A 57,357-nucleotide genomic window follows, 5' to 3' on the forward strand; every position below is an offset into this window, starting at 1 on the left:
GTACTGCTCGCCGAATGCCGACTGGGTATTGGTAAGGCGCGCCACGCGGCCATCCATGCCGTCGAACACCATGGCGGCGAAGATCGCGATGGCCGCGACTTCGTAGCGGCCGTTCATGGCCTGCACCACGGCATAAAAGCCGGCAAACAGATTGGCGGTGGTGAAGGCATTGGGCAGCAGGTAGATGCTGCGCCGCCGGGTGTGCTCGTCCAGATTGAAGTTAGGCATGTCAGGCCTCGTTCGCGGCAGGCAGCTCGGCCAGCACAGTACTGGTGGCCGATACCTTGTCGCCCAGGGACACCCTGGGGCGCGATTCCGGCGGCAGGTAGACGTCGACCCGCGAGCCAAAGCGTATGAAGCCATAGCGCTGGCCGCGATACAGATGGTCGCCGGTCTTGCTGTAGCACAGGATGCGCCGCGCCACCAGGCCGGCGATCTGCACCGAGGTCACCAGCCCGCCCTGGCGGGTGCGCAGCACGATGGCGTTGCGCTCGTTCTGCTGCGAGGCCTTTTCCAGGGAGGCATTGAAGAACTGGCCGGCGAAGTAATCGGTGGACACCACCTCGCCGTCGACCGGGGCGCGGTTCGAGTGCACATTGAAGACGTTCATGAAGACGCTGATCTTCAGGGCGTCGCGGTGCGCATAGGGGTCTTGAACCTGCTCGACGGCGACCACGCGGCCGTCGGCCGGCGACAGCACGTTCAGCTCGCCATCGGGCGCCGCGCGCGGCGGATCGCGGAAAAACTGCACAACGAACAGAGTAATCAGCCACAAGGGCAGCGCGGCCCAGAGCGACCAGAAGCTTACGGCCAGCGACACCACCACGGCGATCGCAATAAATGGCCAGCCCTCGCGGGCAATGACCGGATGCGGATAGGAAGGTTTATTCATCGTAAGGCGAAGAATAACCGAATTGGGGAGCCTCGGCCTCTACATGCAGCGCGGGGGGAAGCCCCGCACAGGCCAGCCTGCCGGCGGCGATTCCCCAGTTGCCGGGGTCGAATTGGCGGGTTCGACCCGCCGGTTCGCTATGCGAATACCACCAACGGGCGCTGCGGGCGCCGCGGGTGCGGCAGGATCTCGGCCTCGACACCGTACGCGCGCCGGATGTGTTCCGCCGTGAGAACCTCCGCCGGCGCACCGCAGGCCAGCACCGCGCCGCCGGCCAGCAACACGATACGGTCGGCCCAGGCAGCCGCCAGATTCAGGTCGTGCAGGATGACCAGGGCGCCGATGCGCTCGGCACGCGCCACGTCCCCGACCGCACGCAACAATTCCTGCTGGTGCAGGGGGTCGAGGCTGGAAGTGGGCTCGTCCAGCAGAATATAGCGGGCCTGCGGGTCGGCGTCGCGGGCCGCCAATGCCTGCAGCAGCACCCGCGCGAACTGCACGCGCTGCTGCTCGCCACCTGAAAGCTCGAGGTAGCGCCGCTGCGCGTAGCCGGCCATGCCGGCCAGCCCCAGCGCACGCCGCGCCAGCGCATCCACCTCCCGGGAAGCAAGCTCGGCAAACGGATAGGCGCCCATGCCCACCACCTCTTCCACCGTCAAGTCGAAGCCCAGCCCGGGGCGCTGCGGCAGCACCGCGCGGGCGCGCGCCTGGGCGGCGGCGTCCAGTTCGGCCAGGGCCCGCCCATTCAAGCGGATCGCCGCGCCGGCGCGCCTCGAAGGCTGGGGCGACAGTTCCCCCGCCAGTGCGGACAGGAAACTGGATTTGCCGGCGCCGTTGGCGCCCAGCAGGCACAGCACCTCGCCCTCGGCCAGTGCCAGGTTGATGTCGCGCAGCACGCTGCGCGCGCCGCGGCTCACGCCGAGGCCGCGAGCCTCGAAAGCCCCACCCATGCTCATTGCGCCCCCTCCCGCCGTCCCGCGCGAAACAGCAGCCAAAAGAAGAACGGGCCGCCCACCAGCCCCGTAACCAGGCCCACGGGCAGTTCGGCCGGCGCCACTACCAGGCGCGCCGCGCAGTCGGCCAGCGTCAGGGCCAATGCGCCGCCCAGGGCCGAGGCCGGCAGCAGGTAGCGGTGGTGGGCGCCCAGCAGCATGCGCGCCAGGTGCGGCACGACCAACCCGACGAATCCGATGCCGCCGGTAACAGCCACCATGGGCCCGACCGCCAGCGCCACGGCCAGGATCAGGCGACGCCGCAAGGGCGCCAGGGCGAAGCCCAGGTGCGTGGCCTCGCGCTCGCCCAGCAGCAAGGCGTTCAGCTCGCGCCAGCATCGGCAGAAATACCCCAGCAGCAGCAGTGTCCATGGGCCGAAGAAGGCCAGCAGATGCCAGTTGGCGCCGGCCAGGCTGCCCATGCTCCAGAAGGTCAGGTCGCGCAACTGGTCGTCGCTGGCAATATAAGTGCACAAGCCGATGGCACTGCCGGCCAGGGTGTTGATGGCGATGCCCGCCAGCAGCAGCCCTGCCATGCCGGAATAGCGGCGCCCCGCCACGTAGGCCAGGAAGGTGGCGCCCAGCCCTCCGGCGAACGCCGCGCCCGCCACTACAGGCAGGCCGGCCGCGCCGGCCACGATGGCGCATACCGCCCCGAGCGCCGAACCGGAAGAAATACCCACCAGCCCCGGCTCGGCCAGAGGATTGCGGAACAAAGCCTGCATCACCGCGCCGGCCACGGCCAGCGCGGCGCCAGCCGCCATGGACAGCAGCACGCGCGGCAAGCGAATGTCCAGCAGGACGCTGCGCAACAGCCGGTCGTCCGGCAGCGTCTCGCCCCACAGCAGCGCAGGCAGGCGCGACCACGGAATGGACATGGCGCCGCTGGCGCTGGCCGCCAAGGCGGCCAGCAGCAGACAGAGGGCCAGCCATGCCAGCACCGGACGTGGCGCCAGCCTGCCCGCAGGCAAGTGTCGCCTTTTGACGGCGGATGCTTTGGCGGCGGACGCGGTGTTCATTGCGCCGCCTGCTTCAGATCGCGTATGGCCAGCGCAAGCCGCGGCCCCAGGCCCAGGGCCAGCAGATCGTCCATGGCGACGATGCGGCCGGCGCGCGCCGCCGGCGTATCGGCCACGCCGGGCCGGGCGCGCAAGGCAGCCATGCCGCCCACGGCCCGCAGCGAAGCCGTGGTGATGACGATCATCTCGGGCGCCAGGGCCGCCAGGCCTTCGGCGGACACCGGCTTGTAGCCGCGCTGCTGCGCCAGGGCATTGTCCAGTCCAGCCAGTTGCAGCAGCGCATTGGCCGCCGTGTCGCGGCCAGCCGCCTGGAACTGGCCGCTGCGATTGACCAGCAGCAACGCACGGCGCCGCGGCGCCTGCAGCGCACGTGCCGCGTCGATCTGCGCACGCAGCCGCGCGACCAGCGTCTCGCCCGCCCGCGGCACGCCCAGCACCTCGGCGATCTGCGCCACGCGCCGGTACAGGGAATCTACCGAGGGGGCATCGGACACACGCCGCACCGCCAGGCCCAGGGACTCCAGCCGCGCCAGGGCCTGGGGCGGCCCGGCGTTTTCGGAAGCCAATACCAGGTCGGGACGCAGGGCCAGCACGCCTTCCACCGGCACCGCGCGGTAGTACCCGACACGCGGCAGGCGCGTGGCCGCCTCGGGGTAAAGGCTGGACAGATCGTCGGCCACCAGGCGGCCGCCCTGCCCCAGGTCGTAGACGATTTCCGTGACGCTGCCGCCCAGCGACACGACACGCCGCGGCGCCGCAGGCGCCGCCAGCGCCGCGACCGGCATGCCTGCGCACAGCAGCGCGGCCAGGAAGCTGCGGCGAGGCAAGCTGGCTCCCGCAGCCCGTGCCGCGCCTGGAGAATCCGAGCGGCATACAGGCCGCGAGGTGAACAGGAAGCGCCTCATCTCAAGCTGCCAGCGGCACCGGGCAGTAGCCCACCATCAGCTCGCGCCAGGCAGCCAGTTCCGGCACGCCCGGCTTGCGCGCGCCGAAGAACTGCACGATCAGTTCGCCGCCGGCGGTATAGCCCTCCAGCGACGTGATCCAGCCGTCGTCGCTCGGGCGATTGACGATCCAGGTGGAGTCGATGGCCGTGGTGTCCAGGTGCAGATTGAAGTGCGGTTCCAGCACGTTGAACCAGGGCCCGGTGCGCAGCAGGTGCTGGATGGGGCCGGAGTGGATCTGCACCATGCCGCGGTTGCCTACGAAACACATGATGGACGTGCCGCGCTCGACCACCGCATGCAGCATGCGCTCTATTGTGTCGTTGGGGATCGGCTGGGCCAGGTCGGTGCCGGCCTCGCACAAAGCCGCCAGGCGCGAAAGCTTGTGGCGCTTGAGCAGCCCCGCGAATTCGTGAGTGTCCTTCATGGCCAGCCACTCGCCGCGCAGGCTGGCGGCAGCTTCCGCGCCTTCCGCCGCGGCGGACATCGGCGCATCGTCCTTGGCGCCGGCATCGATACCCGCATCACCTTCGGCACCGGCGTCACGATCGGCAGCAGGCACTGCAACATCAACGGCCGCGCCCGCAGAACCTTCGGCGGGCCGCTCCGCGCCGGCAGCGTCCGGCGCCAGCTGCGGCCAGACCGGATCCGGATCCAGCAGCGAGGCCACCAGCGCCTCGTAGGCCTGCACATCGCTGGCATCGGTGCAATACACCTTGTGCATCGCCTCGCCCCGCGCATCGAAGAACTGCAGGCTGCGCCGCTGGCCGTCGTCGACGGCCACCGTATGCTTCCAGTGGCTGAAGAACATGCGCAGATCGATGTCCGGGCCCAGCACGATGCCCATGCTTTTGCCGGCGCGGATGTCTTCGTAGCGGCCATGGCGTTCGTGCACGCACCACTCGTTGCGCGTCAGCGCCATCACCCGCCCCAGTTCGCCCAGGCGGCGGAATACGTCCTGTGGCGGCTGGCGCAGCACGCGCGCACGGATGCCGCCGCAGCCGGCCAGCACCAATTCCAGTTCGCTGACTTTCATCTGCGCGGCCAGATTGCGGATGCGCGCCTTGGGCGCGGCGGCGGCCAGTTCGGCGTAGCGCTCGCGCAGGGCCCGGCCCTGCTGTTCGAATTGTTGCGTCGTCATTTCAAGCTCCTCGTGTTCATGACATGAAATAAGAAATGGGCGCCCCGGCCTGGGGCGCGCGTCCCGGCTCCAGGCCGGTATTCACTGTCCGATCGATACGGGATCGATACCCCTTCGATAACCCCCCAATGCCCGTTCCATACCCGTCAACACCAAGTCGACACAGGCTCGCTGCGGGGTCGATGCCCGCTCAATACCGGTACGTCACGGCCACCCGCAGCGAACGCCCCGGTTGCGTATAGGTGTCCACCGGCAGGGGAATCGCCGAGCCTCCCGCCGTGGGCACGTCCAGCGCATTCCAGTACTTCTTGTCGAAAACGTTGTAGACACCCGCCTGCACCCGCAGCCCCTTGACCGCCGTAGGCTTCCACCACGCGGTCAGATCCAGCAGCCCATAGCCGGGCGCCTGGAAGTCGGCATAAGGCGCGTCGGCCGTGGCCTGCGGGTACTCCACCTGATGGCGCGGCCGCGCCGCGGTGACAATACCCTCGGCGCCCCAATGCTCGGTGCCATAGCCCAAGGCTGCGACGATCTTGAGCGGCGCCACCGAATTCAGGTGCTGGCCGGTGTCCTGGTCGCGGCCGTCGGCCCATGCCAGCGCGCCGCGCACGTGCCAGCCGGGCTGGAACTGCCAGTGCCCGCTCAGTTCGGCGCCGTAGATGCGCACGTGGGCGCGGTTGACATAACCGGTGACACCCAGCGGATACAGACCGTTCCACGCCTGCTGCCACTCGGCGGATGATGCCGTCAGCGGCACGCCTTCGATGAAATTGCGATAGCGGTTGTCGTAGAAGCTCAGGCGCCCGCCCAGCTTGGCATCGCCCGCATCGACGCCCAATTCCCAGCCGTGGCTGGTCTCGGGCTTCAGGTCGGGATTGCCCACGCTCAGATAGGTGCCCGGGCCGCCGTAGTTCAGGTACAGCTGAGTGGCGGAAGGCGCCTTGAAGCCGTAGCCGTACTTGGCGTAAAGCGTGACGTCTTCACGTGGCCGGAAGCTTGCCAGCAGCGACGGAGACAGGCGCTGGCCGCTGCTGGACGACAGGCTTTGCACGCCCGAATTGGGGTTGCTGGAATACGAACCGCCGCTCTCGGGCTTCTGCCGGTAGGCGTCGAAGCGCAGCGCGGGGGTCAGGCCGTAGCGTCCGTCCGCCCAGGACAGTTCGTCCTGCGCCCACAGCGCCCATTGATTGCCGGTGACACGCGGCATGTCGGACTGGTTGCTGTGCAAAAAGCCGCAGGTGCGCGGGCCGAAGAGCGCGGGCAGGCCTGGCGGCACGGCGGGGCAGTTGTCGTAGCCGGCGGACAATTGCTCGGTGCGATTGCCGTACCATTGCGCGCCCACGCTCCAGTGCTGGGCCACGGCTCCGGCCAGATGCCCCGCCGCGCGCGCCTGCAGCCCAAAGCCGGATTCTTCTATGGAATTGTCGCGGCCGTAGGGGCCGCTGGGATATCCGTAGCGGAACGGATCGCCAGGAATGATGTAGGCGCGCGCATCCGTGTTGTGCAGGCCGTCGTTGGCGGTGTCCAGACGCATGCGCTGCCAGTACAGCTTGACTCCCGCTTCGTCCAGCGCAGCCTGCCCTTGCGGCGAACGGTAGCCGTAATCCAGCATCACGCGGTCGCGCGCCAGCTCTTCGTTCGTCGTATCGTGGCCGATCTGGAAATCTTCCGCCGCGCCTTGTTCCGTGCGCATGTCGATCGTCGACTGGCGCCGGAACGTGTCGCCGCTCAGGCTCAGCGTATGGCCGCTCGACCATTCGTGCTGCAGCACCAGGCGCGCGTTCTGCTGCTTGTAGGTTTCGGGGTTTGGCTGCTCGCGCTGCGCGCCGTAGCCGCCGCGGTCGGCCATGTTCTGCAGTTCATGGCCGCGGCGCTGGCCGGCCTGCAGCAGCCACGAGGTGCCCTCGCCCACCCTGCCCGCCAGAGCGGCGTCGGCACCGATGCTGTCGTCGGCGCTGTCGTGGCCCGACTTGAGCAAAGCGCCGAAATCCCTGCCCGGCTGCAGCACATCGGCAGGCATCAGGCTGCGCAGCGCCAGCGCTCCGGCCAGAGCACCCGAACGCGCCGCATTCGGGCCGCGCAGCACCTCGATGTCGGTCAGGGTATTGAAGTCTATGGTGTTCAGGCCGCCCTGCACACCGCGCGCGCCGTCGGTGAGCCACGGCAGCGCCACCCCATCGAGGGTCGTTGCAACGCGATCGCCGTCCAGCCCGCGCAGGTTGACACTGTTGTTCTGGCGGTTGAAGTTCACGCCAGGCTCGCCGCGCTGGCTCAGGTCGTCCCAGCTATTGATCGACCGGTCATCGAGCTGCGCCCGCGTGGTAATGGTGGCGCCGTCGGGCAGCGCCGTCTGCAGCGCCTGGCCTTGTACCGTGACCGGCGCCAGCGACGGAACCGCCGCGGCATCTCCGGCCTGCGGCCCCTGCGCTTGAGCTGCCACTTGCGCCACACCGGGCGTGGCCAGCACCATCAGCAGCGCCCCGCTGCACCATACCGTCGACTTGCTGCTAGCCATGCCTACATCCTAAAAATAGAAATAAGACACGAAATGATAACTATTATTATTTATAAATGCAAAGGGAGCTTAGCGTGATGCGAAAGAGGGACGGACAGGTATTGCCAAAACCCCGGGGCCGTGCGAAAAAAGGCACCAATCCGGCACTGCCCAACTTGCGGCCTGCAGGCTGGCCAGACTCGACAAGGGCGACAACAAAAGAGGCGGCCACATGGGCCGCCTCGGGGCTTGCGCGGCGCGGCCGGGCCGCTACGCGCAAAAGGGTACAGCGATCAGTTCTTGCTTTGGTCGACCAGCTTGTTGGCCGCGATCCAGGGCATCATCGCGCGCAGCTTGGAGCCCACCTGCTCGATCTGCGATTCGGCATTGATGCGCCGGCGCGAAAGCAGCGTGGGAGCGCCCGCGGCGTTCTCGAGGATGAAGTTCTTGGCATACGCGCCCGACTGGATGTCGGCCAGCGCACGGCGCATGGCGGCACGGGTGTCGTCGGTGATGATCTTCGGGCCGGTTTCGTACTCGCCGTACTCGGCGTTGTTCGAAATCGAGTAGTTCATGTTGGCGATGCCGCCTTCGTAGATCAGGTCGACGATCAGCTTCAGCTCGTGCAGGCACTCGAAGTAAGCCATTTCCGGCGCATAGCCCGCTTCCACCAGGGTTTCGAAGCCGGCCTTGATCAGTTCGACGGTACCGCCGCACAGCACGGCCTGTTCGCCGAACAGGTCGGTCTCGGTTTCTTCGCGGAAGTTGGTCTCGATGACACCGGCGCGGCCGCTACCGATGGCGCAAGCGTAGGACAGCGCCACGTTGCGCGCAGCGCCCGACTTGTCTTGATGCACGGCAACCAGCGAAGGCACGCCGCCACCCTGGCGGTAGGTGCCGCGCACGGTGTGGCCAGGCGCCTTGGGCGCGATCATGATGACGTCGATGTCGTCGCGCGGCACGACCTGGCCGTAGTGGATGTTGAAGCCGTGCGCGAAAGCCAGCGCGGCACCCGCCTTGATGTTGGCGGCGACGTGATTGCGGTAGACCTCGGCGATGTTCTCGTCGGGCAGCAGGATCATGACCAGATCAGCCCCCTTGACGGCCTGGTCGACTTCCTGCACCTGCAGGCCGGCGTTCTCGGCCTTGCTCCAGGAAGCACCGTTCCTGCGCAGGCCCACCACCACGTTCACGCCAGACTCGTGCAGGTTCAGCGCATGCGCATGGCCTTGCGAGCCGTAGCCGATGATGGCGACCTTCTTGCCTTTGATCAGGGACAGGTCGCAGTCTTTGTCGTAATAGACTTTCATTTTTACAGAGCTCCAGTATTTAAAGCAGTATTTTTGTTGCGCAAACCCGGCAGGCCGGGCAATGGATTCGCCTTGAACACGGGCCCGGCCGATACGGCCGGCCGGCCCGCGCAATCGAGTAACTATTCAATATTCAACGGTAATTCTGTGAAAAGCCTGCACGGAATCAACGCCGCCGCATCCGCACATCAACATTCAAACCGCCGATATTTTAATTTACGCGGCCCGCATGCGAAGCGAGCACGGCGCCAGGCGCCGGCCACACCCCGCAAGCGGCCCGGGGCTACAGCTTCAGCACGCGTTCGCCGCGGCCTATGCCCGACACGCCCGTACGCACGGTTTCCAGGATCGCGCTGTGATCCAGCGCCCCCAGGAAGGCTTCGATCTTTTCCTGTACGCCAGTCAGCTCGATCGTGTAGACCTTGTCCGTCACGTCGATGATGCGGCCGCGGAAAATATCGGCCATGCGCTTCATTTCTTCGCGCTCCTTGCCCACGGCACGCACCTTCACGAGCATCAGCTCGCGCTCGATGTGCGCGCCTTCGGACAAGTCCACCACCTTGACCACGTCCACCAGGCGGTTCAAGTGCTTGGTGATCTGCTCGACGATCTCGTCCGAGCCTTCGGTGACGATGGTCATGCGCGACAGCGTCGAGTCTTCGGTGGGCGCCACCGTAAGGGTCTCGATGTTGTAGCCGCGCGCCGAGAACAGGCCTACCACGCGCGACAGCGCACCCGGTTCGTTTTCCAGCAGGATAGAAATCACATGCTTCATTATTTCCTCTCCTTGCAGGTCAAAGGTCTTCGGAACCGAGCAACATCTCGGTCAGGCCGCGGCCGGCCTTCACCATCGGCCAGACGTTTTCGGTCTGGTCGGTGATGAAGTCGAGGAATACCAGGCGGTTGCGATGCTTGCCGAACGCCTCGCGGATCGCCGGCTCGACGTCGGCCGGCTTGTCGATGCGCATGCCGACGTGACCATAGCTTTCGACCAGCTTGACGAAGTCGGGCAGCGCGTCCACGTAGGACTCGGAATAGCGCGAGCCGTAGTCGATCTGCTGCCATTGCCGCACCATGCCCAGGTAGCGGTTGTTCAGGCACAGGATCTTAGGCGTCAGCTTGTACTGGTTGCAGGTGGACAGTTCCTGGATGTTCATCTGGATCGAGCCCTCGCCGGTGATGACGGCGACCTCGCTGCCCGGATTGGCCATCTGCACGCCCATGGCGTAGGGCAGGCCCACCCCCATGGTGCCCAGGCCGCCGGAATTGATCCAGCGCCGCGGTTCGTCGAAGCGGTAGTATTGCGCCGCCCACATCTGGTGCTGGCCCACGTCGGAAGCGACGAAGGCCTTGCCCCCGGTCACGTCCCACAGCGTCTCGACCACGGACTGCGGCTTGATGACCTCGTCGGACGTTTCGTACTTCAGGCACTGGCGGGCGCGCCAGCCGTCGATCTGCCCCCACCACTTGGCCAGCGCCGCCTTGCCGGCGGCCGACGGGCCCTGGCCCTGTTCGGCGGCCTGGCGGTAGAAGCCGTTGAGCTCTTGCAGCACGTCCTTGACGTTGCCCACGATGGGCACGTCCACCCGCACGCGCTTGGAAATCGACGACGGATCGATGTCGATATGTATGATCTTGCGCGGATTCTGCGCGAAATGCTTGGGGTTGCCGATGACGCGGTCGTCGAAGCGCGTGCCCACTGCCAGCAGCACGTCGCAGTTCTGCATGGCCATGTTGGCCTCGTAGGTGCCGTGCATGCCGGGCATGCCCACGAAACGGCGGTCGCTGGCCGGGAACGCCCCCAGCCCCATCAGTGTGGTGGTGCAGGGCGCGCCCAGCATCTCGACCAGCTCACGCAGTTCCGGCGCGGCATCCGACAGCACTACGCCACCGCCTGAGTACACCATCGGCCGCTCGGCGCCGAGCAGCATCTGCACGGCCTTCTTGATCTGCCCCTGGTGGCCCTTGACCACCGGCGCATACGAGCGCATGTGCACCTCGCCCTTCTTGGGCGTGAACTTGCACTGTGCGACCGAGACGTCTTTGGGGATATCGACCAGCACCGGGCCGGGCCGGCCGGTGCGCGCGATGTAGAAGGCGCGGCGCATGGTTTCCGCCAGATCCTTGACGTCGCGCACCAGGAAATTATGCTTGACGCAGGGCCGCGTGATGCCCACCGTGTCGCATTCCTGAAAGGCATCTTCGCCGATGGCGTGCGTGGGCACCTGGCCGCTGATGATCACCATCGGGATCGAATCCATGTACGCCGTGGCGATGCCGGTGACGGCATTGGTGACGCCGGGGCCGCTGGTGACCAGGGCCACGCCCACCTTGTTCGACGAGCGCGAATACGCGTCGGCCGCATGCACGGCAGCCTGCTCGTGGCGCACCAGAATGTGCCTGAATTTGTCTTGCTTGTAGATTGCGTCGTAGATGTACAGCACGGCGCCGCCAGGATAGCCGAAAACGTGTTCCACGCCTTCTTCGGCCAGGCAGCGCACGACGATGTCGGCGCCATTGAGTTCCATGTTGTATTCCTTTCATGACCGGCGCTGCCGCCCCGATCGGCCATTGAAGGCCAGAGACGGGCCGGTCGCGGCAACATGATCCGGCGCTTTGTGGCTCACGGAGCCACGCCACCCGGACACCTTGCCGCCCCGACACGCACTCGTCGAAACGCAGCACGCGCGTTCAAATGAACGCGGGGAGGTAGAAATGGACGCCTTGGCAACACACGCTTTTGGCGCGGCCACGGGCAAATTGATTATCAGCACTCTGTGCAGCGCCGCGTCATGAACGCGGGCATGCACCAGACACTAAAGGCGCAAAAAACCGGGCGGATGGCCCGGAATAGGAAGCCTGGGCGAGACCACCCTGGATAAACGGGCGATCCGATTGTGGCTACTTTACCGCGTTGCACAAACGGAAGCAAATCGCAACCGGCCGCCGCAGGCCTGTGGGCCCCGCTACAGGCCCCACCGCGGCCAGCCATGCCGCCCACGGTCTTGCCGCCAACAGCGCGGCATGCTCCAGCGCGGTATGCAAGTGCGCCGCCCCCGCCGGCCTCGATTTTTCCAGGGCGCACGCCTCTGCCCCTGGCCGTCCTCCTCTATACTTGGCGTGTCCCAAGCTTCCCCCATGCCCATGGCACCTCGCGTCACGCAACTGCAACGCTTTTTTTACAGCCACTATTTCTTCGGCGGCCTGCGGCAATCGTTGGGGGTGCTACTGCCGGCCCTGGTTCTGATCGGTGTGTTCCACCTGTACGCCGTAGGCGTGATCATGGCTATCGGCGCGGCCTGCGTAGCCATCATCGACCAGCCGGGCGGGCCGCGCCGCAACCGCCGCAACGAAATGCTGGGCGGCCTGCTGCTGGTGCCGCTGACCGCCGCCGTCACCGGCCTGGCCTCGCCGCACCCGGTGCTGCTGTGGTTCGTCATCCCGGCCATGTGCTTCGGTTTTTCCATGCTGACGGTGTTCGGCAAGCGCGGCGGCCTAATCGGCTTTTCGTGCCTGCTGATGATGACGCTGACCATGCGTACGCCGCTGGACTATTCCCAGGTGCTGCAGCACACCCTGTATTCGTTCCTGGGCGGCGTGTTCTATTTTGTTTTCAGCTACATGGTGAGCCTGCTGCTGTGGTACCGCGAGGAACAGCAAGGCCTGTCCGTGGCGCTGTTCGCCACCGCCGACTATATGGCCGCGCGCTCGCAGTTCTATGACATCAACATCGACCTGGACGTCTGCTACCGGCGCCTGATCCACTTCCAGTCGACCATGACCGACAAGCACCAGATCGCCCGCGACCTGGTGCTGCGCGAACTGCCGCGCGGCGGCGACGGGCGCGGCGAGCGCCACCGGGTGGTGCTGCTGAACATTTTCATCGACATGATCAATCTGCTCGACAGCCTGGTAGCCACCCACACCGACTACGCCACGCTGCGGCGCAGGCTGCCCGACAGCGACGTGCTGATCTTCGCCCGCGACGCCCTGTACAAACTGTCGGCCAACCTGGCCACGCTGGCCTTGAACATCGCGCGCAATAAAAGCGGCCGCACCCGCAGCAGCGTGCGCGCCGAGCTGCGCGCCATCGAATACGAGCTGGAGCAGTACCGCAACCACGGGCTGGCGCAGGACGAACCCGAGGTCTATGCCCTGCTGGTGCAGATCCTGCGCCGCCTGCGCAACGCCACGCGCATCATAGAGCGCATGGCCGCGCGTACCCGCGGTGAAATCAGCGGCGAAGAACATACGCGCCGCCCGGACAAATCGCTGACCCGCTTTCTGTCGCGCCAGGAACTGCGCTTCGGCATGATCACCAGCAATCTGCGCCTGAGTTCTTCGCACTTCCGCTACGCCCTGCGGGTGACGATCGCCACGCTGGCGGCCCTGACCGCCACCACCGCGCTGTCGCTGATCCTGCAGATGGAAAACATCAAGATCGACCTGACGGCGCACAGCTACTGGATCGTGCTCACCATCATCATCGTGATGAAGCCGGGCTTCGCCCTGACCCGCCAGCGCAACGGCTGGCGCCTGACCGGCACGCTGATCGGCTGCGCGCTGGGCATGCTGCTGTTCGTGAGCACGCAAAACCCCGAAATCTACCTGGCCGTGATGCTGCTGACCAGCATCCTGGGCTACGGGCTGGTGCAGGTCAACTACACCCTGGCCGCCATCTTCAACACGCTGTTCGTGCTGATCGTGTTCCATTTTCTGACGCCAGGCACGAATTTCGTGGTCGGCGAACGCCTCGCCGACACCCTGCTGGGCTGTGCCCTGGCCCTGCCTTGCAGCTACATCCTGCCCTGGTGGGAGCGTAACACCGTGCGGCCGCTGGCAATGGCGGCCAAACGAGCCAACGAGGAATACCTGAAAACGGGCTTGCAATACGCGGCGCTGCAGCGCCAGGCGCTGCTCGCCGCCGATGCGCAGGCCAGCGAGGCGGCGGCACCGGCCGAAGGCGGCAACGCAGGCGCAACGGCAGCCACGGCCGCGGCAGCAACGGCACCGGCTGCGGGCTCCAACACCGCCGATGGAACCGGCGCCAGGCCTGGCTCCGGCGCCGCCACCGAATCCGGCGCAACGCTCGATTCGCAATTGCAGGACGCCGAACTGGCCTGGCAGCTGGCGCGCAATAACGTGCACATCGCCTTCGCCAATTTCGCGGCGGCCTTCTACCGCATGATGGACGAGCCCGCCAGCCAGCAAAAGAACGTGCCGGAACTGAACAATATGCTGATCCAGAACCACGTACTGGCCTCGCAGATCAGCGCCGCCATTCCCATACTCGGCAGCCTGCGCGGGGTGCCCGAGGGCATACAGAAGTCACTGGACGCGATCCAGGGCCTGCTGTCCGGCCGCGACGCCGAGGCGCCGGCCTCGCTGGAAACCGAAGGAGAGCTGGCCACCCTCGCCTACCCGCTGCGCCAGATGGTCAAGGCCGCACAGCTGATCCATCGAGAAACATTGGCCGTGCAGACCTGAGCGCGTCGCAGAGGCGTGCAGCGGCCAACGAAGCTCACAGCGCCGCGCGGGTGGCGCGGGCGCCGAATTCAAACATGCGAATCAAGCAAACGGGACACTACGCCTCGGGCCGCCGGAACACCAGGCGGTCGGGCGTGGATTCCTTGGCCGCATAGGCGTAGCCACCGACATTGAAGCGCCGCAAGGCGCCGGGCTCGTCGATGCGCTTGTCGATGATGTAGCGCGCCATCAGCCCGCGAGCGCGCTTGGCATAGAAGCTGATGACCTTCCAGGCGCCATTCTTCTGATCCTGGAACACGCATTGCACCACGCGCGCCTTGAGCGTCTTCAGGTCGACCGACTTGAAATACTCTTCCGAAGCCAGGTTCAGCAGAACGGGATCGCTTTGCTTGGCCAGGCGCTTGTTCAGGTACTGGGCGATCGAGCTGCCCCAATAATCGTACAGATTCTGGCCATGCGCCGTGGCCAGGCGCGTGCCCATTTCCAGGCGATAGGGCTGCATCAGGTCGAGCGGGCGCAGCACGCCGTACAGGCCGCTGAGTATCGCCACGTGCTCCTGCGCCCATTCCAGTTGTTCGTCCGACAGCGTCGAGGCCTGCAGGCCTTCGTACACGTCGCCGTTGAAGGCCAGCACCGCCTGGCGCGAATTGGCGCGCGTGAAGCGCGGTTCCCACGCGCCATAGCGCTCTGCATTCAGGCGCGCCAGCGCATCGCTCAGGCTCATCAGCTCGGCTACCTGCGTTGCGGACTTTTTCTTCAGGACATCGATCAGCCCCGACGCCTGCTCGACGAATAAGGGCTTGGTGTGCAGCGTGGTGCGCACCGTCGAGTCATAATCCAGCTTCTTGGCCGGAGACAATACCAACAGCATGATGTCGAGTTCCTTGTGTATCCAGCGGAATGTAAATGAAAGGCTCCGGCCTTCCGGCCGGAGCCGTGCGCTAAAGAGGCCCGGGCGCCCGAGGCACAGGACGGGCTATGGCAAGCTCAATACCCCTGACTCTACAACAAGCGGGACGCGCCCGGCCGCGCCGCCCATCGCCCAGGTAGAAAACCCGGCGGCACGCCCAGGCGGGCGGCCCGGCAAAGGGCGGCGTAAGCGCATCCGGCTTTTTATCGCGCCGTCCAGCCGCCGTCCAGCGACATAGTGGTACCCGTCATTTGTGCGGCCGCGTCCGAAGCCAGGAACACCGCGGCCCCGCCCAACTGCTCGGGAGTGACGAACTGCAGCGACGGCTGCTTCTCGAACAGCATTTCCTTGGCGGCCGCCTCGACGTCTATGCCCTTTTCCTTGGCCATCGCCTGGATCTGCTTTTCTACCAGGGGCGTGCGCACCCAGCCCGGGCAAATGGCATTGCAGGTGACGCCATTGCCGGCATTTTCCAGCGCCGTGACCTTGGTCAGGCCCACCACACCGTGCTTGGCCGCTACATACGCGCACTTGAAGGACGAAGCCACCAGGCCATGCGCCGAAGCGATATTGATGATGCGCCCCCAACCCTGCTTCTTCATGTGCGGCAAGGCCGCCGCCGTGCCATGAAACACCGCCGAAAGATTCAATGCAATGATCGCGTCCCAGCGCTCGACCGGGAAATCCTCGATCAGGTCGGTATGCTGAATGCCGGCGTTATTGACCAGGATGTCGATGCCGCCCAGCTCCTTGACCGCGTCTTCGACGAAAGCGCGCGTCTCGGGGCCTTTGGACAGATCCGCGCCCACGTAATAGGCACGCACCTTGAAATCGTGTTCCAGCCCGGCGCGCTCTTTTTCGATGGCCGCCGCATCGCCAAAACCGTTGATCACCACATTCGCCCCTTCGGCGGCCAGCGCCCGGGCGATGGCCAGGCCAATACCACTGGTGGAACCGGTGACGACAGCGTTTTTACCTTTCAGCATGATCCGTTCCTTTTCTTGAACCTTGGATAGATTTTCCACGGGCCTTGGGTGCGCCCCACAACCTATGGAAGATCGCTGAACTATTGTAGCCGGGCGCGGCGGCGCGATTGCCGGCGGGCAAGCCCATATTCCGGCCGGCTGCCGCATTGCTGCCGGCTACCGCAGCGCGGCACAATAAAAACGGCGGCCCGCCTAGTGTGCGGGCCGCCGAGCGGTACGATGCTGTGGAAACCATGGCGGACAGGGTGAGATTCGAACTCACGATACGGGAGAACCGTATACCGGATTTCGAGTCCGGCGCATTCGACCACTCTGCCACCTGTCCTGATGTTCGTGGGCCATCTTGCAGCGCGCCGCGAGCGTACTTCAAAGAACCACGCGGGTGCGGCCAAGACGACGGGCCGATAAAACGAGTCCGCTATTCTAGCAAGGAAAAGAAAATCCTGCTTCGAACGCCTTTCCCGTGGCCATCGCACCCTTAAGCCGGCACCGTAAATGTGCTTATTTACCTCAAATTCTCGGCTAAAGCACCCCTCAACGACACAAAAACAACATCTTTATTAAACGTTTTCATCGACTCATTTTTCGGATATAAATTGATTCCAATCTGAGCAAACCTGAGTAGAATATCCCCAGCTGCAGCCATATTAGGCCACCGCCATAAGGCACCGGACAGGGGATGGAGTGCGACATGGGCAATCTGAAAATTCAGAACCAACTGCATCGAATCAATGGTGCCTACCAGCAGTGCATGGACGAAATGCAGACCCACGGCATGGACACGAATGCCTTCGTCATGCTGCAAGTCGAACGCTTCGCGCTGATGAGCCTGTTACTGGAAGAAATCGGCAGCCTGCGCGCCGAGGTTCACGCGCTAAGCCAGCAAGACGCCGCCTGGCACGAAGCCTGAGGCGCCCCAAATAGTTAACTGCACGGCCATTCGGCACGCCGGCATGGCGCGTCCTTGCGGCATCGTTGCCCATGGCCGGCTCTTCTCGCAAATCACTGCATGCTTTCCGCGCCGATCAAAGCCCTTTCTCTCAGTTCGATTATTGCCTAAAAGTTCAATTTAATCGGTAGAATTCAAATATTTCTTGACAAATAAGGCACTAATATCCAATTTAGTGCTACGTTACCGATTACAACACAATACCCTACTGGCTATAGCGGCGCTCAGAGAGAACGGAACCTCCAATGAACGATCTGGAAATTGAGCTACAGCGGCAATTTCAACGCATCGGCAAGGCACAAGAAGACTGGCTGATAGAACTGCGCCGGCACGGCATCGACACCAATGCCGCCGTGCTGCTGCACGTGGAACGATTTGCGCTGGTCAGCGGCCTGATCAAAGAGGTCGAGGCGCTGCGCGCCGAGGTCAAAAGACTGCAAGAGCACCTGCAGGGCTCTTAGCGGCGTCGCGGCCCCTGCCGCAGCCACAGCGCCCAAGGCTGCCGCACGCAGCCGTTGCGGCGCGCCGCGCTCTGCCCGCCTGCGGCGACCCAAAGTCCGCCATGCCGCCGCCCGGAAAAGCTACACCGCTACGCAACGTACCCCAGCTGATGCGAGATCTGTGCGGCCACATGCGCACTGGCCGCGCTACGCAAACAGCGGGATGGCATCGCTGACGAAGTCGAGCAACGGATGCTCGCCCACCCTCTTTGCCTTCGCGATCTTGCGAGATCCAATTTCCAGAGACTATTACACGCGCAAAATCCAGCAGGGTAAGCGCCATAACCAAGCGCTCATCGCGCTGGCTCGGCGACGTTGTAATGCCCTGTTCGCCATGCTGCGCGACGGCACGTTTTCCCAATCTCAATCTGCCCCTTACGCTCGACAAACGACATAGGGGCACCCCCTCCGGATTCTTGACAATGCCGGCGCTCGGCATCTAAGATATAGCTATCCCAAATTTCAAAATAATATCTTATATATTAGGACATAATCGAGCCAGATGGCGGAACGAGGAAAGGCGCAAAGCAGCGGCAAGGCGCCTTCACCGCCGGGTTGGCTGGCACGGCCGCGCCAGCCCTCTCGCAAGCACAGGCCGACACTCGCCGCTACGTCCCGATCCGGAGAAGAAATGACATTGTCCAGACTCAAAGACTTCGTGCAGGAAACCACCCGCATCATGGATACGGTCGACGGCGATCGCGCCAGAATGAATGCGACGCGGCCCGTACTCGAGCGGCTGGTTGCACATGACGACTGGCTGCCCGAAGCGTTCGCGCAGCCGCACCCGCAGTTCTATCAGCAATATCTGCTGTACTGCGACCCGCAAGAACGCTTCTGTATTGTCAGCTTCGTATGGGGCCCCGGACAGCGCACGCCGGTGCACGACCATATGGTATGGGGCCTGGTAGGCATGCTGCGCGGATCCGAAACCTCGACCCGCTATGCGCGCGACGGGCAGGTGCTGCGCGCCGGCGCCAGCGCCACGCTGCAGCCTGGCCAGATCGAATGCCTGCTGCCCGAAGACGGCGACATCCACGTGGTCAACAATGCGCTGGCGGATCAGGCCTCGATCAGCATCCACGTCTATGGCGCAAACATAGGCAAGGTGCGGCGCCACGTCTTCGATCCCGGCACCGGAGCCGTCAAAGAATTCATATCAGGCTTTTCGTCGGAGGTGCTGCCCAATTTCTGGGCCTGACACCACTGGCCTCCAGCTTTCCACAACCGGGCGAAGCGGGCATATTGCCTCGCTAGCCAGAACCAGCAACGGAATCAGTCCATGGATGTAAACAAACAAACGCTGCTCGGCGGCGTACGGGTCGTCGAGTTTTGCCAGATCGCGGCGGGGCCGTTCTGCGGCATGCTGCTGGCCGACTACGGCGCAGACGTCGTGAAGATAGAACCGCCGCAAGGCGACGGGCTGCGCCAATGGCCTCCCATCCAGCAAGGCTACAGCGAGAACTTCGCATCCCTGAACCGCGGCAAGCGATCGGCCTGCCTGGATCTGAAGAACGAGGCCGACCGCGATCTGGCGCGCAGGCTGGTGCTCGAAGCCGACGTGCTGGTGGAAAACAACCGGCCCGGCGTCATGGAGCGGCTGGGCCTGGGCTGGAGCTGGTTCAAAGAGCGCAAGCCCGAACTGGTGTATTGCTCGATTTCCGCCTACGGCCAGACGGGGCCGCGCTCCGCAGAGGGCGGCTTCGACCTGACCATACAGGCCGCGGCGGGCGTGATGAGCGTAACCGGCGAGCCCGACGGCGCGCCGGTCAAGTGCGGCGTACCCGTGTCGGACTTCACCGCCGGGCTGTATGGCGCGTTCTCGATCGCGGCAATGCTGGCGCGGGTGCGCGCCGGCGGCCTGGGGGGCCACATCGACGTGCCCATGTTCAGCACCACGCTGGCGATCGCCGCGCTGCAGACCAGCGAATACTTCGGCACCGGCCGCAACCCGCGCAAACTGGGCTCGGCGCATCCGCGCAATGCGCCCTATCAGGCCTACCGGGCGCGCGACGGCTGGTTCGCCATCGCCGCGGGCAATAACAAGCTGTGGGCCTCGGTGTGCCAGGTGGTCGGGCATCCCGAGTGGGCGGGCCAAGAGCGCTACGGCTCGAATTCGCTGCGGGCCGCGCACCAGGCCGAGATCAAGAGCATGCTAGACCCGCTATTCGCGCAACGCGACACCGGGCCGCTACTGGACGAATTCCGCGCAGCGGGCGTACCCTGCGCCCTGATCAACGGCTACGACGATGCGCTGGCCGACCCCCAGGCGCGCCACCTGCAGCTGACCCTGCCGCTGACCTTGCCCGGCGGCCACCAGACGCGCACGGTGGGCAACCCGGTCTGGGTGAATGGCGAACCGGTACAAGTAAGCCTGGATCTGCCCGAACTGGGCCAGCACACACAAGCCCTGAAAGCGGCCACGGCATGGAAGGAAGCGCGATGACACCAGAGCAGCAGGCACTGCCCCAAGCCGGATCACCCCGGGCAGCGCAAGCACCGGCCGGACAGGCCCGGGCGCCGGCCGCAAGCGACGCGTCCAGCGCCCCCGCGCGGCTGCATAGCGCCGACGGCGTGGCCACGCTCTGGCTCGAACTCGACGAGCGCGGCAACGCTTTATCGGCACCCATGGTCGAAACCCTGCAGGCGCTGGTACAGGCCGCAAGCGCCGACACTTCCGTGCATACGCTGCTGCTGCGCTCGCGCAGCCGGCACTTCTGCACTGGCTTCGACCTGGGCAATCTGGAAGCACAAAGCGATGGCGACCTGCTGGCCCGCTTCGTGCGCATCGAAATGCTGCTGGATGCCATCTGGCGCGCCCCCCTGCGCACCGTCGCGCTGTGCGCCGGCCGCGCCTGGGGAGCGGGCGCCGACCTGTTCGCCGCCTGCGACCTGCGGCTGGCCGTGCAGGGCAGCCGCTACGCCTTCCCGGGCGCCGGCTTTGGCCTGGTGCTGGGCACCCGGCGCCTGGCCGTGCGCGTGGGCATGCAGCGCACCCACGACCTGACTTGCGAAGGAACAGTGCTGGATGCCGCGCAGGCCTTGCAGGCCGGGCTGGCCAGCCATCTGGCGGCAACGCCGGAAGAAGCCGAAGCCCTGCTGGCCACCCTGACCCGGCCGCCCGCCACGCCGCGCGCCACCGTGGCCGCCCTGCGCGCCGCAGCCCTGGCCGATACCCATGGCGATGCCGACCTGCTCGCCCTGGTGCGCTCGGCCGCGGAGCCGGGGCTGAAGAACCGCATCGTGCAATACCGGCAGGCACAACTGGCGAAGGTGGCGCAAACAAGGGGTTAAAGTATCGCAACAAGCGCAAGCGCCAAGGAACCGGGCACATGAATCGAGACAGCAAGCATCCCCACTCCCTTCACGTCACGGCCCTGGCGCTGTGCCTGCCCTTGTGTGCAAGCCTCTACTCCTCCGCTGGCGCCGTCACCGTGCACTCGCTGGATCAGGTGCGCGGGGCGATCAAAAGCCCGGAAGGCCGCGCCACTTTCGACCAGCAGATCAACGGCGCACCGCTGCCCGACGGGTTCGGCACACAGCTGCCGCAGGGCTTTACCAAAGAAATGCTGCTCGCGCAGCTGGCGCCGGGGCAAGACCCGAAACGCCTGACCCTTGCGGGCGCCAAGCCCTGGCCGCAACAGCCGCAGGCATATGTGGCCATCGTGTGCCTGGCCACCTCGCCCGACCAGGCCAAGGCGGAACTGCGCTACGACCCCAGCTCGTGCAGTGGCGACGACATCACGCCTCACGATGTCTGGCTGGGCGTGTACACACGCGATCCCCAAGGTAAGCCGCGCCTGGTCGCGCGCACCGAGGCTCCGGTCGACACGCCGGTCGATTGGGGCGATACCAATATCGACACACCGCAGAGCATCGGCAATAACCCGCAAACCGGCGCAGCCGAAGGCGTGCCGCAAAACTGGCTGCGCTTCGATTTCGCCGCCTACCGCTTGCACGGCCAAGACTATGCCTTCGGCGTGCGCGCCGGCTGGTCTGAAGGCTACGCCGGGGGCGGCGCTACGTTCGAAGCCCTGTATCTGTTCCAGATGGACGACACCAAGCTGCATGTGGTTTTCGCGCAGCCCATGATGTACACGAAAATGCTGGCGGGCGAGTGGCACAAGGATGGAACCCGCGACCATATAGAAACCGACGCCAGCAATGTGCTGTCCGTACTGAAGGGTACGAGCCACGGATTTCACGACTTGCGCCTGCAGCAGCGATCGGGCAAGTGGCATCGTGTTTTCCGTTGGTCGGCCAAACAGCAGCGCTACGCCGTAGTAAAAAATAGCTAGCGCCGTGCCGCCTGCACGGCAATTTTCAGCAGTGCCAAGAAATCATTTTGTATTTAAATGTATCATTGTTAACAACTTATAATTTCCTCGAACAATAAAAACCCAGCCAAAGCCCCAAAGCACTTGATACTTTTAATAGGCTTATGGACAGCAGCGTACGCATACCCGATCCGCTCTTCGCGGATGCCGCGGGCACAGCGGATCGACGCAGGCGCTCGCCAGACGCACGGCTCCCCGGCCGCCCCTGCTGCCCCGGCACCCGCGCCGGCATGTAGCGGCTTGCCACAAGCCGCCGGACAGCCGCATACGCGCGCCACGCGCCCACGCCTCTACGATCACTTACATGTCTACCCGGCAACGCGACTTTTCGGCGTTACATTTTTGCCAGTGTGGCCATTGCGGGCACATCGACCTTCAGCAAGAAGATCAACAGGAAAGAGGTTTATAAACATGAAAACATTGATGCATGCATGCACCTTTGCCGCCGGCGCGCTGGCTCTGACTCTGGGCATGGCGAGCGCCCCTGCTCTCGCCGCGGGCAGTTCGGCCGCACCGGCGCCGGGCGCCACCGCCTTGTGCAAAGACGGCACGACATACAGCGGCACCAGCAAACGCAGCGCCTGCTCGGGCCACAAAGGGGTCAAGGAATGGTACGGCGCTCCAAGCGCGCCCAAGGCCCAGCCCCACGCTGCGGCTCCGGCAGCGCCCGCGGCCCATGCCGCGCCAGCCGCCGGCGCCACGGCGCTGTGCAAAGACGGCACCTCGTACAGCGGTGCCAGCAAGCGCGGCGCCTGCTCGGGCCATAAGGGCGTCAAGGAATGGTACGGTGCGCAAGGCGCGGCTCAGCCCCCAGCCGGCACGACCGCTCCGCAGGCCCGCAGCGCGGCTCCATCGACCGGCGCCGCCGCGCCGGCCATGCGCAGAGCCGAGCCCGCGCATGCCGCGGCTGCCGGCGGCGGCGCCGGCAAGGTGTGGGTCAACACCGACAGCAAGGTCTATCACTGCCAGGGCGATCGCTGGTACGGCACCACCAAGTCCGGCCAATACATGAGCGAGTCGCAAGCCCGCTCCATGGGCGCGCGTCCCGACCATGGCAAGGCCTGCTCGTAAGGCCTGAAACGGAAAGCCGGCGATCAAGCCCGCGAAATGGCGGCCCAGGCCTGCGGAACAGAAATTCCGCAGGCCCCTGCGGCATCCCAGCCGGCCGTCGCGGGCGCCCGAACGCATGGACGCCATGGTTTTTCCGCGTTCTGTAGCGTTTTCGCCCATTTGTTTCGCCGCTGTAATCAGCGGGTGTAAGGAAATATGTAGGCGGCGTGGCCAAAACACTACTTGTGTAGCGAATTGAAGCTCTTTTGAAGATTGGCTCCAACCTCACGCGCACAATATGCTTGACAATAGACGTACTGAATCAAATACAGCAGGTGCTGATATGAAACGACTGATACTGAGCGGTGTGGCCGCCCTGGCACTGGCCGGCTCGAGTGCAGCCATGGCCCATGTAAGCGTGGGGGTTTCCATCGGGCTTCCCGGCATCGTCATAGGCGCTCCGGTATACGCGCCGCCGCCCGTCTATGTTGCGCCCCCGCCTCCCGTGGTGTACGCCCCGGCACCCGTGGTGGTGCCCGCCCCGGTAATTGTGGCGCCGCGCCCTTACCCTTATTACAGGCCCGTGGTGGAATACCGCGGCTACCGCGGCTATCGCGGCTATTATGGCCATCATCCTCACCATCGCGGCTGGCACCGCTGATCCGGTACTGCCAAGCCAGCGTCGCTGACGCAAAATGACTTAACCCCGGCCAACGCGGCCGGGCTTTGTAGCACCGGAGGGGCTGTCGGCCTTCTCTACCTGCATATGGCCCCGCTGGCGAGCGGGGCCTTTTTTCATGGGAACGCGGCAAACCTGCCGGCAGCAAGATCACCACGGCAGCCGTGCCGCCGCACCGGCCCGCGCGACAGCGGGCCGGCGTCCGAGCCGGTTCACTGATTTTAAGCAGGCGCTGTAGCTTTAATGTGAAAGAAGCCCCTTTCATTCTCGGGGGAGGCGGCGCCCGCCATGACCGTTAGGCAGACGCTGTAGCGCCGCCGGCAAGACGACGCTACAGCGTCTCTGCCCCGCCCATATAGGGTCGCAGCACCTCGGGCACGCCGACACTGCCGTCGGCATGCTGGTAGTTTTCCAGCACGGCGACCAGGGCGCGGCCCACGGCCAGGCCGGAGCCGTTCAGGGTATGCAGGTATTCGGGCTTGCCTTTTTCGGGGCGGTAGCGGGCCTGCATGCGGCGCGCCTGGAAGGCCTCGCAGTTGGACACCGACGAGATTTCCCGCCAGGTGTTCTGCGCCGGCAGCCAGACTTCCAGGTCGTAGGTCTTGGCCGAACCGAAACCCATGTCGCCGCTGCACAGCAGCACCACCCGGTACGGCACGCGCAGCTTTTGCAGCACGGCCTCGGCGTGGCCGACCATTTGCTCCAGCGTGTCGTAGGACGTGTCGGGGTGCACGATCTGCACCATTTCGACCTTGTCGAACTGGTGCTGGCGGATCATGCCGCGCACATCGCGCCCGCCGCTGCCCGCCTCGGAACGGAAGCACGGGGTATGCGCAGTCAGGCGCAGCGGCAGGCTCTGCAGCGGCACGATGGTGTCGCGCACCGAGCCGGCCAGCGTGATCTCGGACGTGGAAATCAGGTACAGGTCTTCGCTGGCCACCACATTGCCCTGCTCGTCGCGCTCGGGATCCTGATCCTGGCCGCCCTTGGTGACCCAGAACATATCGTCCTTGAACTTGGGCAGCTGGCCGGTGCCGAACAGCGTCGAACCGTTGACGATGTACGGCGTATAGCATTCGGTGTAGCCGTGCTCGCCCGTCTGCAGATCCAGCATGAACTGCGCCAACGCGCGGTGCATGCGGGCCATAGGCCCGCGCAGCATCATGAAGCGCGCGCCCGACAGCTTGCGCGCAGTTTCGAAGTCCAGCCCCAAAGGCTCGCCCAACGTGACATGGTCGCGGGTTTCAAAAGGGAACGGGCGCGGGTTGCCCTGCCCGTCCACTTCGACGCCGGGCGGAATCCAGCGGCGCACTTCGACGTTGTCGTCACTGGACTTGCCGGCCGGCACACTGGCATGCGGCAGATTGGGCAGCGTCATGAGCCAGTCGTTCAGCTCGGCCTGCACGCCGGCCAGCTCCGACTCCAGCTCGCGCAGCCGCGCCGGGATAGCTTGCGACTCGGCCAGTTCCTTGCTGGCGTCCTCACCCTTGGACTTGAGCTGGCCGATAAGCTTGGACACCGCATTGCGCCGCGCCTGCAGCGTTTCAGTCTCGACCTGCACCGCTTTGCGGCGAGCTTCCAGGCGGTTGAAGCGCTCGGTATCGAATTCGAGGCCGCGCAGGGCGAGGCGCTCGACCACGGTGGGCAGGTCTTTGCGCAGCTGATTGGGGTCTAGCATGGTGGATCCAGCGGGAAGGAGGTGACGATAAAAATCAAAAGGCCGCCTAGCGGCAGGGCGAGCCAGGCGCAGATGCATGCGCTGCAAGCGGAGCCAGCCACGGCGAATCGCGAGCCGCTCAGGGCGTATGGAATTATACAGAGGAGGTTTCGACGGACGGCCTGGGCGGGGCTGGAACCCCATGCCTTGCTTCTATGAAGGCCGTGGCCCATGCATAGACCCCCGTCGCCCTTTCCGGGAAAGCTTGTAAGAAAGCCGCACCCGGAAGACTGAATGCAGGCATCTGCATAGCCTAACGGGGCAGCTATCTAGTCGCCCTCCGATAGCTCTTCATACAGCCAGCCCATTCCCGATCTCAGCCGCCAGCGCCTGAAGCCTGGGCAAGAACAATTGGACGACATCGACATTCTTGTACTTAGCCATATTCAAGCTGGTGGTAAGCGCCGCAACGACCTTTTCCTCGCGATTCACAACCGGCACAGCCAGCCCGCAAACACCCAACTCGAATTCCTCGCAAGCCAAGGAATAGCCGCGCTGTCTGGCGTCAGCAAGAGCGCCACGCAATTGACGTTCTTCAGTAAGCGTGTTGTCCGTCAACTTTTCGAATGGGGCATGCTGGAAGTATCTCGCCAGTTCATCCTCGCCCGCATACGCCAACAGGACATGGCCAGTGGATGTAGCGTGCGCAGGCAAGCGCTCGCCAGTAATGATGCGTCGAGCAGAAGGGCTACTGATCTCGGCGCGAGCCACGAAAACGATGTCAGTTCTGTCTAGCACGGACAATGAGCAAATCTCTTGGTATTGCTTGGCAAACTGCTCTAGATAGGCGATTGCGACCTCACGTAGTGTCAGGGAACCGAGGTATGCATAGCCAATGTCCAGAATGGCTGGCGTCAAGGAGAACCTGCGCTTTTGATGGCGCGCATAGCCCAATGCCACAAGCGTGTGTAGCAGACGGCGAGCTCCGGCCGGGCTGACGCCGGCACTTTCCGCTACCTCGGACAGGGTCAACTCTTCTCGGCCGCGCCCAAAAACTTTTATCACGGCTAATCCGCGCGCAAAAGCCTCTACAAAAAGGCCATCGCTTTGGGGTAAACCCTTAGTTTCAAGCATGCCATACCTTTCTATAATTTCGTCTATCGAAAATATTTTCGCAGAAAGAAAATTTTGCGAGTAGCTTTATAAATCGATCGAATGAGAGGAATCCACTCATGTTTGAAATTGCTCCGGTAAACGGGGATTTTGTTGCCGAAATTGCCGGTGTCAACCTGCAAGCCGACTTAACAACAGAACTGGCACGCCAATTACAAGCGGCCTTAGACAAATACGCGGTTCTGATCCTACCAAACCAACCCTTGGACGAAACACAGCACCTGCGCGTTGCCGAGGTGTTCGGCCCATTGGAGACATCCATCGGATCATATGTGGCAAACGCCAATAAACCGAGGAGACTCAAATACGACCAGTTATCGGACATCTCGAATATTGATGAGTCGGGGAAGTTGTTGTCCAACGATGACATGCGAAAGCTGGTACTGCTCAGCAATCAATTGTGGCATACCGACAGTTCATTCAAGCGGGTGCCTGCCAGCGTATCCATGCTGGCCGCACAGGAAATTCCGCCATTGGGGGGAGCCACGGAATTCGCCGACATGCGGGCGGCGTGGGATCAATTGGATCCTGAAATGCAATCCAGCATCGAAGGCTTGGTCGCCGTGCACGATTACTTTCATTCCCGCAGCCTGACAGGATTCGATATCTGTTCCATACCGTCTGAATGGCGATCAAGGCAGCCACCGGCCAAACAGGTACTGGTGCGAACTCACAACAACAACCGCAAATCGATTTACCTCGCGGCACACATCCAATCGATCGTCGGACTACCCGATGACGAAGGAAAAGCACTGATAGATCGGCTCATGTCCTTCGCCACTCAACCCGCATTCGTGTATCGCCACCGCTGGCGGGAAAACGACCTCGTGATATGGGACAACAGATGCACGATGCACCGCGGCAGGGACTACGACACCAAGTACAGAAGAGTAATGAGACGCGCCACGATCCAGGATATCGGGCCCACAGTCATCGATCAATAAAGGAGAAACCACTATGCAACTGAACACCAAAGCCCTACGATTCGCCTCCACATGCCTGGCAGCCGTGTGCTGTAGCCTGGCGGCAAACGCTCAGGCGCAATATCCGGAAAAACCGATATCCATCATCGTTCCATTCGGCGCCGGATCCGGAACTGACACTTTGGCCCGTACGCTGGCCAAAGAGCTGACGGTGAAATTCGGACAGTCGGTTGTGGTCGAGGACAAGCCGGGTGCAGGCGGCATTGTAGGCGCAGCGTCTGCCGCGAGAAGCGCCCCAGATGGATACACGTTGCTGCTGGCCACAAGTGGCCCAATGGCGGCAAACGCCAGCCTATATAGCAACCTGCCCTACGATCCCGTGAAAAGCTTCCAGCCCGTGGCGCTGATCGGACGGCAGCCCATGCTGGTTATCGGCGGCAAAGCAGCAAAGACGAAAACGTTCGGAGAAATTATTGCACAGGCCAAGGCGCAGCCGGACAAAATCAACTTTGGCGCCAGCAGTACTACTGCGCGGGTATTGGTGGAACTCATGAAGAAGAGTTCAGGCATACAAGTTGAAACCGTGCTCTATAAAAATGTGGGCTCGTTGATGACCGACATGATTGGTGGCCGCATTTCGTATGCATTCGAAAATGCCGGAGCCTCCATCCCGCAGATCGATTCCGGGCGAATCAGCCTTATCGCAGTTACGGCAAAGCATCGGGCGCCATTTGCCGAGCAGATTCCCGCCACGGGAGAGTATGGCTTCGATGAGCGCGGCCTGCTGACCTGGTACGCAATGTTTGCACCGAAAAACACGCCGGCAGACGTGGTTGCCAAGCTGAATACTGCCGTCAATGCGGCCCTGAAAACACCAGCAGTTCAGTCACTCGCAAAGCAGGTAGGGCTCCAAATTGCTACGGAGTCTCCCGCTGAGCTGGGGAAGTACCAGATTTCCGAAATCCAGAATTGGAAGCACATGGTGGCAATCACCGGCGTCAAAATCGACTGATGGCTGTTATAGAAGCTGTTCTCGATCAGGGCCATGGGGCTGGTTTCAAGGCAGCCTCATGATTGCGGCACAACCCTATAACAGACCGAACATGAAATCTGACAAAAAAATTGCAGAGAACCACTTCAAGCAGTCGCTGCGACGCGGGGAAAAGCAAGTAGGTATATGGATCACCCTGTATAGCACGGACTGTGCCGAGCTTTTGTCGGGCGCGGACTTTGACTGGATGCTGTTCGATATGGAGCACACCTGCAATGACCCCACGCAAGTGATTGAAATGCTGCGCGCTGCAAACGGCAGCCCATCGGAACCTGTTGTACGGATCCCCTGGCGGGATCCGGCGATCATGAAGCGCCTGTTGGACAGCGGCGTGCGCACATTCATGGTGCCTTTCATTCAGAACGCCGAGGAAGCCGCCGCAGTCATATCCTCGACCCGCTATCCTCCCCATGGAATTCGCGGGGTCAACGGGACGATGCGTGCTAATGGCTATGGCCGCGCACGCATCGACTACCAAAAACGCTATGCAGACGAAATTTGCGTCATAGTTCAGGTCGAAACACCTGAGGCAATAGCCAACATACCCGCAATAGGCGCAGTGGACGGGGTCGACGCCATCTTTGTCGGCCCCAACGATCTGGCAGCGAACATGGGCTTATATGGGCAGACAAGCCATTCTGCCGTCAAATCGGCCATTCAAGAAGCCTTGGCTCTGATTCAGTCAACCGGCAAAGCAGCCGGAATCCTGAACTACAACAATCAAGAAGCCCTCGAACTATTCAATCAAGGTTACGCCATGATTGCAGTCGGTTCCGACGCCGGGTTGCTGGTGCGCCACGCAGATGAGCTGCGCAATAGCTTTACTGCCGTTAAAAGAGCCCGCTTGGCAACGTGAAGAGCTGCGATGGCTTTAGCGACTTTATGATTATTTCTTCCCAGCCTCTTCATCCAGCTTGCGCAGGAAAGCCAGCTTTTCGCCTATCTTGATTTCCAGCCCACGCGGTACGGGCTGGTACCAGCCTGGCTCGGGCATGCCGTCGGGCAGGTAGGTTTCGCCGGCGGCGTAGGCGTTGGGTTCGTCGTGGGCGTAGCGGTATTCGTGGCCGTAGCCCAGTTCCTTCATGAGCTTGGTGGGGGCGTTGCGCAAGTGCACGGGCACTTCGCGCGATTTGTCCTGGCGCACGAAGGCGCGCGCCTGGTTGTAGGCTTTGTAGCCGGCGTTGCTCTTGGCGGCGACCGCCATGTAGATGACCGCCTGGGCCAGGGCCAGTTCGCCCTCGGGCGAACCCAGGCGTTCATAGGTGCTGGCCGCGTCGTTGGCCAGCTGCATGGCGCGCGGGTCGGCCAGGCCGATGTCTTCCCAGGCCATGCGCACGATGCGCCGCGACAGGTAGCGCGGGTCGGCGCCGCCGTCGAGCATGCGGGTCAGCCAGTACAGCGCGGCGTCGGGGTTGGAACCGCGCACCGATTTGTGCAGGGCCGAGATCTGGTCGTAAAAGTTGTCGCCGCCCTTGTCGAAGCGGCGGGCGTTCAGGGTGAGCGCGTTCTGGACGAATTCGGCCGTGATGCGCGTGGTGCCCGAGGCGCCGGCCGCAGTGCCGGTTTGCTCCAGCAGGTTCAGGAAACGGCGCGCATCGCCGTCGGCATAGCCGATCAGGGTATCGACCGCGGCCTCATCGAAATCCAGATGCGCCAGTTCGGTGGCACGGGCGCGATCCAGCAGGCGGCGCAAATCGTCGTCACCCAGCGGCTGCAGCACATAGACCTGGGAGCGCGACAGCAGCGCCGAATTGACCTCGAAGGACGGGTTTTCGGTGGTAGCGCCGATCAGCGTCACCAGGCCCGATTCGGCATAGGGCAGCAGCGCGTCCTGCTGCGATTTATTGAAGCGATGGATCTCGTCGACGAACAGGATGGTGCGCTTGCCCATGGCCAGGTTGCGCTCGGCCTGCTCCATGGCGGCGCGGATGTCCTTGACGCCCGAGAACACCGCCGACAGGGCGATGAACTCGCAATCGAAGGCGTGGGCGGTGAGCCGCGCCAGGGTGGTCTTGCCTACGCCCGGCGGGCCCCACAGGATCATGGAATGGGGTTTGCCCGACTCGAAGGCCAGGCGCAGCGGCTTGCCGGGCCCGAGCAGATGAGGCTGCCCTATTACCTCGTCCAGCGTCCGTGGGCGCAAGGCTTCGGCCAGGGGTGCAGCGGGTTCGACTTTGAACAGATCGGACATGATGGCTGTGAGTTCCGTTCTCGCGCCACGGCCCGGAGGCCGAAGCGGCTGGCCCCGGCCGGCCCGGGCCACAGGCCCGGACTACATCTTGACGACGTCAGTGCCCTTGGGCGGCACGAATTTGAAAGCGCCGGCCGGCAGCTTGGGGTTGGCGACGATATGCGTAAGGTCGATGCGCGTGGTCTGGCCGAAGGAATCGACCAGTTCCAGGCGCGCCGGCAGGTCGTTCTTGAAGCCGATGTCGACATAGGCAAAGCCCGCGTCGGCCTGGCGCGGCTTGGCGTGCATCCATTGCAGGCCGTCTTTGTCGGGCAGCGCGCTGACCTCAAAGGCCTGGTCGAGCGAGCCCGAACCGAACAGAATCGCCGCGGGCGAGGCCCCTACCGCCTTGCCCACGCCACGCTCGGTGACCTGGGCCAGATCGGGATCGTACTGATACACAGTGCTGCCATCGGACACGATGAGCTGGGCGTAAGGCTTTTCGACTTGCCAGCGGAACTGCCCCGGGCGCTGGAAAGAGAAGCGGCCGGACTGCGGCGGCTTGCTCTGACCATTGCGGGCCTGGGTCTGCTGGGTGAATTCGCCGGTGGCCGAGGACACCTGGGCCACGAACTGGCGCAACTGGGTGCCGGCGTCGGCCGACCAGGCCGCCGCGGGCGCCAGCGTCAGCAGTGCCGCGGCCAGCAGGCGCCGGTACGATTTATTCAGCATTGGAGCCTTCTCCGGCGGGGGCGAGGATCTCGCGGTTGCCATTGGACTGCATGGCCGAGACCAGGCCGGCCTGCTCCATTTGTTCCAGCAGGCGCGCGGCGCGGTTGTAGCCGATGCGCAAATGGCGCTGCACCGACGAAATGGAGGCGCGCCGGTTCTTCAGCACCACGCTGACCGCCTGATCGTACAGGGGGTCGGATTCGGCATCGGCAAAGCCGGTGACCGAGCCCACGCCGTCGCCGGTCTCGCCTTCCAGCGCGCCTTCGAGCAGGCCATCGACGTAATTGGGCTCGCCCTGCTCTTTGATGGACTCGACCACGCGATGCACCTCGTCGTCGCTGACGAAGGCGCCATGCACCCGGGTGGGCAGGCCCGTGCCGGGGGGCATGTACAGCATGTCGCCCTGGCCCAGCAGGGTCTCGGCGCCCATCTGGTCGAGTATGGTGCGCGAGTCGATCTTGGACGACACCTGGAAGGCGATGCGCGTGGGGATATTGGCCTTGATCAGGCCAGTGATCACGTCCACGCTGGGGCGCTGCGTGGCCAGTATCAGGTGGATGCCGGCGGCCCGCGCCTTCTGTGCCAGGCGGGCGATGAGCTCTTCGATCTTCTTGCCCACCACCATCATCAGGTCGGCCAGCTCGTCGATGACGACCACGATCATGGGCAGCGTCGCCAGCGGCTCGGGCGCGTCGGGGGTCAGCGAGAACGGGTTGGGAATGGGCTCTTCGCGCTTGATGGCGTCTCGGATCTTGGTGTTGTAGCCGGCCAGGTTGCGCACGCCCATCTTGCTCATGAGCTTATAGCGTTTTTCCATTTCGGCCACGCACCAGTTCAGCGCGTTGGCCGCGTGGCGCATGTCGGTGACCACGGGCGCCAGCAGGTGCGGGATGCCTTCGTAGACGCTCATTTCGAGCATCTTGGGATCTATGAGTATGAGCCTGACCTGGGTGGCGTCGGCCTTGTACAGCAGCGACAGGATCATGGCGTTGATGCCTACCGACTTGCCCGAGCCGGTGGTGCCGGCCACCAGCAGGTGGGGCATCTTGGCCAGGTCGGCCACCACCGGGTTGCCGGCGATGTCCTTGCCCAGCGCCATGGTCAGCAGCGAGGCATTGCTGTGGTAGGTCTGCGAACCGATGATTTCCGACAGCCGCACCATCTGGCGGCGCGGGTTGGGCAGTTCCAGCCCCATCAGGTTCTTGCCCGGTATGGTCTCGACCACGCGGATGCTGACCAAGCTGAGCGCGCGCGCCAGGTCTTTGGCCAGGTTGACGATCTGGCTGCCCTTCACGCCGGTGGCGGGTTCGATTTCGTAGCGCGTGATGACCGGCCCGGCCTGGGCCGCCACCACCACGACCTTGACGCCGAAGTCGGACAGCTTCTTTTCAATGAGGCGCGAGGTGAACTCTATGGTTTCCGGGGTGACGGTCTCGGGGTTTTCAACCGGCGGATCGAGCAGGCTGATGGGCGGCAGATCGCCCGCGGCGCCCGGCTCGGCCGGCGCGGTGAACAGCGTTTTCTGCTTTTCTTTTTCGACCCGCACCGATTTCGGGATGTTGACGATGGCCGGCTCGATGCGCACCGGCTGCTCGTGCACCAGTTCTTCGTGGCGGGCCACCACGGTTTCGTTGCGCTCGGCGCTTTTGACTTCTCCCACCTTGCGGTCTTCGCGCGCCGCCTTGAAGGCGAACAGGCCGCGCACGGCCTTTTCGGCCACCATGCCGACGCGCTCGGCCAGATGCAGCCACGAGAAGCGGAAGAACAGGCTGGCGCCCACGGCCACCAGCACCAGCAGCAGCAGCGTGCAGCCGGTGGATCCTACGGCCGTGGCCAGGGCATGCGCCAGCAGCTTGCCCAGCTGGCCGCCGGCGCCGGCCGGCAGATGCGACCCGAGCTGGCGCATCTGCAGCGCTTCGGTGCCCATGGCGCCGATGAACATCAGCGTGAAGCCGACACCGACTTCCCAGTGCACACGCGGCAGCGGTTCGGCGGCCTTGTCTTTGGGCAGCAGGGTGCTGGTGAGCCGGAAGAAGCCGGCCACCACGCGCTGGGCCAGCAACAACACCCAAAGCCAGGCGGAATAGCCGAACAGGAACAGCAGCAGATCGGACACATAAGCGCCGAAATGACCGCCGCGGTTCAGCGTGACGCCGCTGTGCACAGAATGCGACCAAGCCGGGTCGGTGGGATGCCAGGTAGCCAGCACCAGGGCCAGCCAGGCGGCCAATGCGGCGAACAGGATCCAGCGGGCCTCTCGGATGAGCCCCGAAACCCGGGTTTGCAGGGGTGAGGGGCCGTTGCGCACGTTGCGCGAAGAGCGGGAAGACGTAGCGGGTAATCTAGCCATGGACTCATTATAATTGCCTGTTTAAGTTTTTCGGATTTGCGGCTATGACGACCCCAAAACACGCCAAGCTCTTGATACTGGGCTCGGGCCCGGCCGGCTACAGCGCGGCGGTATACGCGGCGCGCGCCAACCTGGCGCCGGTGCTGGTTACCGGCCTGGAACAAGGCGGGCAACTGATGACCACCACCGAGGTCGACAACTGGCCGGCCGACGTCCAGGGCGTGCAGGGCCCCGACCTGATGCAGCGCTTCCAGGCCCACGCCGAGCGCTTCAACACGGAATTCGTATTCGACCACATTGTCAGTGTGGATTTGTCCAAGCGCCCCTACACGCTGACCGGCGACACCGGCGCCCTCTACACCTGCGATGCGCTCATCATCGCCACCGGGGCTTCGGCCCAGTACCTGGGGCTGCCCACCGAACAGGCGTTCATGGGGCGCGGCGTGTCCGGCTGCGCCACTTGCGACGGCTTCTTCTACAAGAACCAGGATGTCATCGTGGTGGGCGGCGGCAATACCGCGGTCGAGGAAGCCCTGTACCTGTCGAACATCTGCCGCACGGTCACCCTGGTGCACCGGCGCGACAAGTTCCGCGCCGAGCCCATCCTGGTCGACAAGCTGATGGACAAGGTGAACGACGGCAATATGCACCTGAAGCTGTTCCACGAACTGCAAGAGGTACTGGGCGACGACTCCGGCGTGACCGGCGCGCGCCTGGTGGACAGCATGACCAAGGCTACGGAAGACCTGGCCGTCAGCGGCGTGTTCATCGCCATCGGCCACAAGCCGAACACGGCCATCTTCGAAGGCCAGCTCAAAATGGAAAACGGCTACATCGTCACGCGCAGCGGCTTGCAGGGCATGGCCACCATGACCTCGGTGCCTGGCGTGTTCGCCGCCGGCGACGTGCAAGACCACGTCTACCGCCAGGCCATCACCAGCGCCGGCACGGGCTGCATGGCCGCCCTGGACGCGCAGCGCTGGCTGGAGAATGAGCAAGCCTAAGCGCCGCAACCAGGGCGGACTGGAGGGCCTGCGCCGGATACTGGCCCAGGAAGAACAGGCTCGTGCCGATGCCGATGCCGCGGCCAGCGCAGGCAGGCTCGCGGCCAGGAGCGCCTCGAAGCGCAGCGCGGCGGCCGGCTCGGCCGCGCCGCGCCGCCGTACAGACACGGGTCAAGGCGCTACGCCCGGCGCCGCAGGCAAGGGCGCCAGCCCACAAGCCGAAACTGGCGTTGCCGCGGCATCCGCAGCCGGTTCCGTCGAAATCCTGCCTTTGGATGCGGACGATCATGCATTGTTTCAGCGAGCCGTCAGGGGCGTAACCCCCATCAAGGATACGCGGCGCGCCCTGCTGCCCCCGAAACCGACGGCCAGCGCGCGCGAGCTGCGCCTGCGCCGCGAGGCTGCGGCCGGCCAGCCTGTGCCCACGCCTGCCGCGGTTTCCGACCATTTCGTTCCGGCCGCGACGGCCAGCGACGCGTCGTCGTTCCTGCGGGCCGGCTGCGGGCCCGATCTGCTCAAGGGCCTGCGGCGCGGCAAATGGGCCATAGGCGCGACCTTGGATCTGCACGGCAGCACCCTGGAAAAGGCACGCCAGCGCCTGGATCAATTCCTGCAATCGTGCCTGACGCACCAGGTGCGTTGCGTCTGCGTGATCCATGGCAAGGGCCACGGCTCACGGCGCGGCGAGCCGGTGCTGAAGACCACGGTGCGGCACTGGCTGGGTCAGCTGGACTGCGTGCAGGCGTACGTGGAATGCCGCGAGGAAGAAGGCGGCAGCGGCGCCGTGCAAGTACTGCTGCGGGCGGGCACAGACAGCTGATACGGCTGCGAGGCGCGGTACCAGTGGGCCATAAACCTGCGACAAGGCGGAAAGCCATACCGGCCAGTAGCGCTTGCCCGAACAACAAAAGCCGACGGCATATACCGTCGGCTTTCGTCTTGTTGTTTTTATTGGAAACTGCTTTTTGTTTTTTATACGCCGGATACCGGCCTTGCCCGTATAGGGCTGTGTCTCCTCACCTGCATGCACGGCATTGTGCACGAAGTTCGGGCGCGCCACACTTAGGGAATACGCTTGGTTCAGGCGGTTTTTTGCTCGGCAAGCCCCAATTCTTCCATCATTTTCTTGCGGATCTCGAATTTCTGTACCTTGCCGGTGACGGTCAGCGGAAATTCGTCGACGAAGCGCACGTAGCGCGGCACCTTGTAGTGGGCGATGCGGCCGGCGCAGAACTCGCGCACCGATTCCTGCGTAACGGAGGCAGGATCCTGGCCGGGCCTGAGTATGACCCAGGCGCAAAGTTCTTCGCCGAACTTGCTGTCGGGCACGCCGACCACGGATACGTCCTTGACGGCCGGATGCTTGTACAGGAATTCTTCGATCTCGCGCGGATAGATGTTCTCGCCGCCGCGGATCACCATGTCTTTCAGGCGGCCCACCACATTGCCGTAGCCGCGCTCGTCTATGACCACCAGATCGCCGGTGTGCATCCAGCCGTCGGCGTCGATGGCCTCGGCGGTCTTGCGTTCGTCGCCCCAGTAGCCGAGCATCACGGCGTAACCCTTGGTGCACAGCTCGCCGGGAGTGCCGCGCGGCACGACATTGCCATCGGCATCGATGACCTTGCACTGCAGGTGCGGCTGTACCCGGCCTATGGTCGAGACGCGGCTTTGCAGGTCGTCGTCGCCAGCGGTCTGGAAGCTGACCGGGCTGGTCTCGGTCATGCCATAGGCGATGGTCACGTCGCGCATGTGCATGGTTTCGATGACCTGGGTCATGATGTCCACCGGGCACGGCGAGCCGGCCATGCAGCCGGTACGCAGGCTGGACAGGTCGAAGCTGGCGAATTCGGGATGCGTGAGTTCGGCGATGAACATGGTGGGCACGCCATACAGGCCGGTGCAGCGCTCGGCCGCTATGCAGCGCAGCACCGCAAGCGGATCGAAGGCGTCAGACGGGTACACCATGGCCGAGCCGTGCGTCAGGCAGCCCAGGTTGCCCATGACCATGCCGAAGCAGTGATACAGCGGCACCGGTATGCACAGCCGGTCGCCGGGCTTCAGGCCCACGCACTCGCCGACGAAGAAGCCGTTGTTCAAGATATTGTGATGTGACAGGGTGGCGCCCTTGGGCAGGCCGGTGGTGCCGCTGGTGAACTGGATATTGATGGGATCCTGGCAGCTCAGCGCCGCGCCCAGCCGAGCCAGCTCGTCCGCGTGGGCCGGTGTGCCGAGCGATGCCAGCTCATCGAACTGGCGCCAGCCGGGGCGCGCAACGCCCCCTATTTTGATCAGGTGCCGCAAATGCGGCGCGGCGGCGGCCTGCAGCGGGCCACTATGGCCGGCGACCTCGGGCAGCAGTGTCTCGACGATGGAAACGTAGTCACTGGTCTTGAAGCTCTCGGCCGCGACCAGCGCACTGATCTGCACCTTGTTCAGCGTGTACTCGAGTTCGGTGCTGCGGTAGGCGGGGTTGATATTGACCAGGATCATGCCGGCCTTGGCGGTGGCGAACTGGATCAGCGCCCACTCGGCCTTGTTGGGCGACCAGATGCCCACGCGGTCGCCGCGCTTGAGCCCCAGCGCCAGCAGGCCCGCACCGATGCGGTCGGCAAGTTCATTCAGCTGGATGTAAGTCAGGCGTACGCCCTGATGCACCGAAACCAGGGCTTCTTGTTCGGGCCAGGTGCGGGCGGCATGTTCCAGGGCCTGGCCGATGGTTTCGGTGCGCAGTTGCGGCTCGGTGGCGCCGGTGACGAGGCTGGGCGTAGTCATAGCATGTCTCCTTGGGCCGCGATCGAAACGCCGCGGGCTTGTTGTGATAGTAGAAGATTATGCGCCCCGATTCTTAAACAGGCCTTACGGCGCGGCCGGGGCAGGTTCAACCAAAATGTGCTGAAGCCCAGCTCAAATGGGTACCGAATTTTCCCAAGGCTTATCCCATGCCAATGCACTGTTTCGACGGATGTAAATGCTTGAGCCGAAAGCGTTCCTGGGCCAGCGAGGAACAAGGGCACACAGCGCAATCGGACTCAATTCATAACTCTTGTATATCGGTTGATCATAATTAGTGAATGGACTGAGGCCAGTGCGATGTGTCAAATTAAGATGCGATGAAGGGCTGTACCGCCTGGCGCATGGCTGCAAATGCCAAGTAGCCGTCTACCAACGAGCAAAGCCCGAATCACAACCGCCCCGAGTAAAGAACCACCCTTGCCTGAACACAACGATCATCGCCCGGCGTAGCCCATAACCACAATCACATCCCACTGGAGACAAGCATGACTCGATCATTATCTTTGGCCGGCATGGCGCTGGCCATCGTCGCGGCCTGCGGGCTCGGAGGCCGGGCCTACGCAAGCGGCAGTTCGTATCCCGATCGGCCCATACGCCTGATAGTGCCCTATAGCGCCGGCGGCGGCGCTGACAATGCCGCGCGGGTCATCGCCCAGAAGCTGTCCGATCGCCTGGGCCAGAGCGTGATCGTCGAGAACAAGCCCGGCGCCAGCGGCACGGTTGCCGAAGGCTATGTCGTGCGATCCCCGGCGGACGGCTATACCGTGCTGTACGACACATTCGCCTTCGGGGTGAACGCATCGCTGCGCAAGCTGCCGTTCGACCCCCGGCATGATCTGGAGCCGGTTTCGCTGGTAGCGACCGCCGCCATGATTTTGGTGGAGAACCCCAAGCTGCCGTCCAAGACCCTGGCTCAATTGCTCGCCCAGACAAAAGCGCATCCGGGCACCGTCACGTATGCCTCGTACGGCGTGGGCAGTTCGGCGCACCTTGCCGCGGAGCTGCTCAACGACCGGGCCGGCACCCGCATGCTGCACGTGCCGTTCAAGGGCGGAGCCCCGGCGCTGACCAATGTCATAGGCGGCCAGGTGGATTGTTATTTTGCCAACGTCTCGTCGGGCCTGCCGTATGTCCGCTCCGGCATGGTCAGGGCATTGGCCGTTTCGTCGGCAAAGCGCCTGAAGGTGCTGCCCGATGTACCCACCGTACAGGAAAGCGGCTTCCCTGGCTTCGAGGTTCTTGACTGGCACGGCCTGTTCGTGCCGCACGGTACGCCGGCGGCGATAGTCGAAAAACTGGCGCAAGCCGCCAATTACGCGACATCCGATCCTTCGGTGATCAAGCGTCTGCACGACATGGGCATAGAGCCTGCAAGCAGCAGCCCGGCCAAATTCGGAAAGTTCCTGGACGGACAGATGAAGAAATGGTCCACGCTCATAGAGCAAAGGCATATTTCCTTGCAATGAGCGGCACCGCCCAAACTCGAGGCGGCCTTGTACCCGCTCACGCCCCGGCCTGGCTCCCGCTGCGTGCGGCCGCATGCAGCCCCCCACCGTCGCAACACCCCCGAAAAAACGGAGCACATATGAATAGCAAGACCTTGACTCTGTGCATGCGCTACGCGCTTGCGGCCGCCGCCCTGTGCATGGCGGGCCACGCCGGCGCGCAAGACTGGCCGTCCAGGCCGGTGCACATCATCGTGCCCTACGCGGCCGGAGGCACCACCGATTATGCGGGGCGCCTGATAGCCCAGAAGCTCACCCAGGAAACCGGACAATCATTCTTCGTCGAGAACAAGGCGGGGGGCGCCGGCACCATAGGCACGGCGGAAGTCGCGAGGGCTGCCGGCGACGGCGCGACGTTCCTCACCAATGACACGTCCTACGCCATGCTGCCGGCCTTGTATTCCAAGCTGCCCTGGAACCACGAAACCGACCTGATTCCCATTACCACCTTGGTGGAAACGCCGGTGGTGCTGGTGGTGCCCGAAAAATCGCCCTTCAAAACCATGCAGGATCTGGTCAAATATGCCAAACAGCACCCCGGCAAACTGAATTTCGGCTCGGGCGGCGCCGGCAGCTCCACCCACCTGCAGACGGTGGTGTTCAATAAAGACGCCGATATTTCCGCCACCCACATTCCCTACAAAGGCGCGGGCGACGCGATGCGGGGCCTGGTGTCGAATCAGGTGGATTACCTCATCACCGCCACCCCGACGGCCGTGCCGCAGATACAGGGCGGCAGGGCTCGCGCCCTGGCAGTCACTGGCGGCCAGCGGGTATCCGTGCTGCCCGACGTGCCTACCTTCGGCGAGGCGGGTCTGCCCGCCTACAAGGTCATGAACTGGTTCGGCATGGCCGCCCCCAAGGGTACACCTCCAAAAATCACCAATTCCATGTACGAACTGATCAAGAAGGGCTTGTCCGATCCGTCCATCGAGCAGTCGCTGGCCAAGCAAGGCGCCCACGCCGGCGGCATGCCCCCGGCGGACTTCGCCGCGATGATACGCCGCGAAACCAAGGGGTGGATCAGCGCGGCGCAGCAAGCGGGGATTCATCCGCAGTAATTCCCGATACGATGCATGATTCATAATCCCACACTTCACCATCAATTCACCCCTTGCCATGTGGAACCTGTCTTTCTCTCCTCCTGAAGTCGTCGAGGCCCGGGTCATGACCCGGCTGCCCGACAAATTCCGCAAACTGCAGCAGACGGAATGGGCCCAAGCCAACAAGCCCGGACAGCTGATAGACAGTTTTCTCGAAGGGCCCTCCTTCGACCGGGAAGGTAATTTGTGGGTCACCGACATACCCAATGGGCGGATCTTCCGCATCGACCCCGACCTGAACTGGTCTCTGGCCACGCAATACGAGGGCTGGCCCAACGGCTCGGCGTTCCACCGCGACGGCAGCCTGTGGATCGCCGACTACCGGCGCGGCATCCTGCGCTTCGATCCCGCGACGGGATCCATGGAATCCGTTCTGGGCCACCGCGCCAGCGAATCGTTCAAGGGCGTAAACGACCTCACCTTCGACGCGCAGGGCAGCTGCTACTTCACCGACCAGGGCCAGACCGGAATGCAGGATCCCAGCGGCCGCGTCTACCGTCTGGAACCTGGCGGCAGGCTGGACGTCGTGATCGGCAACGTGCCCAGCCCGAATGGCCTGGCGCTGAACGGCGACGGCAGCGTTTTCTATCTAGCGGTCACGCGCGCCAATGCGGTCTGGCGCGCACCGCTGCTGCCCAGCGGCAATCTCAGCAAGGCGGGGGTGTTCCAAACATTCTTCGGCACCAGCGGGCCGGACGGCCTGGCCCTCGACAGCGAAGGCCGCCTGGTGGTCGGCCACGCCAGCCTCGGGGGCGCCTTCGTACTGAACCCGCGCGGTGAAATAACGCACTACGTACGTTCGCCCATAGGCAGCACGACCACCAACCTGGCCTTCCGCCCCGGCACGCGGCAATTGGTAATCGTGGAATCGCAAACCGGAACCCTGCTGGAAGCGGAACTGCCCGCCGAAGGGCTGGCCTTGTTTTCCCATTCATGAAACGCAGCCCCACTAAACACCAGAGCACGGCGGATGGAAAAAATAGATTGTGTAGTGATCGGCGCGGGCGTCATCGGCCTGTCCATAGCGCGCGCGCTGGCCATGGCGGGCCGCGAAGTCATCATTCTGGAAGCGGAAACCGCCATCGGCACACATACCAGCGCGCGTAATTCCGAAGTGATCCACGCGGGCATTTCGTACGCGCCCGGCTCGCTCAAGGGCAGGCTGTGCGTGGCCGGCAAGAATGCCTTGTACCAGTATTGCGGCGAACGCGGCATTCAGCACCGCCGCATCGGCAAGCTGATCGTCGCAACCGACGACAGCGGCATTCCAGCCTTGCATCAATACGTGGCGCTGGCCGCCGCGCAAGGCGTCACCGATCTGCGTCTTTTGTCGGACGCCGAAGTGCGCGCCATGGAGCCGGAAGTCTCGTGCGTGGCCGGGCTGTTTTCGCCTTCCACCGGCATCGTCGACAGCCACGGCTTGATGCTGGCCTATCTGGCGGATGCCGAAAACCATGGCGCCACCCTGGCGTTGCAAGGCAAGGTGGAATCGGGCCGGGCCGACCCGCAAGGCACCGTGCTCGAAGTGGGTGGTGCAGAGCCCTTTACGGTGCAATGCAAGACCGTCATCAACGCCGCCGGACTGGGCGCGCAGCAAGTCGCGGCTGCCATCGACGGCATGCCCGCGGATCTCATTCCGCCGCTCTACTACGCCATCGGCCACTATTTTTCGCTGGCCCGGAAGTCGCCTTTCACGCACCTGGTGTACCCCACCAGCCGCGAAGGCGCGTTTCGGGCGCACGTTACGCTGGATCTGGGCGGGCAGTGCAAATTCGGCCCGGACATAAGCTGGCGCGACAAGCTGGACTATACGTTCGATCCGGCGCGCGAACCGGCATTCTACGAGGCGGTGCGCCGCTACTACCCCAAGCTGCAAGACGGCGACCTGCAGCCCGGCTACACAGGCATCCGCCCCCGGCTCGCCGGGCCGGGCTCTTCAATGCACAACACGGCAAGCGACTTCGTGATCCAGGACGAGTCGCGCCACGGTGTGCCCGGCCTGATCAATCTGTTCGGCATGGAATCCCCGGGGCTGACGTCGTCGCTGGCCATAGGCGAATACGTCGCACGGCTGGCGGCAGGACGGGCGGGCTGAGGCCGGCCCACTGAAACGGTGCGCTATGCGACACCGCCCTGCCCGCGCCGCTTACCGCGCCAATATGCTCAGGCCTTCTTCAAGTGCTCAGGCCTTCTTCAAACCGAAGTACGCGCGCTCCAGCGCGGCGTCGGCATGCATTTCCTCGACAGTGCCTTCGAAGCCTATGCGGCCGCCCTCCAGGGTGTAGACCCGGTCGGCAAGATCCAGGAACTTGACGTTCTGCTCGGCAATGAGCAGCGCCAGGCCCAGGTCGCGGAATTGGCGCAGAACCTGGATCACTTCCTTGACGAACACCGGCGACAGGCCGGCGGAGGGCTCGTCCATGACCAGCAGCTTGGGCTGGCCGGCCAGGGCCTTGGCCACGCCCAGGATCTTGCGCTGGCCGCCGGACAGGCTGCTGCCGAGCGCGCGGCGCTTTTCTTCCAGAATGGGGAAGCGCCGGTAGAGGCCGGCGATGTGCTGCTTGAGTTCGGCCGGCGGCAGGAACTGGCCGCCAATGTGCAGATTGTCGTCGACGCTGAGGTCGGGAAAACAGGCGGTCTCCGACATATACGCGATGCCGCGGCGCACCCTCTTGTCGGTGCGTTCGCGCGACACGTCATGGTCTTCGAAGCCGATGGTGCCGCCCCAGCTCGGCAGCAGGCCCATGATGGTCTTGATCAGCGTGGTCTTGCCGGCACCGTTGGGCCCCAGCAGCACCACGGTTTCGCGCGGGCGCACCGTAAGGCCCGCCCCCCAGAGCGCCTGCACTTTGCCATAGCCGGCGTCCAGGCCGGACACACGCAACAATTCATCAGCCATCGACATCCCCTGCCGCTGCGCAGCAGCCTTGCCGGTGAACGCCCGCATTGCGCTTCTCAATGTTCATCGGGAGCCCCCAGGAAGACTTCGACGACTCGTGGATCCTGTACGGCTTGCGACAAGGTGCCCTCGAAGAGGTTCTTGCCCGCGCTGAGCACGATCAGGCGATCGGTGACCTGGTCGACGAAATCCATCAAGTGCTCGACCACCAGCAGCGCGATGCCGGAACGCGCCAGCTCGCGCAGGCGGCCCGCCACCAGATCGAGCTCGGCGGGATTCAGGCCCGCGCCCAGCTCGTCGACGCACAGCAGCTTGGGCCGGGTGGCCAGCGCACGCGCCAGATCCAGCATCTTCTGCTGGGCGCTGGTGAGTTCGCCCGCATAGCGGTCGGCGTGCGGCTCCAGATCGAGGAAGCGCAGCAGCTCGCCTATGCCGGTGTCGGCGTTGGCGCCGCCGCCGTGCTGGCCGTAGGTGCGCGCCACCTCGACATTCTGGCGTACCGTCAACGTCTTGAAGGGTTTGGGAATCTGGAAGCTGCGATTGATGCCCTGGTGCACCAGGCGATGCGCCGCCATGCCGCCGACGGGGCGCCCCTGGTACAGAATGCTGCCGCCATCGGGCCGGTACAGGCCGGTGATGACATTGATGCAGGTGGTCTTGCCCGAACCGTTGGGGCCGACCAGGCCCAGCACCTCGCCCGGCATGACGTCGAAGCTGACGCCGTCGAGCGCGCGGAAGGCGCCGAAATGCTTGGCCAGCCCCTGCACCCGCAGCAGCGGCGCGGCGGAAGCGGCGCGGCCACCCCCGGCAGTCGCTGCACTCGCAGCAACGGCCGCGCTCGTGGCATCGCCAACGGTGGTGGGCTTGCTGGCGGCGGCATCAGATGACATGTATTCCCCAGCGCCGCAGCAAAGAGGCCAGCCCATTGGGCAGGAACAGCACCAGCGCCATGATCAGCAGGCCGTAGATGAGCTGGAAGTACTGCGGCGTCGAAATGCCGATGAAGTTGTAAAGCCCGTACAGCACGATGACGCCGAAGATCGGGCCGGTCACGGTGGCCACGCCGCCGAACAGCGCGAAGACGATGGCGAAAATGCTGAAGTCGGGGCTGAAGACGTTGTCGGGGTAGAACACCGATACGTACCAGGCGAAGTTGGCGCCGATCAGGCCCGCGGTCAGCGCCGACAGCAGCCAGGCAATGACGCGCGCGCGCACCACGTTGATGCCGGACGACGCCGCGCTGATGGGGTCGTCCTTGATGGCCTGCAGCGCCAGACCGAAGCGCGAATAGCGCAGGTACAGCACGCAGCCCACGGTGAAGGCCATTACCAGTATGGCGATGGCATAGCTGAGCGCCGGGTTGAAGATGCCCGAGAGCGACACGCCGTAGGGCCCCTTGGTGATGTTCTCGAGTTCGGGGTTGGAGACGATCTCGGCAATCGCCAGGGCCGCGGCCAGGTTGGCGATGGCGAAGTACGGCCCCGACAGGCGCAGCAGCGGCGTCAGCACCAGGCCGAAGATCACGGAGGTGGCAGCCCCGGCCGCCATGGCGGCCAGCGGGCCGGCGTGCAAGTGCATGACGGCCAGCGCGAAGCCGTAGGCGCCCGCGCCGAAAAAGCCCACATAGCCGAAAGGCAGGTAGCCCGTGAAGCCGTAGATGATGTTGACGCCTTGCGCCAGCGTCAGGAACACCAGGAAGTTGAACAGCAGCAACTGGTTGGAATACACCTGCGGCAGCAGCGCGGCCGCAAGCACCAGCGGAACCAATACGGCCAGAGAAGCGCGCAGCGCTTGGGCTTTAGGCATGGCGCACCTTCCGGCCCAGCAGGCCGCTGGGGCGCACGAGCAATATGGCGATCAGCATCAGATACGGCAGCAGGCCGGCCCAGGAACTGAAATAGGTCTGCATGAGCATCAGCGAGACTCCGTAGATCAGGCCGCCCAGCACGGTGCCCAGCGGGCTGCCGAGCGAGCCGACGATGATCACCGTAAAGGACTGTATGGTCAGGTGCACGCCGCTGGCCGGCGTGACGCTGCCCAGCATGAAGGGCGCAAAGCAGCCGGCCACCGCGGCCAGGCCCAGCCCTATGCCGAAGGCCAGGGCCGAGACGCGGCCAACGTCTATGCCGGTGGCCAGGGCCTCGTCGCGATGCACCATGACCGCGCGGGTGAGTCGGCCGACGCGCGTGCGATACAGATACAGGAACAGCAGCACGACGGCCACCGCGCTGCATATGGCGCTGACCACCCAGGCCGCGGGAAAGGTCTCGCCCAGCAGGGCAATCGGATGATGCCCCAGCGCCCGGCCGGGTATGGAACGTTCGCTGGGGCCGAAGGCGATGGTGGCCAAAGACTCGATCACCTGCGACAAGCCGAAGAACAGGATGATCGACAGCATCTCGGGGTCGGGCGAGCGCAGCAGCCGCGGCACCAGCGCGTAATAAAGCGGAAAGCCTATGGCGGCGAACACCACCAGGCACAGCACCGCCGCGAGTATCGGGTTCAACATGGTGGCGGCGTACAGGCCCACGGCCGAGAACGCGCCCAGCATGACGAAGTCGCCATGCGCCAGGTTGACGATGCGCATTACCCCGAAAATAAGATTCAGCCCCAAGCCGACGAGGCTGAAGTACAGACCGAAAAGCAGGCCGGCCAGGATCGAATATGCAAGCATGTCGCTATGGGCTCGCTATGAAGTCGCACACGATACGAGGACAGCGTAAGCGCATCGGGGCGCACGGCGCAAGGCCGCGCATGCCCCGATGCCCCCGCGGGCCGCGGGCTTAGTTGGACGGAGCGGGATAAACCGCCTTGCCCGTAGCCACGTCGTGGGGATACACGACGGTGAACTTCAACCCCTTCTTGCCGTCGGGAACCAGTTGCCCCAGGGGGGTGATTTCGCCGATCTGCGCACCGTTCTTGTCCAGCGCGAAGGTGCCGTCTATGGTCTTGAGTTTGCCCGACAGGCCGAACACGGCCTTGCGCAGCGCCAGCTGATCCATGCTTTCGGTAGCGGCCAGGGCGTTCTGGATCACCAGGCCCGTGGTGTAGCCCGCCACCGCGTTGAAGCCGAAGGCCACCTTGTTATCGGGATAGGCCTTGGTCCACGCCGCTTTGAACTGCGGCAGCGACATGCCCGACTCGGCATGGTATTGCACCACCGAGGACGGCACGTAAGTGTAGACATAGCGCAGGCCGTCATTGCCCACCGTGGCGATCATGTGCTCGGTTTCCAGGCCCGGATAAATGGCGAACAGCCATTTGAACTGCGTGCCCGAGTCGCGCAGATTGCGCAGGAACGCAATGTCGTTGCCCGGATAGCCCATCTCTACCACCGCATCGGGCTGCGCGACGCGCATATTGTTGATGAGCACCGTGTAGTTCGACGTGCTGGTAGGCACGCCCTTGTCGTAGACGATCTTCACCGGCGCGCCGGATTTCTCGACAAAGCCGCGGAAAGCCTTGGCCTGGGTGCCGGTGAAATCGTTGGTGGCGTACAGCAGCGCGATCTTCTTGATGCCCAGCTTGGGCCCTTCCTTGGTCAGGAAGTCGGCGATGTACTTAGGCCAAATGGTGGACACCGGGTCGGACATCAGCGCGATGTAGGGGTTGTCCGGCGTGAAGAAAGTGCCGCCCGTGCCGGTCTGGTCGAACAGCATCATCTTGTGTTCGCGCGCGATGGGCACGGCGACCGAGGTCAGCACCGAGCCGCTGTCGGACACCAGCAGGTCGACCTTGTCCTGCGTAATGAGCTGGTTATAGAGCGTGGCCGCGGTGGCGGTGTTGCTCTGGTCGTCATAGGACACCAGCTTGACGGGTATGCGCTTGCCATAGGGCTTTACCATCACGCCGCCCTTGGCGTTTTCTTCCGAGGCCCACAGCTTCAGGCCCAGGTAGACCGGCATGGAAATGGCCGCGAAAGGGCCGGACGAGGCGTACAGCGTGCCGATCTTGATTTCGGAAGGGGCGGAAGCCGCAAGGGCCCCGGCGGACAGCAGCAGCGCAGAGGCTGCAAGCATGGAGGATATTGCTTTGCGCAACATAAGTAGTCTCCTTTATATGCGGCGCAGACCGTTGTGCAAGCGGTGCAACGCCTGTGGCAATCTTTGTGGAGTCGCCATCGGTGCACGGCCACGCGTGCCGCGGCCCCGCACAAACCCGCAGCCGTCATGGGGACACGGGAATGGTGCTTAAGGGCATGTTATACCCGAACACTTACGTCGCTCTGAATCATACGGGGACGGAACATCGGGGTATTCCATGATGCCCATGGCCGCTGGCCCCGTTATGCGTGTTCCCCCAACAACCGCGATGCGGCCGGCGGGCGCCGGCCGGCCGTGCATGGCGACTGCGACGGACTGCGCCCGGCCACGGCCCGGCGTCATAACCCATACGCCCATGCCGCGGCGTCCTCGCCGCCGCCATACGGCAACGGCGCAATTATCGGATCCGGCGTGGCCGATGCCCCAGCCTGAACACTAGCCGCCAGGCACTAAAAAGCCCCGCTCTCACGTACTGAGAGCGGGGCTTTTCCAGGCCCTGAACGACCAGGCCTCAGGCAATTTACATATTGTCGATCATGACCTGGCCGAAACCGGAGCACGACACTTGGGTCGCGCCTTCCAGCAGGCGGGCGAAGTCGTACGTGACCTTCTTGGACAGGATGGATTTTTCCATGCTGGAGATGATCAGGTCGGCAGCTTCAGTCCAGCCCAGGTGGCGCAGCATCATTTCGGCCGAGAGGATTTCCGAACCGGGGTTGACGTAGTCCTTGCCGGCATACTTGGGCGCCGTGCCGTGGGTGGCTTCGAACATGGCGACGGAGTCGGACAGGTTGGCGCCCGGGGCGATGCCGATGCCGCCGACTTGCGCGGCCAAAGCGTCGGACACATAGTCGCCGTTCAGGTTCAGCGTGGCGATGACGTCGTATTCGGCCGGGCGCAGCAGGATCTGCTGCAGGAAAGCGTCGGCGATCACGTCCTTGACGATGATGTCGCGGCCGGTCTTGGGGTTCTTGAATTTGCACCACGGGCCGCCGTCGATCAGCTGTGCGCCGAACTCCTTCTGGGCCAGTTCATAGCCCCAGTCGCGGAAAGCGCCCTCGGTGAACTTCATGATGTTGCCCTTGTGCACCAGGGTCACGGACGAACGGTCGTTGTCGATGGCGTACTGCATGGCCTTGCGCACCAGGCGCTGCGTGCCTTCGCTGGAAACGGGCTTGATGCCGATGCCCGAAGTGGCCGGGAAGCGGATCTTCTTGACGCCCAGCTTGGACTGCAGGAAGTCGATGATGGCCTTGGCCTGTTCGGATTCGGCCGGGAATTCGATGCCGGCGTAGATGTCTTCGGAATTCTCGCGGAAGATGACCATATTGGTCTTCTCGGGCTCGCGCACCGGCGAGGGCACGCCCTTGAAGTAGCGCACCGGGCGCAGGCAGACGTACAGGTCGAGCTGCTGGCGCAGCGCCACGTTCAGCGAGCGGATGCCGCCGCCCACGGGAGTGGTCAGCGGGCCCTTGATGGACACCACGTATTCCTTGACGGCTTCCAGGGTTTCGTCGGGCAGCCAGACGTCGGGGCCATAGATTTTGGTGGATTTTTCGCCGGCATAGATTTCCATCCAGTGGATCTTGCGCTTGCCGCCATAGGCCTTGGCCACGGCCGCGTCGACCACCTTGATCATGACGGGCGTGATGTCGGTGCCGGTGCCGTCGCCTTCGATGTAGGGCAGGATGGGTTCATCGGGGACGTTCAGCGAAAAATCGGCGTTGACCGTGATTTTCTGGCCCGAGGTAGGGACCTTGATATGCTGGTAGGACATGAATGCTCCAATGGCTCCGGTAGGAGAAGATTCGGTGGAAACAAGTGCCGCGGCACGGGCCCTGGGCCCATGGCCGGCCGCGCCGAAACGAAATCATCCGACAGGGCCGGGACGTATGCAATACGGCGGCGCACAAACAAGCGCCGCCGTGGCCCGGCAGGTCTTATATAAGAGTGCTAGTTTAGCCTAAATGCGGCGGGGATTGAAAGCCTCGGCCACCGGGCGCGCCATTCGCGCTGCCCCAGCCGCATGGCGCTCCCCCGCGGCACGGCCCGGCAGGTGTGGCCGAGGGACTAAAATAATGCTTTCATCGGCGCAGGTGTTGCATGTTCAATCCGTCCCGCGAACAGGTTCGGCAGTTCTTCACGGAAACCTGGCGCAAGCACAAATCGGGGGCAATCCTTACCCCGCTGGAAGCCATGGCGCTGGACTGGATCCTGCAGCATCCGGAATATCATGCCGATCTGGAAAGCCCGCAGGCGCTCGAGGCCGACTACAGCGTGGAACAGGGGCGTACCAACCCGTTCCTGCATTTGTCCATGCACCTGGCGATCAGCGAGCAGCTGTCCATCGATCAGCCGCCCGGCATCAAGGCGGCCCACCAGCAGTTGCTGGCCACGCGCGACGCGCACGAGGCCGCCCACGAAATCATGGAATGCCTGGGTCAAGTGGTGTGGGAAGCACAGCGCCTGGGCAAGCCTTTTGACAACGAGGCTTATGTGGCGCTGATCCTGCAGCGGGCGACGCGGCGCTAGCAGGCGCGGCTGCAACGCTGCTCAAAGCAAAAACCCCCTCTTCCCGGAGGGGGTTTTTGCTTTGTAGACCCGGGCCGGATCCGGGCCAGCAAGGCGAGGCCCGCCTGGTACCGGCCCACACGGCCGAGCCTGACGGCCCGCCTATTCCTGCGTGGACAAGGGGGACGGGAGGCTGGCGAGATAGGCCGCGATATTGTCGATGTCGACGGGCTTCAATTGCGCCGCCATGGCGCCCATGATGGGGTTCTTGCGGATGTTGGCGGTGGCCGGCGCGTTCTGTTGGCCGCGCTGATAGGCGTGCAGGGCATGGCGCAGATAGTCTTCGTGCTGGCCGGCCAGGATCGGATACGCCGGGTTGATGGGCGTCTTGGCGTCGGCACCGTGGCACGAGGCGCAAGTGAATTTCGTGAACGCGGCCTTGCCGGCCGCGATGTCGGCCGCCTGGGCCGTGATGGAGCCGGCGGCAAAAAGGAATGCACCCACCAGGGCGATCGTCGATGTCTTCATGAGAGGCCCCCGGTTATTTCAAGCTGGAATAATGTGCTGCCAGATCGGCCATGTCCTGCGGAGACAGGCTTTTGGCGATGGCTTCCATGGTGGGGAAAGTGCGGGCCCCGCTGGCATATTCCTTGAGCGCGGCAATAATGTATTGCGCGTTCTGGCCGGCGATCTTGGGAACGTGGTACACCTCGGGGAAAGCTGCCTTGTAGTCGGGAATACCGTGACAGCCGATGCACATCGAGGTCTTGCCGAGCGCGGCCTTTGCGTTGCCGACGGGAGCCGCATCGGCGGCAAAGGCCTGGCCGGCGATTGCACAGGAGGCCGTTACGGCTAGCGCAGCCAGAGTGCGCATCATAGGTGTTCGCAACTTCATGATAGCTCTTGTATGTGGCAGTAAATGAATTAAGCCGGCCCGTTACCGCTGACCGATAAACTCGTGGATTGTACGATAATTGCAGCACCCTATCCAGGAATCGGCACCGCAAGTGCAGCCGCTTCCGCCTTCAGGCGGGCTCTGGACAAGCCGGCCGGGCCGCTGACGCAGCGGGCCCGGGCCACTTGTGCACAGCCCGCCCGGGCTCATAGACACGGATCCAGACAATGACCTCACCCGCATCTGCTTTTTCTTCTGAACGCTTCGCCGGCACCGACCGCTATGTCGCCACCGACGACCTGAAAATGGCCGTCAACGCCGCTCTCGCCCTGCAGCGCCCGCTGCTGATCAAGGGCGAGCCCGGCACCGGCAAGACCATGCTGGCCGAAGAGGTGGCGGCGGCGCTGGGCCGGCCGCTGCTGCAATGGCACATCAAATCCACCACCAAGGCCCACCAGGGCCTGTACGAATACGATGCTGTGTCGCGCCTGCGCGATTCGCAGCTGGGCGACGAGAAGGTACGCGACATCGGCAACTACATTGTCAAGGGCGTGCTGTGGCGCGCCTTCGAGTCGGACGAGCCGGTGGTGATGCTGATCGACGAGATCGACAAGGCCGACATCGAATTCCCCAACGATCTGCTGCGCGAACTCGACCGCATGGAATTCCATGTCTATGAAACCCGCCAGACCATACAGGCCAAGCACCGTCCGCTGATCATCATCACCTCGAACAACGAGAAAGACCTGCCGGATGCCTTCCTGCGCCGCTGCTTCTTCCACTACATCAGCTTCCCCGATCGCGACACCATGCGCCGCATCGTCGAGGTGCACTACCCCACCCTGGCACAAGACGTGCTGGCGGCAGCGCTGGACACTTTTTTCTCCCTGCGCGACGTGCCCGGCTTGAAGAAAAAGCCATCGACCTCGGAATTCCTCGACTGGCTGCGCCTGCTGATGAACGAATCCATAGACGCGCGCGAGCTGAGCGGCGACGGCGAGCTGCCGGTGCTGGCGGGCGCGCTGCTGAAGAACGAACAGGATCTGTCGCTGCTGCAGCGCCTGGCGGCCATGACCCGCGCCGGGCAGCGGCGCTGAGGCCGCCCGCTTACGCGCCCCCCGCCACCGTGCCCACTATCGTGCCCGCCACTTTGCCCGCCATGCCGTCCCGCACACCGGCCGCCGCCCGGCCCCGGCGCCGCCGGCCCTGCCACCGCAACATGCCGCATACGCCATGCTGACCGATTTTTTCTACCACTTGCGCGCTCACAAGCTGCCGGTATCCGTACAGGAATACCTGACGCTGCTGGACACGCTGCGCAGCGGCGTCATGCCGCCCACGCTGGAAGATTTCTACCACCTGGCGCGCATGACCCTGGTCAAGGACGAGACCCTGTTCGACCGCTACGACCGGGCCTTCGCCATCTTCTACGAGAAGATCGCCGCCGCCTTCCCGGCAGACAAGGAGATCCCGCTGGACTGGCTCATCAAGCAGTTCCAGAAACACCTGAACCCGGAAGAAAAAGCGGCGCTGGAAAAACACGGCTGGGACAAGCTGATGCAGATGTTCCGCGAACGGCTGCAGGAACAGAACGAACGCCACGCCGGCGGCAGCAAATGGATAGGCACGGGCGGCTCGTCGCCCTTCGGCCACGGCGGCTACCACCCGGAAGGCATACGCCTGGGCGGCCCCTCGGCCGGCAACCGCACGGCGGTCAAGGTCTGGGAAAAGCGCGAGTTCCGCGACTACGACGACCAGCAGGAGCTGGGCACGCGCAATTTCAAGATGGCGCTGCGGCGGCTGCGCCATTTCGCGCGCGAGGGCGCCGAACTGGAGCTCGACCTGGATCACACCATCCACAGCACCGCCCGCAACGCCGGCTGGCTGGATCTGCAAATGGTTCCGGAACGCCACAACACCGTCAAGGTGGTGATGCTGCTGGACGTGGGCGGCAGCATGGACGATCACGTGGCGCGCGTCGAAGAGCTGTTTTCGGCGGCGCGCAGCGAATTCCGCCATCTGGAGGTCTACTACTTCCACAATTGCCCGTACGAATTCCTGTGGCGCGACAACCGGCGGCGCCACACCGAGCGCTTCGAGACCTGGGACGTGCTGCGCAAGTACAACGACGACTGGCGCCTGGTGATCGTCGGCGACGCCACCATGAGCCCGTATGAAATCGTGCATCCGGGGGGCTCGGTAGAGCACAACAATAAAGAGCCCGGCGCCACCTGGCTGCAGCGCTTGCTGGAAAACTGGCCGCGCGCGGCCTGGCTCAACCCCGAGCCGGAGGGCTACTGGCAATACCGGCAGTCGATCGACATCATCCGGCAGATCATGCACGGCCATATGTACGGCGTGACCGTGGACGGCCTGGTGCGCGCCATGCAATATCTTTCCAAATGAGCCGCTCGCCATCGGCATGCAGAACTTGTCGCGCCCGCCGCGGTCTCATCGGAACGACAGCCGCGGCGACCGCATCTTCGGGCCAGCCACTCGGCACCTACATGGATACGAACTCATGACCTCATTGACACGCAGAACCGCAACGTACCTGGGGCTGCTGCTGGCCGGGCTACTGAGCGCCGCCTCGGCGGCGGCTGCCGGCGGAGCCGCTGCAGCCTCCGACTCGCAGGCCCCGGCGACAGTGTCCGGCGCCGCCCCGGCTGCCGCAGCGACGGCTGCCGCAGCATCGGCTGCCGCAGCATCGACAACCGCGGCGACTGCCGCCGCAAGCCCGCCCGTCTCGCACACTACCTCCCAGGCCCCCATCACCCTGCCGGCCGGGATTTCTGCCGGCCCCTCGGTCGAGGGCGTCAGCCAATACACCCTGAACAACGGGCTGCGGGTGCTGCTCTCGCCCGACGACTCCAAGCCGACCACCACGGTGAACATGACCTACCTGGTGGGTTCGCGCCGCGAAAACTACGGCCAGACCGGCATGGCGCACCTGCTCGAGCACATGCTGTTCCGCGGCACGCCCAAGCTGCACAACGCCCTGGCAGCCTTCTCGCAGCGCGGCCTGCGCGCCAACGGCTCGACCACCAGCGACCGCACCAACTTCTACGCGAGCTTCGCCGCCGACCCGAACACGCTGTCGTGGTTCCTGGACTGGCAGGCGGACGCCATGGAGAACGCACTCATCTCCAAGAGCGACCTGGACTCCGAAATGACGGTGGTGCGCAACGAGATGGAACGCGGCGAGAACAACCCATTCCAGATCCTGACCCAGAAAATGCAGGCCACAGCCTACCAGTGGCACAACTACGGCCACGCCACCATAGGCGCCCGCTCGGACGTGGAAAACGTCGACGTGGGCCAGTTGCGGGCCTTCTACAAAGAGTATTACCAGCCCGACGACGCGGTGCTGATCGTGTCGGGCAAATTCGACCCGCAGGCCACGCTGCGCACCATCGCCGCGGCCTTCGGCAAGATCCCGCGGCCTACGCGCGTGCTGCCGCCCGAATACACGGTCGAGCCGGCACAGGACGGCGAGCGCGAGGTGGTACTGCGGCGCCATGGCGGCAGCCCGCTGGTGGCGGCCATGTATCACATACCGCAAGCGGCCAGCGCCGACTATACCGCGCTGGATCTGGGCGTATCGATATTGGCAGATACCCCCTCGGGGCCGCTGTACCACGCGCTGGTGGGGCAGAACCTGGCCAGCGGCGTGTTCGGCTACACAGTGGCGCGGCTGCAGCCAGGCTACGCCATGTTCGGCGCCCAGCTCGACAAGGGCATGGATCAGCAGCGGGCGCTGCAGGTGCTGAACCAGACGCTGGAATCGGCAGCGCAGCACCCCTTCACCGAAGCGGATCTGACTCGCATCAAAAACCAGTGGCTGACCGGCTGGCAGCAGGTCTATGCCGATCCGGCCAGCATGGCCGATGCGCTGTCCGAGGCGTCGGCCGCGGGCGACTGGCGCCTGTTCTTCCTGCAGCGCGACCGCGTGCAGCAGGCCACACTGGCCGACGTGCAGCGCGTCACCCAGGACTACCTGGTGCGCAGCAACCGCACCGACGGGCTGTACATCCCCACCGACAAGCCCGAGCGCGCGCCCGAACCCGGCAAGGTCGACCTGACGGCGCTGTTCAAGCACTACAAGGGCAGGCCGATGCCGACGGCCACCGCGGCCTTCGACCCGACGCCCGAGCACATAGACGCCGCCACGCAGCGCAGTACGCTGCAGCTGCCTAACGGCGACGTGAAGCTGGCGCTGCTGCCCAAGGCGACGCGCGGCGGCCTGGTCGAGGCACGGCTCCTGATCCGCTTCGGCAATGTCGACACGCTCAAGGGCAAGCGCACCGCATCCAATGCCGTGGCGGCGCTGCTGGGCCGCGGCACAGACAAACTGACGCGCCAGCAGATCGACGACAAACTGACCGCGCTGCAGGCCAGCGTCAATTTCGACGGCTCGGGCGGTGCCGTGGCCGCCAGCCTCAGCACCACTCGCGAACACTTGCCGCAGCTGATCGGGCTGGTGCTGGACATGGTGCGCCACGCCAATTTCCCGGATAAAGAACTGGCCGAATACCAGCGCGAGATGGCCAGCAGCATCAGCGATGCACAATCGGATCCGACCGCACTGGCCTCGCGCACGCTGGCACGCTACATGAACCCATGGCCCAGCGACGACATTCGCTACACACCGACTTTCGCCGAGGCGCTGGCCCGCATACAGGCCCTGAAGCGCCAGGATCTGGTGGATTTCCACCAGCAGTTCTATGGCGCCGGCAACATCGAATTCTCAGCGGTGGGCGACTTCGATGCGCAAGCCGCGAAAACGGCGCTGACCCAGGCGCTGCAAGGCTGGCACAAGGCGCCCTCCTACACGCGGGTGCCCGATCCGTATCGTGCGGTGGCGCCCAAAGAGTTCCTGATCGACACACCCGACAAGGCCAACTCGTTCTACCTGGCCGACCTGCCGATCAAGATGCAGGACACCGATCCGCGCTACGTGGCGCTGTACGTGGCCAATTACCTGTTGGGCGGCTCGGGCAATTCGCGGCTGTGGAACAAGGTGCGCGTCCAGGAAGGCCTCTCGTACGACGTGCACAGCCGGCTCAGCGTGTCGTCGCACGAAGCCTCGGGCGACTGGACGATCTACGCCATACAGGCGCCGCAGAATGCGCACCGGGTGCAGCAATCGGTGCACGAAGAGCTTGCGCGGGCGCTGCACGACGGCTACACCGAGCAGGAAGTCAAAGACGCCGTGCATGCGATTCTGAACTTTCGCAAGCTGGCGCGCGCGCAAGACGGTTCTCTGGCCGACGCCTGGATCGACTACATGGACGAAGGCCGCAGCTTTGCCTGGTCGCAGCAGCACGACGAAAAGCTGCGGGCGCTGACGGCGGCCGACGTCAACGCGGCGCTGCGCGCGGTGCTCAAGCCGGCGGATTTCAGCTCGGCCCTGGCGGCCGACGAGAAACGCCTGGCCGAAGGCGCAACGCCGGCGCACCCTGGTTCGGCGGCGCCGAAAGCGGCCGCCAATGCGGACGCGGCCGAGGCGCAGGCCAGGCAGGCGGCGGAACTGCGTTAAGAAAAAGGGGCGGCCCGGCCATGGCGGATTGCCCGGAAGGCGTGCGTGGCGGGTGGAATGGGCGGCAGGCGCTGCCACCCAAGTGCCACCCAAGAAAACGGCCGCACGAGGCGGCCAGTTTTACAAGGGCAAGGGCCAGAGCCCGCGGGCCATTGGCCCCTTGGCCCCGATCAGGAAAAGAAGCTCTTGACCTTGTCGGTCCAGGACTCGCTCTTGGGCGAGTGCTTCTCGCCGCCTTGCGCCAGCGACGTCTCGAACTGGCGCAGCAGCTTCTTCTGCTCTTCGCTCAGGCGCACCGGGGTTTCGACCGAGACGTGGCAGTACAGGTCGCCGGGGTAGCTGCCGCGCAGGCCGCGAATACCCTTGCCGCGCAGGCGGAAGGTCTTGCCCGTCTGGGTGCCCTCGGGGATGGAGATTTCCCCCTTGCCCGTCAGGGTGGGCACCTCTAGCGCGCCGCCCAGCGCCGCCCTGGTGAACGGAATGGTCAGTTCGCAGTGCAGGTCTTCGCCGTCGCGCTGGAAAATGCCGTGCGGCTTGAGGTGGATTTCGACATACAGATCGCCCGGAGGGCCGCCGTTGACGCCGGGCTCGCCATTGCCGGACGAGCGGATGCGCATGCCGTCGTCGATGCCGGCCGGAATCTTCACCTGCAGCGTCTTGTTCTTGCGAGTGCGGCCCACGCCATCGCAGGCGGTGCATGGGTCGGTGATTTCCTTGCCGGAACCATGGCAGGTCGGGCAGGTCTGCTGCACGCTGAAAAAACCCTGCTGCATGCGCACCGCGCCGCTGCCGCCGCAGGTATGGCAGGTCTTGGGATGAGTGCCGGGCTTGGCTCCCGTGCCATGGCAGGTCTCGCAGTTTTCCCAGCTGGGTACGCGAATTTCGGTATCGAAGCCGCTGGCGGCCTGTTCCAGGCTGATTTCCAGCGAATACTTGAGATCGGCGCCCCGATACACCTGCGGGCCGCCGCGGCGCCCGCCGCCACCGCCGAAGATCTCGCCGAAGATATCGCCGAAGGCCTCGGCAAAGCCCGCGCCGCCCATGCCGCCGCCCACGCCGGCGTTGGGGTCGACCCCGGCGTGGCCAAAGCGGTCGTAGGCGCTGCGCTTGTCTTCGTCGGCCAGTACCTCGTAGGCTTCCTTGGCTTCCTTGAACTTCTCTTCGGCCTCGCGGCTGCCAGGGTTGCGGTCGGGGTGGTACTTCATGGCCAACTTGCGGTAGGCCTTCTTGATCTCGTCATCGGACGCGTTCTTCGCCACGCCCAATACTTCGTAAAAATCGCGTTTTGCCATTTGGTTTCGCGAAGGGCGCACAAG

Annotated in this window: 48 protein-coding genes, 1 tRNA gene and 2 pseudogenes (1 of these 51 cut by a window edge); 23 read left to right on the forward strand and 28 right to left on the reverse strand. The window is 64.2% G+C overall.

Translation table 11 applies throughout. The annotated features are described in order from the left end of the window. The 10 genes from pssA to CEY11_RS17935 form a co-directional block, all read right to left on the reverse strand. Window positions 1-228: the 5' end (the start) of a CDP-diacylglycerol--serine O-phosphatidyltransferase gene (gene pssA / locus CEY11_RS17885; protein WP_088604776.1), read on the reverse strand. 567 nt of this gene lie to the left of the window's left edge; the window shows 228 of its 795 coding nt (coding positions 1-228); its start codon is at window positions 226-228; its stop codon lies beyond the left edge, outside the window. Between the two features lies 1 nt (window position 229). Further along, on the reverse strand, window positions 230-892 hold the full coding sequence (locus CEY11_RS17890; protein WP_088604777.1) for a phosphatidylserine decarboxylase: 663 nt from the start codon (window positions 890-892) through the stop codon (window positions 230-232). Between the two features lie 137 nt (window positions 893-1,029). Then, complete coding sequence (locus CEY11_RS17895) at window positions 1,030-1,848, reverse strand: heme ABC transporter ATP-binding protein (RefSeq protein WP_233154949.1); 819 nt, start codon at window positions 1,846-1,848, stop codon at window positions 1,030-1,032. Continuing rightward, window positions 1,845-2,801 (reverse strand): FecCD family ABC transporter permease, encoded by a 957-nt coding sequence (locus CEY11_RS17900; RefSeq protein ID WP_233154968.1) that lies wholly within the window; start codon window positions 2,799-2,801, stop codon window positions 1,845-1,847. Before CEY11_RS17900 ends, CEY11_RS17895 begins: the two co-directional genes overlap by 4 nt. A 98-nt stretch (window positions 2,802-2,899) precedes the next feature. Beyond that, window positions 2,900-3,688 (reverse strand): heme/hemin ABC transporter substrate-binding protein, encoded by a 789-nt coding sequence (locus CEY11_RS17905; protein ID WP_233154969.1) that lies wholly within the window; start codon window positions 3,686-3,688, stop codon window positions 2,900-2,902. 121 nt (window positions 3,689-3,809) lie between these two features. Continuing rightward, window positions 3,810-4,988, reverse strand: coding sequence for a hemin-degrading factor (locus CEY11_RS25800; protein WP_233154950.1), 1,179 nt, complete (start codon window positions 4,986-4,988; stop codon window positions 3,810-3,812). 190 nt (window positions 4,989-5,178) lie between these two features. After that, window positions 5,179-7,503: a TonB-dependent hemoglobin/transferrin/lactoferrin family receptor gene (locus CEY11_RS17920; protein WP_088604781.1), complete on the reverse strand. Its 2,325-nt coding sequence runs from the start codon at window positions 7,501-7,503 to the stop codon at window positions 5,179-5,181. Between the two features lie 272 nt (window positions 7,504-7,775). Beyond that, on the reverse strand, window positions 7,776-8,906 hold the full coding sequence (gene ilvC, locus CEY11_RS17925) for a ketol-acid reductoisomerase (RefSeq protein WP_332888375.1): 1,131 nt from the start codon (window positions 8,904-8,906) through the stop codon (window positions 7,776-7,778). 169 nt (window positions 8,907-9,075) lie between these two features. Next, the gene (gene ilvN / locus CEY11_RS17930) at window positions 9,076-9,567 is read right to left on the reverse strand and encodes an acetolactate synthase small subunit (RefSeq protein WP_088604783.1); all 492 of its coding nucleotides are present in this window, start codon (window positions 9,565-9,567) and stop codon (window positions 9,076-9,078) included. Window positions 9,568-9,586: 19 nt separating this feature from the next. Continuing rightward, window positions 9,587-11,320: an acetolactate synthase 3 catalytic subunit gene (locus tag CEY11_RS17935; RefSeq protein WP_088604784.1), complete on the reverse strand. Its 1,734-nt coding sequence runs from the start codon at window positions 11,318-11,320 to the stop codon at window positions 9,587-9,589. Between the two features lie 616 nt (window positions 11,321-11,936). Here CEY11_RS17935 and CEY11_RS17940 point away from each other — a divergent pair. Further along, a complete protein-coding gene (locus tag CEY11_RS17940) occupies window positions 11,937-14,279 on the forward strand; it encodes an FUSC family protein (RefSeq protein ID WP_088604945.1) in 2,343 nt (780 codons plus the stop codon). A gap of 97 nt (window positions 14,280-14,376) precedes the next feature. Here the strand turns inward: CEY11_RS17940 and yaaA are convergent, their stop codons facing one another. The 3 genes from yaaA to CEY11_RS17955 form a co-directional block, all read right to left on the reverse strand. Continuing rightward, a complete protein-coding gene (gene yaaA, locus CEY11_RS17945; protein ID WP_088604785.1) occupies window positions 14,377-15,150 on the reverse strand; it encodes a peroxide stress protein YaaA in 774 nt (257 codons plus the stop codon). A gap of 242 nt (window positions 15,151-15,392) precedes the next feature. Continuing rightward, the gene (locus CEY11_RS17950; protein WP_088604786.1) at window positions 15,393-16,175 is read right to left on the reverse strand and encodes a 3-hydroxybutyrate dehydrogenase; all 783 of its coding nucleotides are present in this window, start codon (window positions 16,173-16,175) and stop codon (window positions 15,393-15,395) included. A 234-nt stretch (window positions 16,176-16,409) separates the two neighbouring features. After that, window positions 16,410-16,500 (reverse strand) — tRNA-Ser (locus CEY11_RS17955). A 366-nt stretch (window positions 16,501-16,866) separates the two neighbouring features. Here CEY11_RS17955 and CEY11_RS17960 point away from each other — a divergent pair. The 9 genes and pseudogenes from CEY11_RS17960 (at window position 16,867) to CEY11_RS18000 (ending at window position 23,672) form a co-directional block, all read left to right on the forward strand. Further along, entirely contained in the window at window positions 16,867-17,085 is a 219-nt protein-coding gene (locus CEY11_RS17960) for a hypothetical protein (RefSeq protein ID WP_088604787.1), read from the forward strand. 284 nt (window positions 17,086-17,369) lie between these two features. After that, window positions 17,370-17,585, forward strand: coding sequence for a hypothetical protein (locus CEY11_RS17965; protein ID WP_088604788.1), 216 nt, complete (start codon window positions 17,370-17,372; stop codon window positions 17,583-17,585). A 244-nt stretch (window positions 17,586-17,829) separates the two neighbouring features. Continuing rightward, window positions 17,830-18,021, forward strand: a pseudogene (locus tag CEY11_RS17970) (IS110 family transposase); the annotation flags it as partial. Between the two features lie 234 nt (window positions 18,022-18,255). Then, a complete protein-coding gene (locus CEY11_RS17975; protein WP_088604789.1) occupies window positions 18,256-18,825 on the forward strand; it encodes a cysteine dioxygenase family protein in 570 nt (189 codons plus the stop codon). Window positions 18,826-18,906: 81 nt separating this feature from the next. Beyond that, window positions 18,907-20,070: a CaiB/BaiF CoA transferase family protein gene (locus CEY11_RS17980; RefSeq protein ID WP_088604790.1), complete on the forward strand. Its 1,164-nt coding sequence runs from the start codon at window positions 18,907-18,909 to the stop codon at window positions 20,068-20,070. Then, the gene (locus CEY11_RS17985) at window positions 20,067-20,918 is read left to right on the forward strand and encodes an enoyl-CoA hydratase/isomerase family protein (RefSeq protein ID WP_158215365.1); all 852 of its coding nucleotides are present in this window, start codon (window positions 20,067-20,069) and stop codon (window positions 20,916-20,918) included. Before CEY11_RS17980 ends, CEY11_RS17985 begins: the two co-directional genes overlap by 4 nt. A 38-nt stretch (window positions 20,919-20,956) precedes the next feature. Then, complete coding sequence (locus CEY11_RS17990) at window positions 20,957-21,922, forward strand: hypothetical protein (protein ID WP_233154951.1); 966 nt, start codon at window positions 20,957-20,959, stop codon at window positions 21,920-21,922. Window positions 21,923-22,633: 711 nt separating this feature from the next. Continuing rightward, window positions 22,634-23,032: pseudogene (locus CEY11_RS26170) on the forward strand (DUF3761 domain-containing protein); the annotation flags it as partial. A 322-nt stretch (window positions 23,033-23,354) separates the two neighbouring features. Then, complete coding sequence (locus CEY11_RS18000; RefSeq protein WP_088604792.1) at window positions 23,355-23,672, forward strand: virulence factor; 318 nt, start codon at window positions 23,355-23,357, stop codon at window positions 23,670-23,672. Window positions 23,673-24,021: 349 nt separating this feature from the next. On the opposite strand, the gene serS is transcribed toward CEY11_RS18000, so the two are convergent. Next, a complete protein-coding gene (gene serS / locus CEY11_RS18005) occupies window positions 24,022-25,368 on the reverse strand; it encodes a serine--tRNA ligase (protein ID WP_088604793.1) in 1,347 nt (448 codons plus the stop codon). A gap of 330 nt (window positions 25,369-25,698) precedes the next feature. Further along, window positions 25,699-26,481 (reverse strand): IclR family transcriptional regulator domain-containing protein, encoded by a 783-nt coding sequence (locus CEY11_RS18010; RefSeq protein WP_088604794.1) that lies wholly within the window; start codon window positions 26,479-26,481, stop codon window positions 25,699-25,701. Window positions 26,482-26,579: 98 nt separating this feature from the next. Between CEY11_RS18010 and CEY11_RS18015 the strand changes: the two genes are divergently transcribed. The 3 genes from CEY11_RS18015 to CEY11_RS18025 all read left to right on the forward strand — a co-directional run bounded on the left by CEY11_RS18015 (window position 26,580) and on the right by CEY11_RS18025 (window position 29,350). Beyond that, the gene (locus tag CEY11_RS18015) at window positions 26,580-27,464 is read left to right on the forward strand and encodes a TauD/TfdA dioxygenase family protein (protein WP_088604795.1); all 885 of its coding nucleotides are present in this window, start codon (window positions 26,580-26,582) and stop codon (window positions 27,462-27,464) included. A gap of 13 nt (window positions 27,465-27,477) precedes the next feature. After that, window positions 27,478-28,455, forward strand: a complete 978-nt coding sequence (locus tag CEY11_RS18020) for a Bug family tripartite tricarboxylate transporter substrate binding protein (RefSeq protein WP_088604796.1) — start codon at window positions 27,478-27,480, stop codon at window positions 28,453-28,455. 91 nt (window positions 28,456-28,546) lie between these two features. After that, complete coding sequence (locus tag CEY11_RS18025; protein ID WP_158215366.1) at window positions 28,547-29,350, forward strand: HpcH/HpaI aldolase family protein; 804 nt, start codon at window positions 28,547-28,549, stop codon at window positions 29,348-29,350. A gap of 30 nt (window positions 29,351-29,380) precedes the next feature. Here CEY11_RS18025 and CEY11_RS18030 read toward each other — a convergent pair whose 3' ends face one another. The 3 genes from CEY11_RS18030 to CEY11_RS18040 all read right to left on the reverse strand — a co-directional run bounded on the left by CEY11_RS18030 (window position 29,381) and on the right by CEY11_RS18040 (window position 33,746). Next, a complete protein-coding gene (locus CEY11_RS18030) occupies window positions 29,381-30,685 on the reverse strand; it encodes a replication-associated recombination protein A (protein ID WP_088604798.1) in 1,305 nt (434 codons plus the stop codon). Window positions 30,686-30,766: 81 nt separating this feature from the next. Then, complete coding sequence (gene lolA / locus CEY11_RS18035; RefSeq protein WP_088604799.1) at window positions 30,767-31,396, reverse strand: outer membrane lipoprotein chaperone LolA; 630 nt, start codon at window positions 31,394-31,396, stop codon at window positions 30,767-30,769. Beyond that, window positions 31,386-33,746, reverse strand: coding sequence for a DNA translocase FtsK (locus tag CEY11_RS18040; RefSeq protein WP_088604800.1), 2,361 nt, complete (start codon window positions 33,744-33,746; stop codon window positions 31,386-31,388). Before CEY11_RS18040 ends, lolA begins: the two co-directional genes overlap by 11 nt. 44 nt (window positions 33,747-33,790) lie before the next feature. Here CEY11_RS18040 and trxB point away from each other — a divergent pair, with 44 nt between their 5' ends. Next, window positions 33,791-34,750, forward strand: a complete 960-nt coding sequence (gene trxB, locus CEY11_RS18045) for a thioredoxin-disulfide reductase (protein ID WP_088604801.1) — start codon at window positions 33,791-33,793, stop codon at window positions 34,748-34,750. Next, the gene (locus CEY11_RS18050; RefSeq protein ID WP_088604802.1) at window positions 34,737-35,570 is read left to right on the forward strand and encodes a Smr/MutS family protein; all 834 of its coding nucleotides are present in this window, start codon (window positions 34,737-34,739) and stop codon (window positions 35,568-35,570) included. The genes trxB and CEY11_RS18050 overlap by 14 nt, the downstream gene beginning before the upstream one ends. Before the next feature lie 260 nt (window positions 35,571-35,830). Here the strand turns inward: CEY11_RS18050 and CEY11_RS18055 are convergent, their stop codons facing one another. Further along, window positions 35,831-37,525, reverse strand: a complete 1,695-nt coding sequence (locus CEY11_RS18055; RefSeq protein WP_088604803.1) for an AMP-binding protein — start codon at window positions 37,523-37,525, stop codon at window positions 35,831-35,833. A 506-nt stretch (window positions 37,526-38,031) separates the two neighbouring features. On the opposite strand from CEY11_RS18055, the gene CEY11_RS18060 reads away from it, so the two are divergent. From CEY11_RS18060 to CEY11_RS18075, 4 genes are all read left to right on the forward strand, one after another. Further along, on the forward strand, window positions 38,032-39,012 hold the full coding sequence (locus CEY11_RS18060; protein ID WP_088604804.1) for a tripartite tricarboxylate transporter substrate binding protein: 981 nt from the start codon (window positions 38,032-38,034) through the stop codon (window positions 39,010-39,012). A gap of 119 nt (window positions 39,013-39,131) precedes the next feature. Beyond that, window positions 39,132-40,112 carry a Bug family tripartite tricarboxylate transporter substrate binding protein gene (locus CEY11_RS18065; RefSeq protein ID WP_233154953.1) on the forward strand — a complete coding sequence of 327 codons (981 nt, stop codon included), beginning with the start codon at window positions 39,132-39,134 and terminating at the stop codon, window positions 40,110-40,112. Window positions 40,113-40,170: 58 nt separating this feature from the next. Continuing rightward, window positions 40,171-41,091: an SMP-30/gluconolactonase/LRE family protein gene (locus tag CEY11_RS18070; RefSeq protein ID WP_088604805.1), complete on the forward strand. Its 921-nt coding sequence runs from the start codon at window positions 40,171-40,173 to the stop codon at window positions 41,089-41,091. Window positions 41,092-41,124: 33 nt separating this feature from the next. Further along, window positions 41,125-42,249 (forward strand): NAD(P)/FAD-dependent oxidoreductase, encoded by a 1,125-nt coding sequence (locus CEY11_RS18075; protein WP_088604806.1) that lies wholly within the window; start codon window positions 41,125-41,127, stop codon window positions 42,247-42,249. Between the two features lie 87 nt (window positions 42,250-42,336). Here the strand turns inward: CEY11_RS18075 and CEY11_RS18080 are convergent, their stop codons facing one another. From CEY11_RS18080 to icd, 6 genes are all read right to left on the reverse strand, one after another. Then, window positions 42,337-43,053, reverse strand: a complete 717-nt coding sequence (locus CEY11_RS18080; RefSeq protein WP_233154954.1) for an ABC transporter ATP-binding protein — start codon at window positions 43,051-43,053, stop codon at window positions 42,337-42,339. Between the two features lie 56 nt (window positions 43,054-43,109). Then, window positions 43,110-43,943, reverse strand: a complete 834-nt coding sequence (locus CEY11_RS18085; protein ID WP_088604807.1) for an ABC transporter ATP-binding protein — start codon at window positions 43,941-43,943, stop codon at window positions 43,110-43,112. Beyond that, window positions 43,933-44,859 carry a branched-chain amino acid ABC transporter permease gene (locus tag CEY11_RS18090; protein WP_088604808.1) on the reverse strand — a complete coding sequence of 309 codons (927 nt, stop codon included), beginning with the start codon at window positions 44,857-44,859 and terminating at the stop codon, window positions 43,933-43,935. Before CEY11_RS18090 ends, CEY11_RS18085 begins: the two co-directional genes overlap by 11 nt. Continuing rightward, window positions 44,852-45,727 carry a branched-chain amino acid ABC transporter permease gene (locus CEY11_RS18095; protein WP_088604809.1) on the reverse strand — a complete coding sequence of 292 codons (876 nt, stop codon included), beginning with the start codon at window positions 45,725-45,727 and terminating at the stop codon, window positions 44,852-44,854. Before CEY11_RS18095 ends, CEY11_RS18090 begins: the two co-directional genes overlap by 8 nt. A gap of 109 nt (window positions 45,728-45,836) precedes the next feature. After that, window positions 45,837-47,096, reverse strand: coding sequence for an ABC transporter substrate-binding protein (locus CEY11_RS18100; RefSeq protein WP_088604810.1), 1,260 nt, complete (start codon window positions 47,094-47,096; stop codon window positions 45,837-45,839). Window positions 47,097-47,616: 520 nt separating this feature from the next. After that, window positions 47,617-48,873, reverse strand: a complete 1,257-nt coding sequence (gene icd, locus CEY11_RS18105; RefSeq protein WP_088604811.1) for an NADP-dependent isocitrate dehydrogenase — start codon at window positions 48,871-48,873, stop codon at window positions 47,617-47,619. Between the two features lie 326 nt (window positions 48,874-49,199). On the opposite strand from icd, the gene CEY11_RS18110 reads away from it, so the two are divergent. Then, window positions 49,200-49,628: a DUF1841 family protein gene (locus tag CEY11_RS18110; RefSeq protein ID WP_088604812.1), complete on the forward strand. Its 429-nt coding sequence runs from the start codon at window positions 49,200-49,202 to the stop codon at window positions 49,626-49,628. 141 nt (window positions 49,629-49,769) lie between these two features. On the opposite strand, the gene CEY11_RS18115 is transcribed toward CEY11_RS18110, so the two are convergent. Together CEY11_RS18115 and CEY11_RS18120 are read right to left on the reverse strand one after the other, a co-directional pair. Further along, window positions 49,770-50,135 (reverse strand): c-type cytochrome, encoded by a 366-nt coding sequence (locus tag CEY11_RS18115; protein ID WP_088604813.1) that lies wholly within the window; start codon window positions 50,133-50,135, stop codon window positions 49,770-49,772. Window positions 50,136-50,148: 13 nt separating this feature from the next. Then, entirely contained in the window at window positions 50,149-50,502 is a 354-nt protein-coding gene (locus tag CEY11_RS18120; RefSeq protein ID WP_143322917.1) for a c-type cytochrome, read from the reverse strand. 227 nt (window positions 50,503-50,729) lie between these two features. Here CEY11_RS18120 and CEY11_RS18125 point away from each other — a divergent pair, with 227 nt between their 5' ends. The 3 genes from CEY11_RS18125 (at window position 50,730) to CEY11_RS18135 (ending at window position 56,041) form a co-directional block, all read left to right on the forward strand. Continuing rightward, a complete protein-coding gene (locus tag CEY11_RS18125; RefSeq protein ID WP_088604814.1) occupies window positions 50,730-51,599 on the forward strand; it encodes an AAA family ATPase in 870 nt (289 codons plus the stop codon). A gap of 136 nt (window positions 51,600-51,735) precedes the next feature. Further along, window positions 51,736-52,908, forward strand: a complete 1,173-nt coding sequence (locus CEY11_RS18130; protein ID WP_088604815.1) for a vWA domain-containing protein — start codon at window positions 51,736-51,738, stop codon at window positions 52,906-52,908. A gap of 115 nt (window positions 52,909-53,023) precedes the next feature. Then, a complete protein-coding gene (locus CEY11_RS18135; protein ID WP_088604816.1) occupies window positions 53,024-56,041 on the forward strand; it encodes a M16 family metallopeptidase in 3,018 nt (1,005 codons plus the stop codon). Window positions 56,042-56,211: 170 nt separating this feature from the next. On the opposite strand, the gene dnaJ is transcribed toward CEY11_RS18135, so the two are convergent. Then, window positions 56,212-57,333 carry a molecular chaperone DnaJ gene (gene dnaJ, locus CEY11_RS18140; protein WP_088604817.1) on the reverse strand — a complete coding sequence of 374 codons (1,122 nt, stop codon included), beginning with the start codon at window positions 57,331-57,333 and terminating at the stop codon, window positions 56,212-56,214. Window positions 57,334-57,357 lie beyond the last annotated feature (24 nt).

The sequence above is a fragment of the Candidimonas nitroreducens genome (genome assembly GCF_002209565.1).
In the GTDB taxonomy this organism is placed as follows: Bacteria; Pseudomonadota; Gammaproteobacteria; order Burkholderiales; family Burkholderiaceae_B; genus Candidimonas; species Candidimonas nitroreducens.

Bases quoted from the DNA above. Each gene is read 5' to 3' on its own strand.
- trxB (WP_088604801.1), top strand. From the start codon at position 33,791: ATGACGACCCCAAAACACGCCAAGCTCTTGATACTGGGCTCGGGCCCG.
- dnaJ (WP_088604817.1), bottom strand. From the start codon at position 57,333: ATGGCAAAACGCGATTTTTACGAAGTATTGGGCGTGGCGAAGAACGCG.
- CEY11_RS18070 (WP_088604805.1), top strand. From the start codon at position 40,171: ATGTGGAACCTGTCTTTCTCTCCTCCTGAAGTCGTCGAGGCCCGGGTC.
- CEY11_RS18120 (WP_143322917.1), bottom strand. From the start codon at position 50,502: ATGAAGTTGCGAACACCTATGATGCGCACTCTGGCTGCGCTAGCCGTA.
- CEY11_RS18050 (WP_088604802.1), top strand. From the start codon at position 34,737: ATGAGCAAGCCTAAGCGCCGCAACCAGGGCGGACTGGAGGGCCTGCGC.
- CEY11_RS17920 (WP_088604781.1), bottom strand. From the start codon at position 7,503: ATGGCTAGCAGCAAGTCGACGGTATGGTGCAGCGGGGCGCTGCTGATG.
- CEY11_RS17975 (WP_088604789.1), top strand. From the start codon at position 18,256: ATGACATTGTCCAGACTCAAAGACTTCGTGCAGGAAACCACCCGCATC.
- CEY11_RS18100 (WP_088604810.1), bottom strand. From the start codon at position 47,096: ATGTTGCGCAAAGCAATATCCTCCATGCTTGCAGCCTCTGCGCTGCTG.
- CEY11_RS18000 (WP_088604792.1), top strand. From the start codon at position 23,355: ATGAAACGACTGATACTGAGCGGTGTGGCCGCCCTGGCACTGGCCGGC.
- CEY11_RS18020 (WP_088604796.1), top strand. From the start codon at position 27,478: ATGCAACTGAACACCAAAGCCCTACGATTCGCCTCCACATGCCTGGCA.
- CEY11_RS18010 (WP_088604794.1), bottom strand. From the start codon at position 26,481: ATGCTTGAAACTAAGGGTTTACCCCAAAGCGATGGCCTTTTTGTAGAG.
- CEY11_RS17940 (WP_088604945.1), top strand. From the start codon at position 11,937: ATGGCACCTCGCGTCACGCAACTGCAACGCTTTTTTTACAGCCACTAT.
- icd (WP_088604811.1), bottom strand. From the start codon at position 48,873: ATGTCCTACCAGCATATCAAGGTCCCTACCTCGGGCCAGAAAATCACG.
- CEY11_RS17890 (WP_088604777.1), bottom strand. From the start codon at position 892: ATGAATAAACCTTCCTATCCGCATCCGGTCATTGCCCGCGAGGGCTGG.
- CEY11_RS18125 (WP_088604814.1), top strand. From the start codon at position 50,730: ATGACCTCACCCGCATCTGCTTTTTCTTCTGAACGCTTCGCCGGCACC.
- CEY11_RS18040 (WP_088604800.1), bottom strand. From the start codon at position 33,746: ATGGCTAGATTACCCGCTACGTCTTCCCGCTCTTCGCGCAACGTGCGC.
- CEY11_RS17985 (WP_158215365.1), top strand. From the start codon at position 20,067: ATGACACCAGAGCAGCAGGCACTGCCCCAAGCCGGATCACCCCGGGCA.
- lolA (WP_088604799.1), bottom strand. From the start codon at position 31,396: ATGCTGAATAAATCGTACCGGCGCCTGCTGGCCGCGGCACTGCTGACG.
- CEY11_RS17950 (WP_088604786.1), bottom strand. From the start codon at position 16,175: ATGCTGAAAGGTAAAAACGCTGTCGTCACCGGTTCCACCAGTGGTATT.
- CEY11_RS18115 (WP_088604813.1), bottom strand. From the start codon at position 50,135: ATGAAGACATCGACGATCGCCCTGGTGGGTGCATTCCTTTTTGCCGCC.
- ilvN (WP_088604783.1), bottom strand. From the start codon at position 9,567: ATGAAGCATGTGATTTCTATCCTGCTGGAAAACGAACCGGGTGCGCTG.
- CEY11_RS18075 (WP_088604806.1), top strand. From the start codon at position 41,125: ATGGAAAAAATAGATTGTGTAGTGATCGGCGCGGGCGTCATCGGCCTG.
- CEY11_RS18065 (WP_233154953.1), top strand. From the start codon at position 39,132: ATGAATAGCAAGACCTTGACTCTGTGCATGCGCTACGCGCTTGCGGCC.
- CEY11_RS25800 (WP_233154950.1), bottom strand. From the start codon at position 4,988: ATGACGACGCAACAATTCGAACAGCAGGGCCGGGCCCTGCGCGAGCGC.
- CEY11_RS18135 (WP_088604816.1), top strand. From the start codon at position 53,024: ATGACCTCATTGACACGCAGAACCGCAACGTACCTGGGGCTGCTGCTG.
- CEY11_RS17905 (WP_233154969.1), bottom strand. From the start codon at position 3,688: ATGCCGGTCGCGGCGCTGGCGGCGCCTGCGGCGCCGCGGCGTGTCGTG.
- CEY11_RS18130 (WP_088604815.1), top strand. From the start codon at position 51,736: ATGCTGACCGATTTTTTCTACCACTTGCGCGCTCACAAGCTGCCGGTA.
- CEY11_RS17980 (WP_088604790.1), top strand. From the start codon at position 18,907: ATGGATGTAAACAAACAAACGCTGCTCGGCGGCGTACGGGTCGTCGAG.
- CEY11_RS18080 (WP_233154954.1), bottom strand. From the start codon at position 43,053: ATGGCTGATGAATTGTTGCGTGTGTCCGGCCTGGACGCCGGCTATGGC.
- CEY11_RS17990 (WP_233154951.1), top strand. From the start codon at position 20,957: ATGAATCGAGACAGCAAGCATCCCCACTCCCTTCACGTCACGGCCCTG.
- CEY11_RS18030 (WP_088604798.1), bottom strand. From the start codon at position 30,685: ATGTCCGATCTGTTCAAAGTCGAACCCGCTGCACCCCTGGCCGAAGCC.
- CEY11_RS18110 (WP_088604812.1), top strand. From the start codon at position 49,200: ATGTTCAATCCGTCCCGCGAACAGGTTCGGCAGTTCTTCACGGAAACC.
- CEY11_RS18090 (WP_088604808.1), bottom strand. From the start codon at position 44,859: ATGCCTAAAGCCCAAGCGCTGCGCGCTTCTCTGGCCGTATTGGTTCCG.
- CEY11_RS18060 (WP_088604804.1), top strand. From the start codon at position 38,032: ATGACTCGATCATTATCTTTGGCCGGCATGGCGCTGGCCATCGTCGCG.
- CEY11_RS18055 (WP_088604803.1), bottom strand. From the start codon at position 37,525: ATGACTACGCCCAGCCTCGTCACCGGCGCCACCGAGCCGCAACTGCGC.
- CEY11_RS18085 (WP_088604807.1), bottom strand. From the start codon at position 43,943: ATGTCATCTGATGCCGCCGCCAGCAAGCCCACCACCGTTGGCGATGCC.
- CEY11_RS17895 (WP_233154949.1), bottom strand. From the start codon at position 1,848: ATGAGCATGGGTGGGGCTTTCGAGGCTCGCGGCCTCGGCGTGAGCCGC.
- CEY11_RS17960 (WP_088604787.1), top strand. From the start codon at position 16,867: ATGGGCAATCTGAAAATTCAGAACCAACTGCATCGAATCAATGGTGCC.
- CEY11_RS17935 (WP_088604784.1), bottom strand. From the start codon at position 11,320: ATGGAACTCAATGGCGCCGACATCGTCGTGCGCTGCCTGGCCGAAGAA.
- CEY11_RS17965 (WP_088604788.1), top strand. From the start codon at position 17,370: ATGAACGATCTGGAAATTGAGCTACAGCGGCAATTTCAACGCATCGGC.
- CEY11_RS18015 (WP_088604795.1), top strand. From the start codon at position 26,580: ATGTTTGAAATTGCTCCGGTAAACGGGGATTTTGTTGCCGAAATTGCC.
- serS (WP_088604793.1), bottom strand. From the start codon at position 25,368: ATGCTAGACCCCAATCAGCTGCGCAAAGACCTGCCCACCGTGGTCGAG.
- yaaA (WP_088604785.1), bottom strand. From the start codon at position 15,150: ATGCTGTTGGTATTGTCTCCGGCCAAGAAGCTGGATTATGACTCGACG.
- CEY11_RS18025 (WP_158215366.1), top strand. From the start codon at position 28,547: ATGAAATCTGACAAAAAAATTGCAGAGAACCACTTCAAGCAGTCGCTG.
- CEY11_RS18095 (WP_088604809.1), bottom strand. From the start codon at position 45,727: ATGCTTGCATATTCGATCCTGGCCGGCCTGCTTTTCGGTCTGTACTTC.